This is a genomic window from Allobosea sp. TND4EK4 (genome assembly GCF_900156025.1).
Classification (GTDB): Bacteria; Pseudomonadota; Alphaproteobacteria; order Rhizobiales; family Beijerinckiaceae; genus Allobosea.
Genome location: NZ_FTMO01000001.1, coordinates 113,323 through 169,189, shown reverse-complemented (window position 1 = coordinate 169,189; position 55,867 = coordinate 113,323). Strand labels below are relative to the sequence as shown.

Annotated in this window: 53 protein-coding genes and 1 riboswitch (2 of these 54 running past the window's edge); of the genes, 32 read left to right on the top strand and 21 right to left on the bottom strand. The window is 67.2% G+C overall.

The window, feature by feature from the left end; translation table 11 throughout:
* Together BW981_RS00790 and BW981_RS00785 are read right to left on the bottom strand one after the other, a co-directional pair.
* Positions 1-572, bottom strand: the 5' portion of a protein-coding gene (locus tag BW981_RS00790) for a tripartite tricarboxylate transporter substrate-binding protein (protein ID WP_175624015.1). 436 nt of this gene lie to the left of the window's left edge; 572 of the gene's 1,008 nt are visible here — the first part of the coding sequence; its start codon is at positions 570-572; its stop codon lies off the left edge, out of view.
* Between the two features lie 67 nt (positions 573-639).
* The gene (locus tag BW981_RS00785; protein WP_076435353.1) at positions 640-1,392 is read right to left on the bottom strand and encodes a GntR family transcriptional regulator; all 753 of its coding nucleotides are present in this window, start codon (positions 1,390-1,392) and stop codon (positions 640-642) included.
* An 89-nt stretch (positions 1,393-1,481) separates the two neighbouring features.
* Here BW981_RS00785 and BW981_RS00780 point away from each other — a divergent pair, with 89 nt between their 5' ends.
* The 5 genes from BW981_RS00780 (at position 1,482) to BW981_RS00760 (ending at position 5,766) form a co-directional block, all read left to right on the top strand.
* A complete protein-coding gene (locus tag BW981_RS00780; protein ID WP_076435351.1) occupies positions 1,482-1,769 on the top strand; it encodes a UxaA family hydrolase in 288 nt (95 codons plus the stop codon).
* A 221-nt stretch (positions 1,770-1,990) separates the two neighbouring features.
* A complete protein-coding gene (locus tag BW981_RS00775; protein WP_076436674.1) occupies positions 1,991-3,181 on the top strand; it encodes a UxaA family hydrolase in 1,191 nt (396 codons plus the stop codon).
* 70 nt (positions 3,182-3,251) lie between these two features.
* Positions 3,252-3,872 carry a GNAT family N-acetyltransferase gene (locus BW981_RS00770; protein WP_244560177.1) on the top strand — a complete coding sequence of 207 codons (621 nt, stop codon included), beginning with the start codon at positions 3,252-3,254 and terminating at the stop codon, positions 3,870-3,872.
* On the top strand, positions 3,869-4,801 hold the full coding sequence (locus tag BW981_RS00765; protein WP_076435349.1) for a hydroxyacid dehydrogenase: 933 nt from the start codon (positions 3,869-3,871) through the stop codon (positions 4,799-4,801). Before BW981_RS00770 ends, BW981_RS00765 begins: the two co-directional genes overlap by 4 nt.
* The gene (locus BW981_RS00760; protein ID WP_076435348.1) at positions 4,798-5,766 is read left to right on the top strand and encodes an Ldh family oxidoreductase; all 969 of its coding nucleotides are present in this window, start codon (positions 4,798-4,800) and stop codon (positions 5,764-5,766) included. Before BW981_RS00765 ends, BW981_RS00760 begins: the two co-directional genes overlap by 4 nt.
* A 182-nt stretch (positions 5,767-5,948) precedes the next feature.
* Here BW981_RS00760 and ade read toward each other — a convergent pair whose 3' ends face one another.
* The 5 genes from ade to gatB all read right to left on the bottom strand — a co-directional run bounded on the left by ade (position 5,949) and on the right by gatB (position 10,863).
* Positions 5,949-7,676, bottom strand: a complete 1,728-nt coding sequence (gene ade / locus BW981_RS00755; RefSeq protein WP_076435346.1) for an adenine deaminase — start codon at positions 7,674-7,676, stop codon at positions 5,949-5,951.
* Between the two features lie 75 nt (positions 7,677-7,751).
* Entirely contained in the window at positions 7,752-8,246 is a 495-nt protein-coding gene (locus tag BW981_RS00750) for a GNAT family N-acetyltransferase (protein ID WP_076435344.1), read from the bottom strand.
* 34 nt (positions 8,247-8,280) lie between these two features.
* Positions 8,281-8,784 (bottom strand): GNAT family N-acetyltransferase, encoded by a 504-nt coding sequence (locus BW981_RS00745; RefSeq protein WP_175624014.1) that lies wholly within the window; start codon positions 8,782-8,784, stop codon positions 8,281-8,283.
* Positions 8,785-8,806: 22 nt separating this feature from the next.
* Positions 8,807-9,382, bottom strand: a complete 576-nt coding sequence (locus BW981_RS00740; protein ID WP_076435343.1) for a helix-turn-helix domain-containing protein — start codon at positions 9,380-9,382, stop codon at positions 8,807-8,809.
* Positions 9,382-10,863, bottom strand: a complete 1,482-nt coding sequence (gene gatB, locus BW981_RS00735) for an Asp-tRNA(Asn)/Glu-tRNA(Gln) amidotransferase subunit GatB (protein WP_076435342.1) — start codon at positions 10,861-10,863, stop codon at positions 9,382-9,384. The genes BW981_RS00740 and gatB overlap by 1 nt, the downstream gene beginning before the upstream one ends.
* 466 nt (positions 10,864-11,329) lie before the next feature.
* Between gatB and BW981_RS00730 the strand changes: the two genes are divergently transcribed.
* Positions 11,330-12,478, top strand: coding sequence for an efflux RND transporter periplasmic adaptor subunit (locus BW981_RS00730; protein WP_076435340.1), 1,149 nt, complete (start codon positions 11,330-11,332; stop codon positions 12,476-12,478).
* An 88-nt stretch (positions 12,479-12,566) separates the two neighbouring features.
* Positions 12,567-15,770 carry an efflux RND transporter permease subunit gene (locus BW981_RS00725; RefSeq protein WP_076435339.1) on the top strand — a complete coding sequence of 1,068 codons (3,204 nt, stop codon included), beginning with the start codon at positions 12,567-12,569 and terminating at the stop codon, positions 15,768-15,770.
* A 221-nt stretch (positions 15,771-15,991) separates the two neighbouring features.
* Here the strand turns inward: BW981_RS00725 and BW981_RS00720 are convergent, their stop codons facing one another.
* The 5 genes from BW981_RS00720 to BW981_RS00700 form a co-directional block, all read right to left on the bottom strand.
* Positions 15,992-17,212, bottom strand: coding sequence for an HlyD family secretion protein (locus tag BW981_RS00720; RefSeq protein WP_076435337.1), 1,221 nt, complete (start codon positions 17,210-17,212; stop codon positions 15,992-15,994).
* The gene (locus tag BW981_RS00715) at positions 17,205-17,693 is read right to left on the bottom strand and encodes a hypothetical protein (RefSeq protein ID WP_076435335.1); all 489 of its coding nucleotides are present in this window, start codon (positions 17,691-17,693) and stop codon (positions 17,205-17,207) included. Before BW981_RS00715 ends, BW981_RS00720 begins: the two co-directional genes overlap by 8 nt.
* Before the next feature lie 276 nt (positions 17,694-17,969).
* Positions 17,970-19,484, bottom strand: a complete 1,515-nt coding sequence (gatA, locus tag BW981_RS00710) for an Asp-tRNA(Asn)/Glu-tRNA(Gln) amidotransferase subunit GatA (protein WP_076435334.1) — start codon at positions 19,482-19,484, stop codon at positions 17,970-17,972.
* Positions 19,485-19,646: 162 nt separating this feature from the next.
* Positions 19,647-19,934 (bottom strand): Asp-tRNA(Asn)/Glu-tRNA(Gln) amidotransferase subunit GatC, encoded by a 288-nt coding sequence (gatC, locus tag BW981_RS00705; protein ID WP_076435332.1) that lies wholly within the window; start codon positions 19,932-19,934, stop codon positions 19,647-19,649.
* A 169-nt stretch (positions 19,935-20,103) separates the two neighbouring features.
* Positions 20,104-20,802, bottom strand: coding sequence for a metal-dependent hydrolase (locus tag BW981_RS00700; protein ID WP_076435330.1), 699 nt, complete (start codon positions 20,800-20,802; stop codon positions 20,104-20,106).
* Between the two features lie 205 nt (positions 20,803-21,007).
* Here BW981_RS00700 and BW981_RS00695 point away from each other — a divergent pair, with 205 nt between their 5' ends.
* Positions 21,008-21,715, top strand: coding sequence for a glutathione S-transferase N-terminal domain-containing protein (locus BW981_RS00695; protein ID WP_076435328.1), 708 nt, complete (start codon positions 21,008-21,010; stop codon positions 21,713-21,715).
* A 544-nt stretch (positions 21,716-22,259) separates the two neighbouring features.
* Here the strand turns inward: BW981_RS00695 and BW981_RS00690 are convergent.
* Entirely contained in the window at positions 22,260-22,646 is a 387-nt protein-coding gene (locus BW981_RS00690) for a DUF2147 domain-containing protein (RefSeq protein WP_076435326.1), read from the bottom strand.
* 353 nt (positions 22,647-22,999) lie between these two features.
* On the opposite strand from BW981_RS00690, the gene BW981_RS00685 reads away from it, so the two are divergent.
* Together BW981_RS00685 and ndk are read left to right on the top strand one after the other, a co-directional pair.
* A complete protein-coding gene (locus BW981_RS00685; RefSeq protein WP_076435324.1) occupies positions 23,000-23,269 on the top strand; it encodes an SEL1-like repeat protein in 270 nt (89 codons plus the stop codon).
* A 271-nt stretch (positions 23,270-23,540) separates the two neighbouring features.
* On the top strand, positions 23,541-23,963 hold the full coding sequence (gene ndk, locus BW981_RS00680; RefSeq protein WP_076435322.1) for a nucleoside-diphosphate kinase: 423 nt from the start codon (positions 23,541-23,543) through the stop codon (positions 23,961-23,963).
* A gap of 86 nt (positions 23,964-24,049) precedes the next feature.
* On the opposite strand, the gene BW981_RS00675 is transcribed toward ndk, so the two are convergent.
* Complete coding sequence (locus BW981_RS00675) at positions 24,050-24,892, bottom strand: MipA/OmpV family protein (RefSeq protein ID WP_076435320.1); 843 nt, start codon at positions 24,890-24,892, stop codon at positions 24,050-24,052.
* Between the two features lie 284 nt (positions 24,893-25,176).
* On the opposite strand from BW981_RS00675, the gene BW981_RS00670 reads away from it, so the two are divergent.
* The 4 genes from BW981_RS00670 to BW981_RS00655 all read left to right on the top strand — a co-directional run bounded on the left by BW981_RS00670 (position 25,177) and on the right by BW981_RS00655 (position 30,081).
* Positions 25,177-26,388, top strand: coding sequence for a hypothetical protein (locus BW981_RS00670; RefSeq protein WP_139333565.1), 1,212 nt, complete (start codon positions 25,177-25,179; stop codon positions 26,386-26,388).
* Positions 26,389-26,433: 45 nt separating this feature from the next.
* On the top strand, positions 26,434-28,521 hold the full coding sequence (locus tag BW981_RS00665) for a molybdopterin-containing oxidoreductase family protein (RefSeq protein ID WP_076435316.1): 2,088 nt from the start codon (positions 26,434-26,436) through the stop codon (positions 28,519-28,521).
* Positions 28,522-28,623: 102 nt separating this feature from the next.
* Positions 28,624-28,986 (top strand): hypothetical protein, encoded by a 363-nt coding sequence (locus BW981_RS00660; protein ID WP_083712076.1) that lies wholly within the window; start codon positions 28,624-28,626, stop codon positions 28,984-28,986.
* 339 nt (positions 28,987-29,325) lie between these two features.
* Positions 29,326-30,081 (top strand): helix-turn-helix transcriptional regulator, encoded by a 756-nt coding sequence (locus BW981_RS00655; protein ID WP_076435314.1) that lies wholly within the window; start codon positions 29,326-29,328, stop codon positions 30,079-30,081.
* Here the strand turns inward: BW981_RS00655 and purN are convergent.
* Positions 30,078-30,701 carry a phosphoribosylglycinamide formyltransferase gene (purN, locus tag BW981_RS00650; protein WP_076435312.1) on the bottom strand — a complete coding sequence of 208 codons (624 nt, stop codon included), beginning with the start codon at positions 30,699-30,701 and terminating at the stop codon, positions 30,078-30,080. The genes BW981_RS00655 and purN overlap by 4 nt on opposite strands.
* Entirely contained in the window at positions 30,698-31,771 is a 1,074-nt protein-coding gene (gene purM, locus BW981_RS00645; protein ID WP_076435310.1) for a phosphoribosylformylglycinamidine cyclo-ligase, read from the bottom strand. The genes purN and purM overlap by 4 nt, the downstream gene beginning before the upstream one ends.
* 143 nt (positions 31,772-31,914) lie before the next feature.
* Between purM and BW981_RS00640 the strand changes: the two genes are divergently transcribed.
* The 5 genes from BW981_RS00640 (at position 31,915) to ppx (ending at position 38,175) form a co-directional block, all read left to right on the top strand.
* Positions 31,915-32,445, top strand: coding sequence for a CDP-alcohol phosphatidyltransferase family protein (locus tag BW981_RS00640; RefSeq protein ID WP_076435308.1), 531 nt, complete (start codon positions 31,915-31,917; stop codon positions 32,443-32,445).
* Between the two features lie 82 nt (positions 32,446-32,527).
* Complete coding sequence (locus BW981_RS00635; protein WP_076435305.1) at positions 32,528-33,637, top strand: AI-2E family transporter; 1,110 nt, start codon at positions 32,528-32,530, stop codon at positions 33,635-33,637.
* A 4-nt stretch (positions 33,638-33,641) separates the two neighbouring features.
* A complete protein-coding gene (locus BW981_RS00630; protein ID WP_076435303.1) occupies positions 33,642-34,340 on the top strand; it encodes a P-loop NTPase family protein in 699 nt (232 codons plus the stop codon).
* An 84-nt stretch (positions 34,341-34,424) separates the two neighbouring features.
* Positions 34,425-36,665 carry an RNA degradosome polyphosphate kinase gene (locus tag BW981_RS00625; protein WP_139333564.1) on the top strand — a complete coding sequence of 747 codons (2,241 nt, stop codon included), beginning with the start codon at positions 34,425-34,427 and terminating at the stop codon, positions 36,663-36,665.
* Complete coding sequence (gene ppx / locus BW981_RS00620; RefSeq protein WP_076435301.1) at positions 36,601-38,175, top strand: exopolyphosphatase; 1,575 nt, start codon at positions 36,601-36,603, stop codon at positions 38,173-38,175. Before BW981_RS00625 ends, ppx begins: the two co-directional genes overlap by 65 nt.
* Positions 38,176-38,347: 172 nt before the next feature.
* On the opposite strand, the gene metC is transcribed toward ppx, so the two are convergent.
* Positions 38,348-39,538 (bottom strand): cystathionine beta-lyase, encoded by a 1,191-nt coding sequence (metC, locus tag BW981_RS00615; RefSeq protein WP_076435299.1) that lies wholly within the window; start codon positions 39,536-39,538, stop codon positions 38,348-38,350.
* Between the two features lie 264 nt (positions 39,539-39,802).
* Here metC and BW981_RS00610 point away from each other — a divergent pair, with 264 nt between their 5' ends.
* The 6 genes from BW981_RS00610 to crcB all read left to right on the top strand — a co-directional run bounded on the left by BW981_RS00610 (position 39,803) and on the right by crcB (position 45,883).
* A complete protein-coding gene (locus BW981_RS00610; protein ID WP_076435297.1) occupies positions 39,803-40,825 on the top strand; it encodes an amino acid ABC transporter substrate-binding protein in 1,023 nt (340 codons plus the stop codon).
* 534 nt (positions 40,826-41,359) lie between these two features.
* Positions 41,360-42,553 (top strand): amino acid ABC transporter permease, encoded by a 1,194-nt coding sequence (locus BW981_RS00605; RefSeq protein WP_244560176.1) that lies wholly within the window; start codon positions 41,360-41,362, stop codon positions 42,551-42,553.
* Positions 42,554-42,563: 10 nt separating this feature from the next.
* Complete coding sequence (locus BW981_RS00600) at positions 42,564-43,940, top strand: amino acid ABC transporter permease (RefSeq protein ID WP_076435295.1); 1,377 nt, start codon at positions 42,564-42,566, stop codon at positions 43,938-43,940.
* A 95-nt stretch (positions 43,941-44,035) separates the two neighbouring features.
* Positions 44,036-44,752, top strand: a complete 717-nt coding sequence (locus tag BW981_RS00595; protein WP_076436664.1) for an amino acid ABC transporter ATP-binding protein — start codon at positions 44,036-44,038, stop codon at positions 44,750-44,752.
* Between the two features lie 197 nt (positions 44,753-44,949).
* The gene (locus BW981_RS22890) at positions 44,950-45,204 is read left to right on the top strand and encodes a hypothetical protein (RefSeq protein ID WP_076435293.1); all 255 of its coding nucleotides are present in this window, start codon (positions 44,950-44,952) and stop codon (positions 45,202-45,204) included.
* A 111-nt stretch (positions 45,205-45,315) separates the two neighbouring features.
* Positions 45,316-45,379: riboswitch (Fluoride riboswitch) on the top strand.
* A gap of 72 nt (positions 45,380-45,451) precedes the next feature.
* Entirely contained in the window at positions 45,452-45,883 is a 432-nt protein-coding gene (gene crcB / locus BW981_RS00585) for a fluoride efflux transporter CrcB (protein WP_076435291.1), read from the top strand.
* Positions 45,884-45,896: 13 nt separating this feature from the next.
* On the opposite strand, the gene BW981_RS00580 is transcribed toward crcB, so the two are convergent.
* Both BW981_RS00580 and BW981_RS22885 read right to left on the bottom strand, forming a co-directional pair.
* A complete protein-coding gene (locus BW981_RS00580) occupies positions 45,897-47,057 on the bottom strand; it encodes a glycerophosphodiester phosphodiesterase (RefSeq protein ID WP_076435289.1) in 1,161 nt (386 codons plus the stop codon).
* A 115-nt stretch (positions 47,058-47,172) separates the two neighbouring features.
* Positions 47,173-47,322 (bottom strand): hypothetical protein, encoded by a 150-nt coding sequence (locus BW981_RS22885; protein WP_175624013.1) that lies wholly within the window; start codon positions 47,320-47,322, stop codon positions 47,173-47,175.
* 172 nt (positions 47,323-47,494) lie between these two features.
* On the opposite strand from BW981_RS22885, the gene BW981_RS00575 reads away from it, so the two are divergent.
* The 4 genes from BW981_RS00575 to BW981_RS00565 are packed head-to-tail and all read left to right on the top strand — an operon-like array spanning position 47,495 to position 51,193.
* Entirely contained in the window at positions 47,495-48,793 is a 1,299-nt protein-coding gene (locus BW981_RS00575) for an RsmB/NOP family class I SAM-dependent RNA methyltransferase (RefSeq protein WP_076435287.1), read from the top strand.
* A gap of 49 nt (positions 48,794-48,842) precedes the next feature.
* The gene (gene guaA / locus BW981_RS00570) at positions 48,843-50,411 is read left to right on the top strand and encodes a glutamine-hydrolyzing GMP synthase (RefSeq protein WP_076435285.1); all 1,569 of its coding nucleotides are present in this window, start codon (positions 48,843-48,845) and stop codon (positions 50,409-50,411) included.
* A 46-nt stretch (positions 50,412-50,457) separates the two neighbouring features.
* Positions 50,458-50,613 carry a DUF5993 family protein gene (locus tag BW981_RS22880; protein ID WP_175624012.1) on the top strand — a complete coding sequence of 52 codons (156 nt, stop codon included), beginning with the start codon at positions 50,458-50,460 and terminating at the stop codon, positions 50,611-50,613.
* Positions 50,614-50,626: 13 nt separating this feature from the next.
* Complete coding sequence (locus tag BW981_RS00565; RefSeq protein WP_076435283.1) at positions 50,627-51,193, top strand: disulfide bond formation protein B; 567 nt, start codon at positions 50,627-50,629, stop codon at positions 51,191-51,193.
* 66 nt (positions 51,194-51,259) lie between these two features.
* On the opposite strand, the gene BW981_RS00560 is transcribed toward BW981_RS00565, so the two are convergent.
* Complete coding sequence (locus BW981_RS00560; RefSeq protein WP_244560175.1) at positions 51,260-52,660, bottom strand: alpha/beta hydrolase family protein; 1,401 nt, start codon at positions 52,658-52,660, stop codon at positions 51,260-51,262.
* Positions 52,661-52,929: 269 nt separating this feature from the next.
* Between BW981_RS00560 and BW981_RS00555 the strand changes: the two genes are divergently transcribed.
* Positions 52,930-53,637 carry a glutathione S-transferase N-terminal domain-containing protein gene (locus tag BW981_RS00555; RefSeq protein WP_076435281.1) on the top strand — a complete coding sequence of 236 codons (708 nt, stop codon included), beginning with the start codon at positions 52,930-52,932 and terminating at the stop codon, positions 53,635-53,637.
* Positions 53,638-53,669: 32 nt separating this feature from the next.
* On the opposite strand, the gene BW981_RS00550 is transcribed toward BW981_RS00555, so the two are convergent.
* Entirely contained in the window at positions 53,670-54,239 is a 570-nt protein-coding gene (locus tag BW981_RS00550) for a phosphoribosyltransferase family protein (protein WP_083712075.1), read from the bottom strand.
* 122 nt (positions 54,240-54,361) lie between these two features.
* On the opposite strand from BW981_RS00550, the gene BW981_RS00545 reads away from it, so the two are divergent.
* Entirely contained in the window at positions 54,362-54,718 is a 357-nt protein-coding gene (locus BW981_RS00545) for an ArsC family reductase (protein WP_076435279.1), read from the top strand.
* A gap of 101 nt (positions 54,719-54,819) precedes the next feature.
* Positions 54,820-55,867: the 5' portion of a tRNA guanosine(34) transglycosylase Tgt gene (gene tgt / locus BW981_RS00540; protein WP_076435277.1), read on the top strand. 119 nt of this gene lie beyond the right edge of the window; only the first 1,048 of its 1,167 coding nucleotides appear in the window; the start codon lies at positions 54,820-54,822; its stop codon lies off the right edge, out of view.

Below are 55,867 nucleotides of genomic sequence, written 5' to 3'. Positions count from 1 at the left end.
TGCGTGAACTTGGCGCCCAACGCCTGCGAGAGCAGCACGGCGCACAGATGCGAATTCGAGCCCACGCCCGCATGGGCGATCGAGGCCTTGTCGCCCTGCTCCTTCAGATAGGGGAAGAAGGCCTTCGCATCGGTGGCCGGGAGCGCCATCTTGCCTGCGACCACCATCGGGCCGGTGTTGACCAGTCCCACCGGCGCGAAGGCGGTCAGCGTGTCGTAGCCGAGATTGCCATAGAGCGACGGAGCCGCTGCCAGGGCCAGATGGTGGATCAGCAGCGTGTAGCCGTCCGGCGCTGCGGAGGCGAGCCGCTTGGCGCCGGCGGTGCCGCCGGCGCCGGCGATGTTCTCGACGACGAAGGTCTGGCCGAGCGTGCGGCCCATATGCTCGCCGAGCAGCCGCGCGATGACATCGCTCGGCCCGCCGGCCGCGAAGGGCACGATCAGCGTGATCGGCTTGGTCGGGTAGTTCTGTGCCGAGGCTACCGTGGGCATGACCCCTGCGGACAGGCAGGCCAGCATCCCGGCGGCAGCGGCCCGCCGGGTCAAGGTCTTGAGAAGTCGCGTCGCAAGCATGTGTTTCCTCCGGTTGTGATGGGCCGCTCTTCGGCGGCTTTCTTGAAAACCTGGTCGTGCTTGATGCTCAGCGCAGTTCGGACAGGTAGTGGACCTCCTCCGTCAGACACAGGCTGATGCGCAGCTCGACGGGCGAGCCGTCGAGCGAAAGGGCGATGCGGTCGATGCGCAGCGCGGGCTGCCCCGCCGCGGCGCCGAGCCGTTCCGCATCGGCGGGCGACAGGGCGACGGCCTTCAGCCGCTCGCGGGCATGGGCGATGGTGACGCCATAGCGGCGAGCATAGAGGCTGTAGAGGTTGTTCGGGACCGGCGCCGTCTCGATGCCGGCAAACAGCGTGTGCGGCAGGCTCAGCGTCTCGACGATCAGCGGCCGTGGCCCGAGCGCGCGCAGGCGCAGGATGCGGACGACCTGTGCTCCGTCGGCCAGCTCGAGCGCGGCCCGCTCTTCCGCGTCGGCGTGCTGGACCGTCACCTCGAGCACCGTGCTCTCGGGAAACCGGGGCTCGCCATCGTCCGGCACCAGCTTGAAGAACTGGAACAGGATGCGCCGCTCGTCATGCTCGGCCACGAAGGTCCCACGGCCCTGCCGGCGCACCACGAGGTTCTCGGCGGCCAGCTCGTCGAGCGCCTTGCGCACCGTGCCCTGGCTGACACCGATCTCGGCGGCGAGCTGGCCTTCGCTGGGCAGGGGGCCCCCCGGCGCCCAGACGCCATCCGACAGCCGGCGCAGCAGGATCGCCTTCACCTGCCGATAGAGCGGGCGGAATCCCAGCGGCTCTCCCGCCTCCGCGACCCCTCCGTCAATTTCGGGCTTGAACATGGTCATCGGTCTTATATAAGACATAAAATATAACGCCGTCGAGCGCTTGTTTCGAAGGCGGTCGACGATTGGAGGAGAGGGAGGTTTTCATGAGCAATCCGCATCTGCTGGTTCACGAAAAGAAGGATACGGTCGGGGTCGTCGTGGTCGAAGGCCTGAAGGCCGGCACCGACATGCTCGGCGTCGTCACGCACGACAATTCCGATTTCCGCCTGACGGCGAAGATGGACATTCCGATCGGCCACAAGGTCGCGCTGCAGGACATCAAGGCCGGGGACACCATCTGGAAATACGGCCAGGACATCGGCAAGGCGGTCGCCGACGTGAAGCAGGGCGAGCACCTCCATGTTCACAACGCCAAGACCAAGCGCTGGTGACCGCCAAGCGCTGCTGATCCGCAAGCATTGGTGATTCGGCGTCTCAAGAAGCGCCGCCAACTGCCGAGACAGACTCCCGAAAAGCAGCGGCTCCCTCCGGGTCGAGCCTGCTCCAGACCAAAGGAAACGCCATGTCCATCGTCGCCAATTTCGATCTGGTGAAAGGCGATCTCGACGCCATCAAGGGCCGCGAGATTGCAGCTCCTGAATTCAAGGTCCCGATGATCAAGCGCCCGAGCGGCTCCGCGCTCGACGCCTTCATGGGCTGGCGCCGCGAGAACGGCCGCGTCGGCGTGCGCAACCACGTCGTGCTGCTGCCGCTCGACGACCTCTCGAACGCGGCCTGCGAGGCCGTCGCCAACAACGTCAAGGGCACGCTGGCGATCCCGCACGCCTATGGCCGCCTTCAGTTCGGCGAGGATCTTGAGGTCCATTTCCGCACCCTGATCGGGACGGGCTCCAACCCGAACGTCGCCGCTGTCGTCGTCATCGGCATCGAGGAAGGCTGGACCAAGCGCGTCGTCGACGGCATCGCCAAGACCGGCAAGCCTGTCGTTGGCTTCGGCATCGAGGGCCATGGCGACATCGCCACCATCGCCAAGGCCTCCTATGTCGCCAAGGAGTTCCTGCAGTGGGCGACCGAGCTGCCGCGCGAGCAATGCGGCATCGAGGATCTCTGGATTTCGACCAAATGCGGCGAGTCCGACACCACCACCGGCCTCTCCTCCTGCCCGACCGTCGGCAACATGTACGACAAGTGGATCCCGCGCGGCGTCTACGGCGTCTTCGGCGAGACCTCCGAGATCACCGGCGCAGAGCACCTCTGCAAGGCCCGCGCGGCGACGCCGGAGGTCGGCGAGCGCTGGTACAAGATGTGGAAGGCCTACCAGGACGACGTCATCGAGGCCCACAAGACCGACGACCTCTCGGATTCGCAGCCGACCAAGGGCAACATCGCCGGCGGCCTGACGACGATCGAGGAAAAGGCGCTCGGCAACCTCGAGAAGATCGGCCGCGAGTGCAAGTTCATCGACATCCTCGAGCCGGCTGAGGCGCCCAAGAGCGGGCCGGGCCTCTACTACATGGACACCTCCTCGGCCGCGGCCGAATGCGTGACGCTGATGGCGGCGGGCGGCTATGTGATCCACACCTTCCCGACCGGGCAGGGCAACGTCATCGGCAACCCGATCGTCCCGGTCATCAAGATCACCGGCAACCCCAAGACGATGCGCACCATGCCCGAGCATATCGACGTCGACGTCTCCGGCATCCTGCGCCGCGACATGACGATCCCGGAAGCCGGCGATGCGCTGATCCAGAACATCGTGCGCACGGCGAATGGCCGCCTTACGGCTGCGGAGGCGCTCGGCCATCGCGAGTTCTCGATGACCAAGCTATACCGCAGTGCGTAAGCGGCACGGTGCCGCAGGTCGCCGCGCCTCCGCAAGGACGCACGGCGATCCGTTGCTCTAGGGGGCTTCGGTGTCGGCGCGGATTGCGTTGAGGGTTCCGGACAGGGCGCTGCTGGGCGCCTATGAGGCGGCGTTGCGGGAGGGCTGGTCGCCCAATACCGTCCGCAATGTTGCGCCGGAGCAGCTTGCCGCCATCGCGGCCGATCCGGACGCCTTCCTGGGCAAGCTTGTCGGCCGAGGCGGCAGGATCCGCCTGGACGATGGCACCGAGGTCGACAAGATCCCGGACCGGGTGCGCTGGGTCTTCGCGCTCGACCGGCCGGGCGAGCCTTTCGTCGGCGCGATCAACCTGCGCTGGCTGGAGGACGAGGCGGGCAGGGCGGTGGAAGCGCTGCCGCCGCATGTGCTCGGCCATGTCGGCTACAGCATCCGTCCGGCTTTCGCCGGGAATGGCTATGCTACGGCGGCGCTGGAGGCGATGCGGGAGCAGGCGCGCGAGATCGGCCTGCCGCGCCTCGTCATCACCTGCGACGCCACGAACCTCGCCTCGCGCCACGTCATCGAGAAGAATGGCGGCCGGCTGGTCGAGACCTTCGTCGCGCCGATCTACGGGCCCGATCCGCGCCTGAAATTCATCGTCGACATCGCGCCTCAGCCTCCGGCGGCCGGCGCAGGGCAGGGAACAGCATGACCGATATCGTCATCACCGAATTCATGGACGAGGCGGCGGTGGAGGCCCTGCGGGCCCGCTATGACGTCCATCACGATCCCGATCTCTTCGCCAAGCCGGACGAGCTGGAAAGGCTCCTGGCCGACGTTCCGGCGCTGATCGTCCGCAACCAGACGCAGGTGCGCGGCGCCGTGCTGGACGCGGCGAAGAACCTCAAGGTCGTGGGGCGCCTCGGGGTCGGGCTCGACAACATCGACATGGCCGCCTGCGCTGCCCGCGACATCCGCGTCTTCCCGGCGACGGGCGCCAACAGCCTCTCCGTGGTCGAATACGTCATCGGCACGGCGATGACGCTGCTGCGCGGCGCCTATTTCGCCAATGCCGCGATGCTGGCCGGCACCTTCCCCAAGACGAAGCTGATCGGCCGCGAGATCGCCGGCAAGCGCATGGGGCTGGTCGGCTTCGGCGCCATCGCCCGCGACGTCGCCCACCATGCCCGCGCTCTCGGCATGACCATTGCCGCCTACGACCCCTATGTTCCCGCGGATGATCCGGCCTGGAACCAGGTCGAGCGCCTCGAACTCGACGGCGTCCTGTCCAGCAGCGACGTGATCAGCCTGCATCTGCCGCTCACCGACGAGACCAGGGGCGTGATCGGCAAGGCCGCTTTCGCACAAATGAAGCCCGATGCGATCCTGGTCAACGCGGCGCGCGGCGGCGTCATGGACGAGGCCGAACTGGTCGCGGCGCTGAAGGCCGGCCGCCTCGGCGGCGCCGCGCTCGACGTCTTCGCGCAGGAGCCGCTCGGCAAGGACGCCGCACAGCTCTTCGCCGGCACGCCGAATCTCATCCTCACCCCGCACATCGCCGGCAATACCGTCGAATCGAACGGCCGCGTCTCCGGCCTGGTCGCCGAGCGGGTGATGGCAGCGCTGGAGGACAGGCTGTGAAGCTCTCGCTCGCCGATGCCGAAGCGCGCCTGACCGGAATCTTCGCGGCCGCGGGGGCCTCCTCCGCCAATGCCGCCTCGGTCGCCTGGGCTCTCGTCATGGCGGAGGCGGACGGGCTGAAGGGCCACGGCCTTTCGCGGGTGCCGACCTATCTCGCCATGCTGAAGGCCGGCAAGATCGACGGGCAGGCGGTGCCGGTCGCGGGCCGCCCGAAGCCCGCCGTGCTGGCGATCGACGCCCGCCACGGCTTCGCCTATCCGGCGATCGACCTCGCAGTGGCCGAGCTGCCGGAGATCGCGCGCGAGCAGGGCGTCGCCATCGCGCCGATCCGCCATTCCAGTCATTGCGGCGCCGCCGGCCTGCATGTCGAGCGGCTGGCGAAGCAGGGCATGGTCGCGCTGCTCTTCGCCAACACCCCGGCGGCGATGGCGCCCTGGGGCGGCGCCAAGCCCGTCTTCGGCACGAACCCCATCGCGTTTGCCGCGCCGCTGGCCGGCCGCGATCCGCTGGTGATCGACATGGCGCTGTCCAAGGTCGCCCGCGGGCCGATCGTCGCCGCCAGGCAGAAAAGCGAGCCGATCCCCGAGGGCTGGGCCCTCGACAAGGCCGGCAATCCCACCACCGACGCAGCCGCGGCTCTCGCCGGCACCATGGTCCCGCTCGGAGACGCCAAGGGCGCGACGCTGGCGATGATGGTCGAGATTCTGGCGGCCGCGCTGGTCGGCGCCCGCTTCGCCTCCGAGGCCTCCTCCTTCATCGACGCCGAGGGCGGGCCATCCGATACGGGACAGCTCGTCCTCGCCATCGATCCCGCCGGCATGGGCGGGCACTGGTTCGACGAACGCATGCGCCAGCTCGCCCATGCGGTGGAGGACCAGCCCGGCACCCGCCTGCCCGGGATGCGCCGGTTGAGCCTGCGCGCGAAGGCCCAGGCGGAAGGGATTCCATTTCCTGAGGAATTCTGAGGCTGTGCCGCTCGTCCCCTTGACGACCGGCTCGAACGATCAACCGGGCCGTCGCCCCGGACAAGCGGCGAAGCCGCGCCGACCCGGGAGCGGTGCCTGAACCTTTGCCGGAAACGCTCCGGAATGGATCCCGGGTCTACGCTTCGCTTCGCCCGGGATGCCTCGTGTTCGAGCGACGCCGATCACACAAGCTCGAACGCATCCACATCGACCAGCCCCTTGTCGGTGATCTTGAGGTGCGGGATCACGGGCAGCGTCAGGAACGCCACCTGCAGGAAGGGCTCCGCCAGCACGACGCCGAGGGCTTTCGCCGCCGCGCGCAGGGTTTCCAGATCGTGCCGCACCGTCTCGAAGGGCTGCTCGCTCATCAGCCCTGCGACCGGCAGCGCCAGCTCCGCCACCACGCGCTCGCCATCCGCGACGGCGAAGCCTCCGCCGATCGCGATCAGGCGGTTGACCGCCGCCGCCATCGCGACGTCGTCGACGCCGACCACGCAGAGATTGTGGCTGTCATGCCCGACGGAGGAGGCGATGGCGCCGCGCTTCATCCCGAAGCCATGGACGAAGCCGGTGGCCATGTCGGCGGCCGGCCCGTCGCTCTTGCCATGCCGCTCGATCACCGAAACCTTGATCGCGTCCTGACCGAGATCGGGCAGGGCGTCACCGTCGCGCGAGGGCAGGGCCATCGCCAGCCGCTCGGTGATGATCCGCCCCGGTACGACGCCGATCACCGGGGTCTCGCCGTCGCGCGCCTTTACGCGGAAGGCCTCGGGCGTCACGGGCCGGCACTTCACGCTGCCATGGCCGACCGCCGCCACCGCCGTGCGATCCGTGAACAGCGCCTCCTCGACCAGCCGCCCGCCCGCGATCACCTGCTTCACCGAGCAGGCCGCGAGGTCCTCCACCAGCACGATGTCGGCCCGCTTGCCCGGCCCGATGAAGCCGCGGTCGAACAGGCCGAAATTGCGCGCCGCCGAATGCGAGGCGATGCGGTAGGTCGCCAGCATATCCGCCCCGCGCGCGATGGCGGTGCGGATCATGTAGTCGAGATGGCCTTCCTCGCCGATGTCGAGCGGGTTCCGGTCGTCGGTGCAGAAGGCGAGGAAGGGCGAGGCGTCGCGCGAGATCAGCGGGATCAGCGCCTCCAGATCCTTCGAGACCGAGCCTTCGCGGATCAGGACCGTCATGCCCTTGGCGAGCTTTTCGCGCGCCTCCTCGGCGGTGGTGGTCTCGTGGTCGGTGCGGATGCCGGCAGCGAGATAGGCGTTGAGATCCATCCCGCGCACCAGCGGCGCATGGCCGTCGATATGCCGGTGGGAGAACGCCTCCAGCTTGTCGAGGCAGGCCGGATCGCGATGGATCACGCCAGGGAAGTTCATGAATTCGGCGAGCCCGATCACCTTGGCGTGGTCCATGAAGGGCACAAGGTCGGCTGCCTCCAGCCTTGCGCCGGCCGTCTCCAGATGCGTCGCCGGCACGCAGCTCGACAGGTTGATCCGCAGATCCATCCGCATCGCCTCGGCGCAGGCGAGGAAATAGCGGAAGGCATCACTGCCGAGCACATTGGCGATCTCGTGCGGGTCGCAGATCGCGGTGGTGACGCCATGCGGCAGCACGCAGCGCTCGAATTCCAGCGGCGTCACCAGCGAGGATTCGATGTGCAGATGGGTGTCGATGAAGCCCGGCACCGCGACGAGCCCGCTCGCATCGATGATGCGCTTGCCCTCGTAGCGGCCATGGGTGCCAACGATGGTGTCGCCGCAGAGCGCGATGTCGCTGTCCACCAGCCCGCCGGTGATCAGGTCGAGCAGCTTCGCGCCCTTGATCACGACATCCGCGGGCTCCTCGCCATGCCCCTGGGCGATGCGGCGGGCGAGGGTCTGGCTGGAAACCGTGGCGGCACGGGTCATGGATCGTCGTCCCTCAGGAGGCATGGCCCGACCCTGCACGGCGCATCCCGGCTTGTCGATACCGCCCGATGGCGGTCAGCCGCCGAGCTGCTTCTTGAAGCCCTCATTGCTCTGGTCGAAGCCGAGATTGCGGTAGAAGCGATGGGCGTCCAGGCGAGACTTGTTGGAACTGAGCTCGATCAGGCCGACGCCCTGCTGCTCGGCGAAGGCGAGCGCGTGGCCGATCATGATCTTGCCGATGCCCATGCCGCGGCATTCCGGCGCGACATGCACGCTCTCGATCTTGCCGCGCTTGCGGCCGCGCGCGACGAGGCCGGGGATCAGCGTGACCTGGAAGGTGCCGACCACCTCGCCGTCGCGTTCGGCGACGAAGAGCCCGTTGTCACGGCTGGCGTCAATCTCGGCGAAGGCGGATTCGTAGCCGGGATGGCGCGCCTCCTCGCGGATCGCTTCGGGCGTCATGGTCTGTGTCGCGGCGCCCAGCATGATGAGCTCGGCGATGCGGGCGACGTCGCCCGCCTTGGCGCGGCGGATGGTGATTTCGGGGGCGGAAACGGGCAGGGCGGTCATCGGCGGGTTCCCGGTCGGGCGATGGGGCGGTCGATCATGCGACGAAGAGGCGCTTGGCCATCAGCAGCGTGTTGGGCGCATCGTCGCGGCCGTCGAAACGGGCCTGGCGCTGCAGGAAGAAGCCCATGCGCTCGTAGAAGGCGATCGCCGCCTCGTTGCGGCTTTCCACCTCCAGCTTGGCGACAGGAGCCTCCGGAAAGCAGGCCAGCGCCACTTGCAGCAGCGTGCGGCCGATGCCGGTGCCCTGCCAGGCCGGGAGGACGTAAAGCCGCGTCAGCAGTGCCGTGCGGTCGCGTTCCTTGCGCGCGGACGCCGTGGCGACGATCTCCTCGCCGATCAGCGCGACGAGGAACACGCCTTCCTCGCGCCCGAGCTGGCTGGAGAGGTTCTCCAGCGAGTGCCAGGCATTGGTGATCTCGGCGACGCGCTGCCAGCCATAGAGGCCGTCATAGGTCGCGTGCCAGGTCTCGACCAGCAGCCCCCGCACCGCCGGCAGGTCGCCGGCTTCGGCATCGCGGATGACGAGGCCATTAATCAAGAAACTCCTCCAAAGATGAGTTTTATTCGTTATCGGAGAGATCTCGGTCTACTAAGAGTTGGTTCAGTACGGCATTCGATTTAAGGAATCTAATTAGAATAATTTCAATTTGCTTTCTTAGTTCTTGATCAGGTATTCTGATCAGTGAGCCCTTTTGAACAATGGGCTGCTTAAACCAAAATCGGTCTTGATGTTGTTTTATTCTGCGTCGAATATTCGCTGATCGGCCGACATATATCGGTCTCTCGCTGATATCGTAAAAAACATATACGCCCGACTCATTTGGAATAGACTCAAGATCGTGTGGGTCAAAATCTTCGAGAGACCCTAATTTTCCAACCGATGTACTTTTTTGTTCTTCTTCAATGATCGTTTTCGGAGTAACAATCTTTAGTGCGCTCTCAAGTTTTGTTCGAGTTTCTTCAGTAGGATTCTGGGTTATTCCGCGTATTATGTTATATAATTGAGGTTTCGATACCCCGGAAATGTCCGACAAATCGGCAACGGAGAGCTTTTGCTTCTTCCTGTTTCTTTCTATCCATTTTCCAAAGGGGCTTGGAGGGTTCTCTTCTTCAACAACGATTCGCCTTCTGGTCATCACTCGATCCCGAGCTTCTGCTTCAGGATATCGTTCAGCGCCTGCGGGTTGGCCTTGCCGCCCGAGGCCTTCATCGCTTGTCCGACGAACCAGCCCAGCATGGTCGGCTTGGCCTTGACCTGCTCGACTTTGTCGGGATTGGCGGCGATCAGCTCGTCGACGGCCTTCTCGATGGCGCCGGTGTCGGTGACCTGCTTCATCCCGCGCGCCTCGACGATCTCGCGCGGGTTGCCGCCCTCGGTCCAGAGGATCTCGAAGAGGTCCTTGGCGATGCGGCCGGAGATGACGTTCTCGCCGATCAGGTCGACCAGCCCGCCGAGTTGGCTGGCGGAGACCGGCGAGGAGCCGATCTCCTTGCCTTCCTTGTTGAGGCGGCCGAACAGTTCGTTGATCACCCAGTTGGCGGCGGCCTTGCCGTCGCGGCCCTTGGCCACCTGCTCGAAATAATCGGCCTGCTCGCGCTCGGCGACCAGCACCGAGGCGTCATAGGGCGAGAGGCCGTATTCGGCGATGAAGCGGGCCTTCTTGGCGTCCGGCAGTTCCGGCAGGTGGGACTTCAGCTCGGCCACGAAGGCGTCGTCGAATTCCAGCGGCAGCAGGTCCGGGTCCGGGAAATAGCGGTAGTCATGCGCTTCTTCCTTGGAGCGCATCGAGCGGGTCTCGCCCTTGCCGGGATCGTAGAGGCGGGTTTCCTGGTCGATCGTGCCGCCATCCTCGATGATGCCGATCTGGCGGCGCGCCTCGGTCTCGACCGCCTGGCCGATGAAGCGGATCGAGTTGACGTTCTTGATCTCGCAGCGCGTCCCCAGCCCGTCGCCCGGCTTGCGGACGGAGACGTTCACGTCGGCGCGCAGGTTGCCCTTCTCCATGTCGCCGTCGCAGGTGCCGAGATAGCGCAGGATGGTGCGCAGCTTCGAGACATAGGCCTTGGCCTCGTCCGCAGAGCGCAGGTCCGGCTTGGAGACGATCTCCATCAGCGCCACGCCCGAGCGGTTAAGGTCGACGAAGCTCATGGTGGGGTGCTGGTCGTGGATCGACTTGCCGGCGTCCTGCTCCAGGTGGAGCCGCTCGATGCCGACCGTGATCTGCTCGGTCGGCGAGAGGTCGACCACGATCTCGCCTTCGCCCACGATCGGGCTCTTGTACTGGCTGATCTGGTAGCCCTGCGGCAGGTCGGGATAGAAGTAGTTCTTCCGGTCGAAGACCGAGCGGTTGTTGATCTGCGCGTTGAGGCCAAGCCCGGTGCGGACGGCCTGCTTCACGCATTCGGCGTTGATCACCGGCAGCATGCCGGGCATCGCCGCGTCGACGAGGCTGACATGGGCGTTCGGCTCGGCGCCGAAGCCGGTCGAGGCGCCGGAGAACAGCTTGGCGTTGGACGTGACCTGGGCATGGATCTCCATCCCGATCACCACTTCCCAATCCCCGGTCGCGCCCTTGATCAGCTTCTTCGGGTCGGCGGGGCGGACATGCGCGTTCATGAGGACTCTTCCGGCTTCAACTCGGCCTACGCGTTACGATGTCGGCGCGAAAGCGGCAAGAGCGGGAGGGATTGGGAGATGCATGGCTGCGAGAGAAACGGCTCGGGACTCGCCGACCCCGGCCTCGCAAAAGGCGCGGGTCATCCCGGACAAGCCGCAAAGCGGCGCCGATCCGGGATCCATGCCGGAGCCTTCCCCATCAAGGTTCCGGCATGGATCCCGGGTCTCCGCTGGTCGCCCGGGACGACCCCGCCTGTTCTGGTCTGCTTGGCCGGCCTCCGGCGCCGCGCGATCACAATCCGTTGCGCTCCTGCAACCGGATGGCGGGAATGTTGCTAGATTGCGGCGGTAAAGCGCTTGATGATGGGTGATGGTTCTTGACATTCGTCACACCGCACCCCTTTTAGCGGCGACGACGGTGGGGGAAGCATCCGTGGCGACCCTGCCTGCAATCCGGAGTCTTCCCATGTCACGCAGCCGCTTTCTCGGCCTGGTGCTCACCGCGGCGTCGACGCTTCTGCTCGCGCAGGACGTGTCCGCCCAGGGTGCGCCGCCGGCCCCGCCCGTCCAGGTCGCCAACCCGCTGGCGAAGCGCGTCGCCAATTGGGACGAATATACCGGCCGCTTCGAGGCGAGCGAGCAGGTCGAGGTCCGCGCCCGCGTCTCCGGCTTCATCGACAGCGTCCACTTCCGCGACGGCGCGCTCGTCAAGAAGGGCGACCTGCTCTTTACCATCGATCAGCGCCCCTACAAACTGGCGGTCGATGTCGCCAGGGCCGATGTCGCGCGCGCCAAGGCGCAGGTCGAGCTCTCCCAGAACGAGGTCGAGCGCGCCGAGGGGCTGACGCAGAACCGGACCATCACGGCGCGCGACGTCGATCAGCGCCGCGCCAACCTCAACAGCGCGATCGGGACCCAGCAGGGCGCCGAGGCGAACCTCAAGAACGCCGAGCTCAACCTGGAATGGACCGAGGTCCGTGCGCCGATCTCCGGCCGCATCTCGAACCGCCGCGTCGATCCGGGCAATCTGATCTCCGGCGGCCAGTCCGGCGCGACCCTGCTGACGACGATCGTCGCGGTCGACCCGATCTACTTCTCCTTCGACGTGTCGGAGGCCGACTACCTGCGCTACGCCCGCATGGCCAATCTGCGCGAGGGTGCCAGCAAGGACACGGGCACCCAGGTCGAGGTCAAGCTCGCCGACGAGGCGAAATGGGACCGCCGGGGCAGGGTCAACTTCCTCGACAACGCGCTCAACGCCCGCTCGGCGACGATCCGCGGCCGCGCGGTCTTCGAGAACAAGGACCAGTTCCTGACGCCGGGCGTGTTCGGGCGGCTGCGCTTCTATGCCGGCGAAAGCGACGCTCTGCTGGTTCCGGATACCGCGATCTCGTCCGACCAGGCCAACAAGGTCGTCCTGACGGTCGGGCCCGAGAACAAGGTCGTGCCCAAGACGATCGTGCTCGGCCCGCTCAGCGAGGGCCTGCGCATCGTGCGCTCCGGCCTGACCACCGAGGACAAGGTCATCGTCGGCGGCGGCGCCAACCCGATGGTGCGCCCGGGCGTGGCGGTCACGCCTCACCCCGGCCAGATCAAGGTCGCGACGACCAACTGACGGCCTGCGGGCGCTCTCGCGCCAGGCCGACATCGCAACAGGGGCGCCTTCGGCGCCCCGCCCGCCTTTTCCGGACAGGACAGCTTCCATGTTCCGCTTCGCCCATTTCTTCATCGACCGCCCGATCTTCGCCACCGTGCTCTCGGTGCTGCTGACGATCGCGGGCACGGTCGTGATGCGCACGCTGCCGATCGCGGAATATCCGGAGATCGCGCCACCCACGGTCTCGATCACCGCAAGCTATCCCGGCGCCTCGGCCGAGACGGTCGCCGCAACGGTGGCGACGCCGATCGAGCAGGAGGTCAACGGCGTCGACGACATGCTCTACATCTCGTCGCAGTCGACCGGCGACGGCATCGTCACCATCAACGTCGTCTTCAAGGCCGGCGTCGACGTCGACCAGGCGCAGGTGCTGGTGCAGAACCGCGTCTCCTCCGCCGAGCCGCGCCTGCCGCAGGCGGTGCGCCAGATCGGCGTGCAGGTCCGCAAGGCCTCGCCCGACGTGCTGATGTTCATCCAGCTCATCTCGCCGGACGGGTCCCGCACCCAGCAATACGTCTCCAATTACGCCACGCTCTATGTGAAGGACGCGCTGACCCGCGTCGACGGCGTCGGCAACGTCCAGGTCTTCGGCGCGCGCGACTATTCGATGCGCGTCTGGCTGGACCCCGCCAAGGTCGCCGCGCGCAACCTCACCGCCGGCGACGTCGTCGCCGCTTTGCAGGCCGCCAACGTGCAGGTCGCGGCGGGTGCCATCAACCAGCCGCCGGCGAAGTCGCAGGAGGCCTTCCAGCTCTCGGTCAACACGCTTGGCCGCCTGACCGACGTGGCGGAGTTCGAGAACATCGTCGTTCGCGCCGAGGCCGATGGCGGCACGGTCCGCATCCGCGACATCGCGCGCGTCGAGCTCGGTGCGCAGGACTACACCACCAACAACTATCTCGATAACCGCGAGGCGGTCGCCATCGGCGTGTTCCAGCGCCCGGGGTCGAACGCACTGCGCACCTCGGACGCGCTGGTCGCGGAAATGAAGTCGATGGCCGCGCGCTTCCCCTCGGGCGTCGACTACCGCATCATCTACAACCCGACCGAGTTCATCTCCCAGTCGGTCGACGCCGTCGTGCACACGCTGTTCGAGGCGGTCGCGCTCGTCGTGATCGTGGTGATCCTGTTCCTGCAGACCTGGCGCGCCGCGGTGATCCCGATCGTCGCGATCCCGGTCTCGCTGATCGGCACCTTCCTGATCATGGCGGCCGTCGGCATCTCCTTCAACACGATCTCGCTGCTGGCGCTGGTGCTGGCCATCGGCATCGTGGTCGACGACGCCATCGTCGTGGTCGAGAACGTCGAGCGCTACCTCGCGCAGGGCATGTCCCCGAAGGAGGCCGCGCACAAGACGATGGACGAGGTTGGCGGCGCGCTGGTCGCCATCGCGCTCGTGCTCTGCGCCGTGTTCCTGCCCACCGCCTTCATCAGCGGCCTGCAGGGAACGTTCTACCAGCAGTTCGCCGTCACCATCGCCGCCTCCACCGCGATCTCCTGCTTCGTTTCGCTGACGCTGTCCCCGGCCATGTCGGCGGTGCTGCTGCGGCCGCATGTGCAGCACGACCCCAACGCGAAGCATGGCGTGTTCTACAAGCTCGGCGCACCGGTGCGCTGGTTCTTCCACTACTTCAACGCCGGCTTCGACTGGCTGTCGCGCAACTATGGCCGTCTGACCTCGCGTCTGATCCGGCTCGCGGTGATCCTGCTCGTCGTCTATGGCGGGCTGATCGCGCTGACCGCCCAGCGCCTCGTCCAGACGCCGACCGGCCTCGTGCCGCAGCTCGACCGCGGCTACTTCATCCTGGTCTTCCAGCTGCCGCCGGGTTCATCCCTGTCCCGGACGGATGCCGTCGTCCGCAAGGCGAGCGAGCTGGCGACCTCCCGCCCCGGCGTCGAGCATGCGGTGGCATTCGCGGGCCTCGACGGTGCGACCTTCACCATCGCGCCCAATGCCGGTGTCGTCTTCGTCACGCTGAGCAGTTTCGAGGAGCGGGCCAAGCATGGGCTGACCTATCAGGGCATTCTCAACGATCTGCGCGGGCAGATGTTCGGCAACATCACCGAGGCATTCCCGCTCGTCATCGAGCCGCCGGCGATCTCGGGCATCGGCAATGGCGGCGGCCTCAAGGGCTATGTGCAGGACCGGGGCGGCCGCGGGCTCGCGGCGCTCGAAGGCGCGACCTGGATGGTGGCCGGTGCGGCCGGCCAGATCGACGGCATCCAGCAGCCCTTCACCCTGTTCTCGACCAAGACGCCGCAGATCTTCGCCGATATCGACCGCACCAAGGCGGAAATGCTGGGCGTGCCGGTCACACGCATCTTCGAGACGCTGTCGGTCTATATGGGCTCGGCCTATATCAACGACTTCAACCTGCTCGGCCGCACCTATCGCGTCACCGCGCAGGCGGATAATCCCTTCCGCCTGACGACCCGCGACGTCGCCAATCTCAAGACCCGCAACGCGGATGGCGAGATGGTCCCGATCGGCTCGGTCGCGACCTTCCACGACACGACCGGCGCCTATCGCGTGCCGCGCTACAACCTCTATCCGGCGGCCGAGGTGCAGCTCTCGATGAAGCACGGCTATTCGACCGGCCAGGGCATCGCGGCGGTCGAGGCGCTGACGCAGAAGGTGCTGCCGCCCGGCTTCGGCTTCGAATGGACCGAGATCGCGCTGCAGGAGAAGCTCGCGGGCAATACGGCAATCGTCGCCTTCGGCCTCGCGGTGGTGTTCGTCTTCCTGCTGCTGGCGGCGCTCTACGAGAGTTGGCTCCTGCCGCTCTCGGTCATCCTGATCGTGCCGATGTGCATTCTGGCGGCGATGATCGGGGTGAATTTCGCCGGGCTCGACCGCAACATCCTGGTCGATATCGGCCTCGTCGTGCTCGTCGGCCTTGCCGCGAAGAACGCGATCCTCATTGTTGAGTTCGCCAAGCAGGCCGAGGAGGAGGGGATGAACCGGCGCGACGCCGCCATCGCCGCCGCCAAGACCCGCCTGCGGCCGATCCTGATGACCTCGCTCGCCTTCGTCCTGGGCGTGCTGCCACTGACGATCTCGGTCGGTGCCGGCGCGGAGATGCGTCAGGCGATGGGTATCGCGGTGTTCTCCGGCATGCTGGGCGTGACCTTCTTCGGCCTGATCTTCACGCCGGTGTTCTACGTCATGGTGCGCTGGCTCGCGGATCTGCGCGGCACGAAGCGGAAGGCCGAGGGCACGCCGCCGGTGCAGCCCACCGGGGCGCACTGAGCGGAAGCGGCCGCGCCGCGGCGGACGCGAGACGACGATCGAAAAGGCCGCGACCCTCGCGGCCTTTTTGCTGTCGCGGGCGCCGCAGGCTTGGGGGCAGAGCCGCCAGGACCGCGCTGCGACACGCCGGCCAGCGAGGCGGCGATATCGGCGGCGCGAAGCCGCCATTCCGGGAAGGCGCGGGCGAGCCGGTTGCGCCGCCCCGCGATGGTGCTCGCCATTCAGTGCCCGCTGAGCACGAGCACCTTGATCGGGGCCATGATGGCCTGGATGCGCAGGATCGCGGCATGGACCACGCCCGTGGCGTCGATCGCGTGCAGGGCAAAGCGCCCGAGCGCCGAGTGCTTGCCCGAGGCGATCTCGTCATGATGGTTCGAATAGGCGTTGGCCGAGCAGTTGCTGCCCGGAACCAACCCCTCGAACCCGCCTTCGTAGAGCGGCTCCATGAAGACCAGCACCGAGCCGACGCGGATCGCCTGCGAGAGATCGACCAGTTGGTCGCTGGTGCGGAACTGGCCGGTCGCCACGAAATCCTGCACGTCGGTCACCACCACCGGGATGATGGTCCAGGGTTTCGACAGGCAGGAGACTTCGCCGATCATGCCCACCTTGAGCGAGGGCGCCTCGATCTGGGTGAACGCGGCCTGGATGGCGCGACGTCCGGCATCGGCCGGGATCAGCACGCCCGCCGGGCGCATGAAGGGATTGACCAGATCACCGACGCGGACGGCAAACTGCTCGACATGCCCGGCGATGCCGGCCCGGATCATCGTCTTGTCGAGCTCGACCTGGGCCTGAGCCAGCGCGGCCTCGGCGCTCGCCTTGGCGGCGGGGAGCTGCACCGCAATGCGGGCCTGGGCGGTCTCCTGCTGGGCGATGGCGGCGGCGAGCGCGGCCTGGGCGCCGGCAGCCGTGTTCTCCAGCCGCTCCAGCTCCCGGTTCGAGACGACGTTGTCGTTGCGGCGCTTGAGCTCCTGCTTGGTCTGCAGCTCGTCCTGCGACTGCTGGTTGTTCGCCCGCGCCTCACGGATGCGGGCGTCGCTGGTCTGGAGATCGACGCGCGCGACCGTCATCTCCGCCTCGATCTCGCCGATCTTGGCGCGCGCCGCCGTTAAGGCGCTCTCCTGTTTGGCGCTGTCCAGCCGGACCAGCGGTGCGCCGGCCTCCACCGTCTGGCCCTGCCGGACATAGACCTCCGCGACGCGGCCGCCGACCTCCGGCACGATCGGCACGGTGCGGAAGGAAAGCGTCGCGATCTGGGTCGCCGGGTGGAAATAGAACACCACCGTCAGCAGCGTCACGGTCAGCATCAGGCAGGTGACGATGCCCCAGCGCAGGTCGAACCAGACCGAGTAGAAGGTGATCCGCTTGCCCTGGACGAAGCGGCGGAAGAGGTAGTCAGGCAGAAGCGTGACCAGCGAGCAGAGCATCACCTCAAGCATGGCTCGGCCCTCCCTGAGCGGCGACCTCGGCAGGAAGCGTCTCGGCCGCCGCGGCCGGGGCCGCAGCAGGAGGCGGCGCAGCAGGAGGTGGTGTGGCAGACGTCGCCTGAGCCGGCGACTCCCCGGCATCCTCGGGCGGAATGCCCGCAATCTTCTCCAGAGCGCCCGCCATCCGGCGCAGGGGCGTCCAGACATCCGGGATTTCGATCAGGGCCAGGATCAGCCCGATCACCCAGAAAATGTGCATATGCGTGAACAGCGCCAGCAGGCCGAGCACGGCGACGACCTCGAACTGCAGCTTGTGGGTCCGGTGAGCCATCCGCTCCGGCAACGTATGCAGATGCAGGAACAGCAGGCCGACGGCGAGGACGGCGCCGATGATCAGGATACAGCAGATCAGGAAGAGCGTGTCGGACTGCCCCGGTTCCGTTACGAAACTCGGCAGATGCTGGGTCGCCAGCGGATGAAGTGGTGTCGTCACGGATGCCCCCCGGCCCGTTGCGAAACAGGTGGCCGGAGCGGCTGTGGCCGCCGGCGCCGGCTCACGCCGCTCCCAACGGTCGCGATCATCCCGGTTTGACGAATGCTGTCAAATAGGCCGCGCAACGCCTGCGCGAACCAACCGCGCTTGGTGCAATCGGAGTTCGTGGTTCCCTGATCCTGCTCGCACCGCCAGGTACGGCTCGGCTTCACCAGCTCGACGGGCACACCCCGCGATCTCGGCTTCGCCCACCCCGGCGGTGCAGCGAGGCGGCGCTCATCCCCACCAGCGCTCGCCGACCGGGAAGCGGCCGGCGGCCTGCTCGATCACCTCGCCGAGCGAGAACAGGGTCTCCTCGTCGAAGGGCCGGCCGATGAGCTGGAGGCCGAGCGGCAGGCCCTGCGCGTCGAGGCCCGCCGGAACGGCGATACCGGGCAGGCCGGCCATGTTCACCGTCACCGTGAAGACGTCATTGAGATACATCTCGACCGGATCGGCCGAGCCCTTCTCGCCGATGCCGAAGGCGGCGGACGGCGTGGCCGGCGTCAGGACGGCGTCGATGCCTTCGGCATAGACCGTCTCGAAATCGCGCTTGATCAACGTGCGGATCTTCTGGGCGCGGACGTAATAGGCATCGTAATAGCCGGCCGAGAGCACATAGGTGCCGATCATGATGCGGCGCTTGACCTCGGCGCCGAAGCCGGCGGCGCGGGTCTTCTCGTACATCTCGACGATGTCCTTGCCCTGCTCGCGCAGGCCGTAGCGGACGCCGTCATAGCGAGCGAGATTCGACGAAGCCTCGGCCGGGGCGACGATGTAGTAGGCCGGCAGCGCGTATTTGGTATGAGGCAGCGAGATCTCGACGATCTCGGCGCCGGCCGCCTTGAGCCAGTCGATGCCCTTCTGCCAGAGGGCGTCGATCTCCGGGTTCAGCCCGTCGAGCCGGTATTCCCTGGGAATGCCGATCTTCTTGCCCTTGATCGAGCGGCCGGCGGCCGCCTCGTAATCCGGCACCGCCATGTCGACGGAGGTCGTGTCCTTGGGATCGTGCCCGGCCATGGAGCGCAGCATCGCGGCGCAGTCGCGCACGCTCTTGCCGATCGGCCCGGCCTGGTCGAGCGAGGAGGCGAAGGCGACGATGCCCCAGCGCGAGCAGCGGCCATAGGTCGGCTTGATGCCGACGGTGCCGGTGAAGGCGGCCGGCTGGCGGATCGAGCCGCCGGTGTCGGTCGCGGTCGCGGCAAGGCAAAGATCGGCGGCGACGGCCGCGGCCGAACCGCCGGACGAGCCGCCCGGCACGAGGTGGTTGCCCTCGACGGCGCCGCCCGGCCCCGATCCGACGTTGGAGCCCTTGCGGCGCCACGGGTTCACGACATTGCCGAAGGCCGAGGTCTCGTTCGACGAGCCCATGGCGAATTCGTCATTGTTGAGCTTGCCGAGCATGACGGCGCCGTCGCGCCAGAGCTGGCTGGAGACGGTCGATTCATAGGGTGGCACGAAATTGCCGAGGATCTTGGAGCAGGCGGTGGTGCGCACGCCTTCGGTCGCAAACAGGTCCTTGATGCCGAGCGGCAGGCCTTCGAGCGGGCCGGCTTCGCCCTTGGCGAGGCGGGCATCGCTGGCCGCGGCCTGCTTCAGCGCGTGCTCGGGAGTCTCCAGCACATAGGCGTTCAGCGCGCGGGCCTTCTCGACGGCGGCGATATGGGCCTGCGTCAGCTCGGTGGCGGTGAACTGCTTGGCCTTCAGGCCGTCGCGGGCTTCGGTCAGCGTCAGGCGGGTGAGATCGGTCACGGGCGATATTCCAGCATTCAAATGGGCGGGCAGATCGAGGCCGTCATTGCGAGGAGCGGAGCGACGAAGCAATCCGGGGGCCGCGAGGCGGAACGGTGGGACCCAGTCCTTCCGGATTGCTTCGCTGCGCTCGCGATGACGGGGCGCGGGCGAAGCGGGGCGCTACTCGATGACTTTGGGCACCATGAAATAGTTGTCCTCGGAAGCCGGCGCATTGGCGACGATCCTGTCCGCGATCTCGCCGTCGTTGACGACGTCCTCGCGCTGCTTCATCGCCATCGGCGTCACCGAGGTCATCGGCTCGACGCCCTCGACATCCACTTCATTGAGCTGCTCGACGAAGCCGAGGATGGCGTTGAGCTCGCCTTGCAGCTTCGGCAGATCGGCCTCCGGAACGGCGATGCGCGCAAGATGCGCGACGCGCTTGACGGTGGCGAGATCGACCGACATGGCGGACTCCTGGATGAGGCGCGCGGCGCGCCGGAGAGGTTTCGCCGCGCTATAGCAGATGGCGGCGCGTAAGTAAGTGCCGACTTAACTCGCGGGTCATCCCGGACAAGCGGCGAAGCCGCTCCGCCGGGATGACGGCGAGGGGATCGAGAGCGGGGAAAGCGCTCCCTCAGATCGCGAACGCCTCGCCCTTCCTCGGCACGAGGGCCTGGACGTCGCTGCCCTTCAGCCCCGCCACGAAGGCGTCCGCATTGGCGTCGATGATCGGGAAGCTGCCGTAATGGCAGGGGATCGCGACCTTCGGCTTGACAAAGCGGGTCATGGCCAGCGCCGCGACCTTGCCGCCCATGGTGAAGCGGTCGCCGATCGGGCAGATGCAGGCCTCGACGCCGTGGATTTCGGCAAGCAGCGCCATGTCGGAGAAGATGTCTGTGTCGCCCATGTGCCAGAGGGTCTTTTCGCCCTTGGCCTTGACGATCGCGCCATTGGGGCTGCCGACCGGCACGGTCACCCCGGCCTCGCCCATGCCGGCCGAGTGATCGGCGCGGGTCAGCGTGACGCTGAACGGGCCGAGATCGACGGTGCCGCCGGTATTCATCGGCTGGAACGCCTTCAGGCCCTTCGACGCCAGATGCATGGCGAGGTCGTAATTGGTGACCACGGTCGCGCCGGTCCTGGCGGCGATGTCGAGCGTGTCGCCGACATGGTCGCCATGGCCATGGGTGACGACGACATGCGTCACGCCCTCGGAGGCCGCTCCGACATCGCCCTCGAAGGCCGGGTTCCCGGTGAAGAACGGGTCGATCAGGATGACGGCGCCGTCGATCTCGGCGCGGAAGGCGGAATGGCCGTACCAGGTCAGTTTCATCGGAAAGGCTCCTGCTATGCGCTCGGGCGAAAGGCGTGATCGGATATAGAGCATGTCCGCGGGATCGGTTCAGCACCGGATCGCAATCCGGCCCTGCCTCCCCTGCGAGACATGGCGGCCCTCCCGCTGAGGGAGGCCCGCCCCCCTTCCTGCGGGGCTACCGGCTGCTTAGCTTGCGTCCGAAGCTCCAGCGAGAGGACGCACCATGTCGCAAGCCCAGACCCAGCCGATCGACCTTTATTACTGGCCGACCCCGAACGGCCACAAGATCAGCATCATGCTCGAGGAGTGCGGGCTGCCCTACACCGTCATCCCGGTGAATATCGGCAAGGGCGACCAGTTCAAGCCGGATTTCCTCGCGATCTCGCCCAATAACCGCATGCCCGCGATCGTCGATCCGCAGGGACCGGACGGCAAGCCGATCTCGGTCTTCGAATCCGGCGCGATCCTGCAATATCTCGGCCGCAAGACCGGCCGGTTCTATCCGCAGGACGAGCGCGGGCGGGTCGCGGTCGACGAATGGCTGTTCTGGCAGATGGGCGGCTTCGGGCCGATGCTCGGCCAGACCCACCATTTCCGCATATACGCGCCCGAGAAGGTGCCCTATGCGATCGACCGCTACACCAACGAGGCGAACCGGCTCTACGGGGTGCTGAACAAGCGTCTCGAAGGCCGCGACTACATCTGCGGCGAATACTCCATCGCCGACATGGCCTGCATCGGCTGGGCCCGCGGCTGGGAAAAGCAGGGGCAGGACATCGGGCAGTTCCCCCATGTAGCGCGCTGGATCGAGACGATGCTGGCGCGGCCTGCCGTGCAGCGCGGCCTCAAGGTCGGGGAAGAGCTGCGCAATCCCGCCGGCATCAGCACGCCTGAGGAAAAGGCGGTGCTGTTCGGGCAGAAGGCGCGCTGAACTCTCTTTGACGCTTCTACGGGGCATCCCGGACAAGCGGCGTCAGCCGCGCCGATCCGGGATCCATGCCCGAGCCTCGATCGAAAGCGGTCCGAATGGGTCCCGGGTCTGCGCTTCGCTTCTCCCGGTATGACTCGTGCTCTGGGAGAAGCAGAGAGAGCGTGCACCGAAGGCCCCGTCCGGCTGTCGCCGCGGGGTTTCGGATGGGGCGCAGCCAAGGGGATGCGCGGGGTTAAGGGCGGCGCGCGGTTTTGGCCGCGTGCCGATGTCGATGTCGAGTGTCGAAGTCGATGCGGCGCCTGCCGGCCCCGCCCGAAACCCCGCGCGCGGTTGTCTTGTGAGGTTGTTCGCCAAGGCGAAACCGGGCCTGCCTGTTCGGCCCGGCGGCGAGAACCCCTCCGGATCAAGGCCACCCGCATGATGGCGCGAAACCCGAAACACCGCATCCAGCCCGGCCGCACGATGCCTCGCGAAGCCCCCTTGGTCGGGCGGGACGGCGCGAGGATAAGGGCGGAGCGGCTGGCGGGGATAAGTCGGCGGGGCGTCAGTCCGCCCGCTTCCAGACCACCGAGCGGCAGATCAGCCCGCCGAGCACGCAGCCAGCCGTGGTCAGCGTGTCGCCCGCGAGCGTCATCGTGCCGGAATAGGTCTTGCCGTCCTCCGGATTGAAGGCGCTGCCGCTCCACTTGCCGGCCCCGCTCGGCTTCATGTCGTAGAAGATGCGCTGGCCGACCTTGGCCGGGCCGCTGGCATCCTTCAGCCAGGAGAGGGTGCCGCACAGGGCCTCGCCGCATTTGGCGAAGCGCACGCGCGAGGCGCCGGTATCCCGCTGCCAGACGCCAAGCGCGTCCTGCGCCGCGGCACTGCCCATGCTTCCCATCACCGCCAGAGCCGCAAAGCTGCCCAGCGCGAAACCGATCGTCCTTGTCATTCCATCCTCCCATGCCGGCAGGGCCCGGCTTATCGTTTAGATGTGAACCATATCGCGATTTCGGTCGCTCTCCAAGCGGCCCCGCGAATGCTGCGGGCCCGCCGAACCTGACGCAAGGTGAATCCATCCTCAACGGCGGCTGAGCAGGTCTGTCGGCAGAGCCTTGAAATATCTGCTGTTTTCGCAACTCTAGCGTGAACGCTCCGTTGATTTAACGGCTCGATCACCTCTCGTTGAGACTCGATTCATCGCAAAATTTAGCGCCCGCTTTAACGATCGCCGCCACTCTCACGACATCGGCCGGGGACCTTTGGACGGGTGATCGGCGAGCAACGGCAACAAGGTGGTTCGTCATGGCACGCATGGAGATGAGCGCGGTTCCCGCTTCGCTGGTAATCCCGGCGGAGGTTTCGGCAGAGGCCTATTACGAGCTGGGGCTGATGCATGCCTCCGGCCGTTCCGGTCCGATTGACCGGGTCAAGGCGCAGACCTGGTTCAACGTCGCCTTCGCCCGCGGCTGTGCCCGGGCCGCTGCGGCCCGGCAGGAACTTGCCGCCGAGATGAACCGCGACGAGATCGCTGCGGCGCTGCGCGAGGCGCGCGCCGTCCTGACGCGCCACTGAGCGCAAGGCATCTGGGCTCAGGCCACGCTCCTGAGCCTTGGTCAATCAGGCGCTGTCGCCCGGGCGACCGGAGGGAGACCCGGGATCCATTCCGGAACCTCGCCGATCAGCGCTCCGGCAGGAATCCCGGATCTCCGCTGCGCTGCGTCCGGGATGACCCGCGCCTTTTTTGAAACGGGCGACACCGGTGAGCCACCAGCCTTGTGGGGCGGGGAGGCGGCGGCTATAAGCGCGCCGCATTCCCGATTTTGAACTCCCCAAGGATTTTCCGATGGCTGTCCAGCGTACCTTCTCCATTCTCAAGCCCGACGCGACGAAGCGCAACCTCACCGGCGCGGTCAACGCTGTCATCGAGAAGGCCGGCCTGCGCATCGTCGCGCAGAAGCGCATCCAGATGACGAAGGCTCAGGCCGAGACCTTCTACGGCGTCCACAAGGAGCGGCCCTTCTTCGGCGAGCTCGTCGAGTTCATGACCTCGGGCCCGGTCGTCGTGCAGGTGCTCGAAGGCGAGGACGCCATCGCCAAGTATCGCGACGTGATGGGCGCGACCAACCCGGCCAATGCCGCCGAGGGTACCATCCGCAAGCTCTTCGCCCAGTCGGTCGGCGAGAACACCGTGCATGGCTCGGATGCGCCGGAGACGGCCGCCGTCGAGATCGCCCAGTTCTTCGCGGGCAACGAGATCGTCGGCTGATTTCAGCCCGATCGCTGAAACGACGAAGGCGGGCCTCGCGGCCCGCCTTTTTTGTTGCCGGCAGCGCGGCGGCGCCGCGCCCGGCCTCACATGCCGAAGGAGTAGCTCGATCCGGTGTCGAAGGAGTAGCTCGCCGCCAGCCCGATCGTGACCGAGTTCTTCGAGCCGAACGGCCGCACGATGGGCGAGCGGGTCGCGTCTCCGGTGAGGCGCTTGTATTCGACATAGGCGGTCGTCTTGAAATTGTCCGTCCAGTTGTAGGTCGCCTGCGCGATCGCGCCGTAGGAATGCAGCCCGGTGTTGAAGCGCTGCAGCAGCCCGCTGGTGCCCGGCATGGCGCCGCCCGTGCCGAAATAGGTCCGGACATAGTCGGCCGAGGTGATCCGCAGGCGTGGGCCGGCGCCGAGCGTCCAGGAGCCGATCCTGGTGAAGGCGTCGAGCTTCAGGTCGGCGACCACGCCGTCATGGGCGACGATGCCGCGGCGGACATCCACGCGCCCGCGCAGCCAGGAGGTGGGGTAGAATTCCACGAAGGCACCGGCTTCGCCGCCGAACTTGGTGGCCGGCACCGCGACCAGCGCCGGGTTGACCTTGGCGCTGCGCTTCCACAGCAGGTCGCCGGAGAAGCCGACGCGCCAGCCCTGCCCGGAGAACACGCCGATGCTGAGCATCGCGTCGTCCTCGGCGCTCCACCAGGTGCTCTTCAGCCCCTTGCCGAGCGAGATGATCGGCCGCGCGCGGAAGATGTAGTCGTCGGAGCCGGCATAGTCAGGCTGATAGCGCAGGCCGGCGCCCACCGTCAGATACCAGTTCTGCGCCGCTTGCGGCGAGGTGAGCTGGGTATAATCCCGCGACTGGGCTTTCGCCTGACCGGGCAACGCCAAGGCGAGGCCGATGACGAGGCCCGCCAGATACGCAACGCAACGCATGATCCAGAACTCCGGCGCCGAGGCACCTCTCGCATGGGTTTCGCAGGCACTGTCGGTCAGGAGAATTGAGGCTCGGTTAACGTTGACGGGTTGTTACGCGAACCACCTTCTTTCGGCCTGCCTGCGGCGATCTGCTCTCGTCATCCAATGTCCGCGCAGATGCGCGGTTCGGCCGAGGCGCCCGAGGCGAGCCCCCGGGCTTGTGCATTCATTTCATGACGACATTCGACTTTCGCTAAGCTGGATTCGCCGAAGCCTTCGCGTATAGCGTGAGGTGGGGGGCGGTGATGATGCGTCTGTGGGTTGTGTTGGTTGCGTCGGTTCTGGCGGGTAGCGCGTCTGCTCAGGATCAGAACAGGCGGGTGTTCGCTCCCACGGTGCGTGCTGCTACCGATTGCGCCACGCGCGCCATCGTCGCTCAGGGCATGACGGCCACGGCAACCGACGAAACGATCAGGGAGGGAGCCCGGCGGGCATTCGGCGGTTCGTGCCGGGCAGAAGGCCTTCTCATGGTCAATGAACATGATCGCCTCTATGGCTCCGGCACCGGGCGCAGCTTCGTCGATGGGCCGTACTTCGCCGATTTTCCGCGAGCCGCGCGGACTCGCATGACCGCGCCCGGGGGACTCTCCATCACGGTGAATAAGCCTGTGCGTTGTCCGGATATGCTGGAGATCTACGAGGTCCAAGACGCCGGGCGTGATTTTGCCGGTATCGAGCAGGATGATCTGCAGCGAAACCCGAAGACGGATATCGATGTCCTTGCGAGTTTCACCCGTCGAATGGACGCAAGGCTCGCCCAGGCCCGCCACGTGATGGCGCGGCCGGTTCTGGAGGAATTCCGGCGTTTGCCGCCAGCGGGAATGGAGGCTTGCTTCCCGGCGCTCCGGCCTGTTCTCGCCAGCGCGCGCCTCGTCGCCGCGCAGATGGAAGCGCAGCGCATCGAGATGGAGAAGCAGCGCGCCGAGGCGGAGAGGCTTCGCCTCGAGGCTGAACAACGCCGTGCCGAAGAGCAGCGCTTGGCAGATCAGCGGAGAGCGGAAGAGCTCCGCCTGGCGGAGCTCCGCCGGGCGGAGATGCAGCGCGCCGAGGAAGAGCGGCGCCGTGCGGCCGAGGAGGAGGCGGCCCGCAAACGGGCTGAGGCCCAGCGCGCCGAGGAAGAGCGGCAGCGAGAATTGCGTCGGCCCGTCAATGTGCTCAAGCGATCGTATGCGCAGTACGCTTTCGTCAAGCAGTGCTTCGAATTCCGAAACGGTTACGTCAGCATCTTCATCTCGGAGAGCGAGTTTGGTCGGGCACGCCTCGCCATCAAGGCGATCGAGACCAAGTTGAAGAGCCTGGACACGGGCATCGACACCGATGTCGCATGGGCCGAAGCTGCGGCCGCGATCAGCGTCGTGCCCGAACGAGATGTCTGCCAGGCGGCGCTCCAACTGCTCATGGCGGCATTCCAGGAGATCGCGCCGGATGCAGCGATGCCGAAGAAGGACTTCTGAACGAGCGCTGTTCACCGCTCGTGATAAAAACTCTAGAACCGCTCCATGAACATCGCGCCGCGCATCGATATCCGCCCTTCGGTCTGCCCGCATGACTGCCCCTCGGCCTGCTCGCTGGAGGTGGAGGTCATCGACGGGCGCAGCATCGGCCGCGTTCGCGGCAGCAAGCGGCAGAGCTACACCGACGGCGTCATCTGCGCGAAGGTCGCCCGCTACGCCGAGCGCATCCACCATCCCGGCCGGCTGCTTCATCCGATGCGCCGCACCGGCCCCAAGGGCTCGGGCCAGTTCGCGCGCATCTCCTGGGACGAGGCGCTGGACGAGATCGCGCGGCGCTTCCTCGCCATCGAGGCGGAGCACGGGGCCGAAGCGGTCTGGCCCTATTACTATGCCGGCACGATGGGCCTGGTGATGCGCGACGGCATCAACCGTCTGCGGCATGCCAAGCGTTATTCCGGCCAGTATTCGACGATCTGCACCACGACCGCATGGACCGGCTTCATCGCCGGCACGGGGCGCCTCGCCGGGCCCGACCCGCGCGAGATGGCGAAGTCGGACTGCGTGGTGATCTGGGGCACGAACGCCGTGCACACCCAGGTCAATGTGATGAACCACGCGGTCAAGGCCCGCAAGGAGCGCGGCGCCAAGATCGTCGCCATCGACATCTACCGCAACGCCACGCTCCAGCAGGCCGATCTTGCCCTGGTGCTGAAGCCTGGCACCGACGCCGCGCTCGCCTGCGCGGTCATGCATGTGCTCTTCCGCGACGGCCACGCCGACCGCGACTATCTCGCCCGCTACGCCGACTGCCCCGACGAGCTGGAGGCGCATCTGGCCACCCGCACGCCGGAATGGGCCGCCGCGATCACCGGCCTCGACGTCGCGCAGATCGAGGAGTTCGCCGCGCTCGTCGGCACGCACAGGAAGAGCTTCTTCCGGCTGGGCTATGGCTTCGCCCGCCAGCGCAACGGCGCCGTCGCCATGCACGCCGCGCTTTGCGTGCCGACCGTGACGGGCGCCTGGCAATATGAGGGCGGCGGCGCCTTCCACAGCAACAGCGGCATCTACAAATGGCGCAAGAGGCTGATCGAGGGGCTCGACGCGATGGACCGCGGCGTGCGCCAGCTCGACCAGTCGCAGATCGGCCGCGTGCTCACGGGGGACGGCGAGGCGCTGCGCGGCGGAGGAGCCGTGAAGGCGCTGTTCATCCAGAACACCAACCCGGTTTCGGTCGCGCCGGAGCAGGAGCTGGTCAAGCAGGGTTTCGCCCGCGAGGACCTGTTCACCGTCGTCCACGAGCAGTTCATGACGGAGACGGCGCAGATGGCCGATATCCTGCTGCCGGCCACCCAGTTCATGGAGCATGACGACCTCTATCAGGGCGGCGGCCACCAGCACATCATGTGGGGCGGCAAGCTGATCGAGCCGCCCGGCGAATGCCGCTCCAACCATGAGGTGATCTGCGATCTCGCGACGCGCCTCGGCGCCGAGCATCGCGGTTTCTCCATGAGCCCGCGCGAACTCGTCGACTGGACGCTGCGCGAGACCGGGCGCGGCACGCTCGACGAGCTGATCGCGAACGAGTTCATCGACATACAGCCGGATTTCGAGACCGCGCATTACCTGAAGGGCTTCGGCTATCCGGACGGCCGGTTCCGGTTCAAGCCGGTCTGGCCGAAGGTACCGAACGGAAATGACGGGCTGCGCGGGCCGCACGCGGCGATGCCGGCACTGCCCGACCAGTGGGACGTGATCGAGCTGGCGGACGAAGAGCATCCCTTCCGCCTCGCCACCAGCCCGGCCCGCAGCTTCCTGAACTCGACCTTCACCGAGACGCCCGGATCGGTGAAGAAGGAGGGCGGCCCGACGCTGATGCTGCATCCCGATGACGCCGCCGGCCTCGGCATCGCCGCCGGCGACGAGGTGGTGATCGGCAACCACGGCGGCACGGTCCACCTTACCGCGGTCTTGTTTCCAGGCGTCGTCCGCGGTGTCGTCATCGCCGAGTCGATCTGGCCCAATGCCGCCCACAGGCATGGCCGTGGCATCAACACGCTCACGGGCGCGGATTCGCCCGCTCCCTTCGGCGGTGCCGCCTTCCACGACAACAAGGTCTGGATCAGGAAAGCGTGACGGTCAGTCCTCTTGACCTTTCGAGCGGCTGTGTCATGCGGAAGCGATGCGGCGCCTGATCGGCCAGCGCGCCGGTTTTTCTCGCGAAGGGCAGGCGAAGTCATGATCATGCGGCGGATGGGTGCGGTCGTTCTGGCCGGTGGAGTCTCGCTTCTTCTGAGCATCGCGGCCCATGCCGCGAGCAGCCAGACGACGCTGCCTGCGCCAGACCCGACGGCCAAGAACCTGACGCCCTACATGATCAAGCTGCGCGCCTTCGACGCCTGCCTCGTCACCCAGTCGGGCCTGATGGGCACGACCCGCGAGGCGGTGCATTCGCCTTGCAGCTGCTACGCCAACGGCACGATCGAATCCATGACCAAGGACGAGATCCAGGCCTTCCGCGAGACCGGCTACTTCAACGATTCGTCCCGCGAGAAGGCGCTCTCCTTCCTCGACAAGTGCAAGCTGAAGCGCCCGTTCTGAGCAGGCTGCCCTCATTGCGGTGAATTGACCTGGAGAGCGGCCGTCATCCCGGACAGGCGGCTTCGGCTGCGCCGGTCCGGAGTCGATGCCTGCCCCTTCATCGGGAGCGTTCCGGCATGGATCCCGGGTCTGCGCTTTGCTGCGCCCGGGATGACGGGTCGCTGTTGAGAGGCCGCTGGGCGACATCCTCCACCTGCCGCCTTGCTGCTGCCATGCTCCTGACAGAAGCTGTCAGTCGGGCCAGGGCATCCTGCCATCGCTGACGAATGCGGGCCGCTTGCGAGCGGCCTGTCTCGACGTTCGCGATGCCGATCAGGACCAGAGGCGGGAGAGAAAGCCGTGCAGCGCGCTGAACGTTTGCTCGACATGATCCAGAGCCTGCGCCGCCGCAGGCGCCCCGTCACGGCGGAGACGCTGGCGGCGGAACTGAATGTCTCGGTCCGCACGGTCTACCGCGATATCGGCGCGCTCGTCCGCCAGGGCGTCCCCGTGCGCGGCGAGGCCGGCATCGGCTATGTGCTGGACGCCGGCTTCGACCTGCCGCCGCTGATGCTGTCGCCCGACGAGATCGAGGCGGTGCTGGTCGGCATGCGCTGGCTGACCGAGCGGGCCGATCCCAGCCTGGCGCGGGCCGCCGAGGACGTGGTCAGCAAGGTCGCGGCCGTGCTGCCCTCCCATCTCAAGCCGATCCTGCTCGACGGCGCGCTCTTCGCCGCCTCCTATCCCGGCGATCTGCCGGTCGACCGGGTCGATATCGCCCCCGTCCGCGCCGCGATCCGCAACGGCCGCAAGCTCTCGATCCATTACAGCGACGAGAGCGGGCAGGCGACGCAGCGCATGATCTGGCCGATCGGCATGACCTTCTACGAGCGGGTGCGCGTCGTGATCGCCTGGTGCGAGCTGCGGCAGGCCTTCCGCCACTTCCGCACCGACCGCATCACCGGGCTGGCGGCGCTCGAGGAGCGCTATCCAGGCCGCCGCGCCGAGCTCTTCCGCCGCTGGCAGAAGGAAGAGGAAACGGCGCGGGAGGAATGGGCGCGCTGCCAGCGCGAAGGGCGGGGGGGCGAGGCCGCCGCCGCTGACAAGGCCGCCTAGCCGCGCTCGACCACGCCGCCGACGAGTCGCGCCCGCCCTGAAGCGACCTCCGCCAGCGCCGCCGGATAGAGCTTGTGCTCCTCGACGAGGACGCGCTGCGACAGCGTCTCCTCGTCGTCACCGGCAAGCACCGGCACCTTCGCCTGCAGGATCACAGGCCCGGCATCGAGCTCCGGCACGACGAAATGCACCGAGCAGCCATGCTCGGAAACGCCGGCGGCGAGAGCCTGGGCGTGCGTGTGCGTGCCCTTGAACAGCGGCAGCAGGGAGGGGTGGATGTTGATCATCCGGCCTTCCCAGCGCTGCACGAACCAGGGCGTCAGGATGCGCATGAAGCCGGCGAGCACCACCAGATCGATCTGGTTGACGCGCAGCACCTCGTCGACCGCGCGCTCGAACGCCTCGCGGTCCTTGCCGAAAGTCCGGTGGTCCACCGTCGCCGTCGCGATGCCGAAGCCGCGCGCCCGCTCCAGACCGGCGACATCCGGAATGTTGGAGACGACGAGCGCGATATCGGCGGGATAACCGGGCGTCTGCGCCGCTTCGGCCAGCGAAACCATGTTGGAGCCGCGCCCGGAGATCAGCACGCCGACGCGCTTGCGGGCGTGACGATCGCTCACAGTGCGAGCTTGCCGCGGTAGGAGACCTGTTCTTCGCCCGCCGCGACCGTGACGACCGCGCCGAGCATCACCGGCGTCTCGCCGGCAGCTTCGAGCGCGGCCCGGACCTCATCGGCCTTGGCCGCATCGGCCGCCACCACCATGCCGAGCCCGCAATTGAAGGTGCGCAGCATCTCCCGCTCGGCGACGCCGCCGGTCTTCGCCAGCCAGCCGAACACGGGCGGCACCGGGATCGCGGCGAGGTCGAGCGAGACGCCCAGCCCATCCGGCAGCACGCGCGGGATGTTGTCCGGGAAGCCGCCGCCGGTGATATGGGCCAGCGCCTTGATGCCGTCGGTGGCCTTGAGGGCCTGGAGGAGCGGCTTCACATAGATCCGCGTCGGCTCCAGCAGCGCCTCGGCCAGGGATTTGCCAGGCGCGAAGGGGGCGGGCGCGTTCCAGGCCAGCCCGCTCATCTGCACGATGCGGCGCACCAGCGAATAGCCGTTGGAATGCACGCCGGAGGAGGGCAGGCCGAAGACAACGTCGCCGGGCTTCAGATCCTCGCGCGGCAGGAGCGTGCCGCGCTCGGCCGCGCCGACCGCAAAGCCCGCGAGATCATAGTCCTTTTCAGCGTACATGCCGGGCATCTCGGCCGTCTCGCCGCCGATCAGCGCGCAGCCGGACTGGCGGCAGCCATCGGCGATGCCGCGCACGATCTCGACGCCGACCCTGGGGTCGAGCTTGCCGGTGGCGTAATAGTCGAGGAACAGCAGCGGCTCGGCGCCCTGGACGATCAGGTCGTTGACGCACATCGCCACGAGGTCGATGCCGATCGTGGAATGCAGCCCGCTCTCGATCGCGATCTTCACCTTGGTGCCGACGCCGTCATTGGCCGCGACCAGGATCGGGTCGTTGAAACCGGCCGCCTTGAGGTCGAACAGCCCGCCGAAGCCGCCGATCTCGGCATCCGCGCCGGGGCGGCGGGTGGCGCGCACCAGCGGCTTGATCTGGTCGACCATGGCGTTGCCGGCGTCGATATCGACACCCGCCTGCGCATAGGTCAGTCCATTCGCGCCGGGCTTGCTCATGGCTCTCTCGCCTTCCGTTCCTGCTCGCGCGAGCGATAGGCAAGCGGGCGGCGGCTGGCAAGGCAGGGTCGGCAGCTTTGTCGAATTCTCACCAGACGGTTGCGCCACTGGCGAACCGGGCGGCCTTCCGCCAAGCTGCGGCCATGACCATCCCCAACCTGATCACCATCGCGCGCCTGTTCCTCGTGCCGCTGATCATCGTGGCGATCGTGAACGCGCAGTGGGAGCTCGCCTTCGCCGGGTTCGTGGTGGCCGGTGTCTCGGACGCCGTCGACGGCTATCTCGCCCGCCATTGCGGAATGGCGAGCGAGCTTGGCGCCTGGCTCGATCCGCTGGCGGACAAGGCGCTGATCGTCTCGATCTACGTCACGCTGGCCATCATCGGCGCGATCCCTGTCTGGCTGGTGGTCATCGTCGCCGCCCGCGACATCATGATCGTTGCCGCCGTGGTCCTGTCATGGCTGCTGCACAGGCCGCTCGCGATCAGGCCCTTCGTCGTCAGCAAGGTCAACACCGCCGCGCAGATCGCCTTCGCGGCGCTGGCGCTGGGCTCGCGCGCCTTCGGACTCGAGCTGGGGAGCGCGGCCACGCTGGGCCATGCCGCGGTCGCGCTGTTGACGCTCGCCTCGATGGCGGCCTATCTCGCCTTCTGGCTGCGGCACATGACGCGTTGAGTGGCCGGACGGCTTGCCGCTAGGGAACTTTGCGGCGGCCCGGCTCTTGATCGGAGCTGCCGCCAAGCGAAGAGGCTGATGAATGACGTTGCAACGCCAGATCGGCTTTTGGCTGGGGTCGCTCCTCGTCTTCGTGATCTTCCTGATCATCTTCCGCGACATCCTGCTGCCCTTCATCGCCGCGCTGGCGCTGGCCTATCTGCTCGATCCGCTCGCCGACCGGCTGGAGCGGCTGGGGATGAGCCGGCTCGCCGCCACCATCGTCATCCTCGTCGTCTTCCTGCTGTTCTTCGTGCTGGCCCTGGTGCTGCTGGCGCCGCTGCTGGGCCAGCAGCTGGCCGGCCTGGTGGCCCGGCTGCCTCAGGATGCGTCCCGGCTCCAGGAACTGGTGATGGAGAAGGGAGCGCCCTGGCTCGAGCGTTTCGGCGGCGGCGAACTCGCCAAGGAGGCGCAGAGCTCGCTCGGCGATCTCGTCGGCGCCGCGACGAAATGGGTCGGCGGCCTGCTGCAATCGCTCTGGAGCGGGGGCACGGCGATCGTCGGCGTCTTCTCGCTGCTGGTGCTGACGCCCGTGATCGCCTTCTACCTCCTCGCCGACTGGGACCGGATGGTCGCGACCGTCGACGGCTGGCTGCCGCGGGCCCATCGCGAAACCATCCGCGGGCTGCTGAAGGAGATGGACACCGCCATCGCCGGCTTCCTGAGGGGGCAGGCGCTCGTCTGCCTGCTGCTCGGTGCGTTCTACGCGATCGGGCTCAGCATCATCGGCGTCAATTTCGGCGCGCTGATCGGGATCATCTCGGGCTTCCTCTCCTTCATCCCCTATGTCGGTTCGCTGACAGGCCTGGTGCTCTCGGTCGGAGTGGCGACGGTGCAGTTCTGGCCCGACTGGACCTGGCCTCTGGCGACGCTCGGCGTGTTCCTCGTCGGCCAGTTCCTGGAGGGCAACATCTTCCAGCCGAAATTCGTCGGCGATTCGATCGGCGTGCATCCGGTCTGGCTGATGTTCGCCCTGCTCGCCTTCGGCTCGCTGTTCGGCTTCGTCGGCCTGTTGATGGCGGTGCCGCTGGCGGCCGTTGCCGGTGTGCTCTGCCGTTTCGCCCTGCGCCAATACCTCGCCAGCAACCTCTATCGGGGCGGGCCCGTGCGCCAGCCGCCTGAGGTCGTGGTCAAGGTCGACCTTGAACGCTGACGCGATGCCGGACAGTCCCGCGCGCCCGCGCCAGCTCGCTTTCGACCTCCCGGTCGACAGCCGCCACGGCATCGAGGATTTTCTCGTCGGCCCCTCCAACGAGGCTGCCTACGGCCTCGTCGAGAGCTGGCCGCGCTGGCCCGACGCCTGGCTGCGGCTGACCGGCCCCGAGGGCGCCGGCAAGACCCATCTCGCCGCGATCTGGGCTCGGATGGCGCATGCCTGGACGGTCGCCGCCCGCGAGCTCACGGATGAGAAGGTCGCGCATCTGATCTCGAACGGCGCTCTCCTCGTCGAGGACTGCGACGCCGGCCCCTTCGACGAGGCGGCGCTGTTTCACCTGATGAATGCGGTGAAGGCGCGGGGCGGCCATCTGCTTCTGACGGCGCGGACGGGCCCGGAATCCTGGGGGCTGCGCGTGCCGGACCTGCTCTCGCGCCTGCGCCTGGCGCCGAGCGCGACGATCGGGCCGCCGGATGACGGGCTGCTGCGCGCGGTTCTGGTCAAGCTCTTCATCGACCGCCAGCTCGTGGTCGACACCGCCGTGATCGACACCCTCGCCTTGCGGATGGAGCGGTCCTTCGCGGCCGCCCGCTCGATGGTCGATCGCCTCGACAGGCTGGCGCTCGAACGCGGCCGGAGGGTGACCCGGCCGCTGGTCCAGGAAGCGCTGTCGGAACTCTACCCCGACGAACAGCCCTGAACCGGACCGTGGCTCCCGCGCTCGCCCCATGAAATCATGTCACCTGTCATCGAACCGTCACGCTAGAATGGCTTTCAACGCGACATGACCACCAAGACCGGCAAGACGACCAGGACACGGGTGAGACGCATGAAGAGCGAGATCGTGACGGACGCGCCCGACAAGGCCCTCGCCGATGCCGACACGCTGCCGCTGCGCGAGCGGCCGGCCCGGTTCATGAACCGCGAGCTGTCCTGGCTCCAGTTCAACCGCCGGGTCATGGAGGAGGCGTCTAACCGCAGCCATCCCCTGCTGGAGCAGCTGCGCTTCCTGTCGATTTCCGCGAACAACCTCGACGAGTTCTTCATGGTCCGCGTCTCGGGCCTGCGCGAGCAGCTCAAGGCCGGCGTCGTGACGCGCAGCCAGGACGGGCTGACGCCTGCCGAGCAACTTGTCGAGATCGGCAAGGCCGTCGCGGCTTTGACCGACGACCAGCAGGCCCGCTGGGTCGAGCTCAAGCGCGACCTGCACGAGAACCGTATCCACCTGCTCGGCCCCGGCGACATCGGCGCGCAGGATCGGATGTGGCTGGAGGACTATTTCCTCAACTACATCTTCCCGGTGCTGACGCCTCTGGCGATCGACCCGGCGCATCCGTTCCCCTTCATCCCCAATCTCGGCTTCACCATCGCGCTGGCGCTGGAGCGCAAGAGCGACGGGCGCCAGCTCGATGCCCTGATCCGGGTGCCCACGAAGATCGACCGCTTCATCGAGCTGCCCGATCTTGCGCGCGAGGGGCTTCACCGCTTCATCACGCTCGACGACGCGGTCTCGCTGTTCATCGTCAAGCTCTTCCCGGGTTACGAGGTGAAGGGCGCCGGCTCCTTCCGCATCATCCGCGACTCCGACCTCGATATCGAGGAGGAGGCCGAGGACCTCGTCCGCGTCTTCGAGACCATGCTGAAGCAGCGCCGTCTCGGCGTCGTCATCCGCCTCGAAGTGTCGATCGGCATGCCCGAGCATCTGCGCCGGATGATCGTGCGCGAGCTCAAGATCGATAGCGACGAGGTTGTCGAGGTCAACGGTATGATCGGCCTGAACGAACTCTCGCAGCTCGTCAGCGTCGACCGCCCGGACCTCAAGTTCAAGCCCTACAACGCCCGCTTCCCGGAGCGCATCCGCGAGCATGGCGGCGACTGCTTTGCCGCGATCCGCCAGAAGGACCTGCTCGTCCACCACCCCTATGAGAGCTTCGACGTCGTCGTGCAGTTCCTGCAGCAGGCGGCGCGCGACCCCAACGTCGTCGCGATCAAGCAGACGCTCTACCGCACCTCCTCGAACTCGCCGATCGTCAAGGCGCTGACGGAGGCGGCCGAGGCCGGCAAGTCGGTGACCGCGCTGGTCGAGCTCAAGGCCCGCTTCGACGAAGCCGCCAATATCCGCTGGGCCAAGGAGATGGAGCGCGCCGGCGTCCAGGTCGTCTACGGCTTCATCGAACTGAAGACGCATGCGAAGCTCTCGCTGGTCGTCCGCCGCGAGGCCGGCCAGCTCGTGAGCTACTGCCATGTCGCGACCGGCAACTACCATCCGATCACGGCGCGGATCTATACCGACGTCTCCTTCTTCACCGCCGACCCGGCGATCTCGCAGGACGTCGCGCGCATCTTCAACTTCATCACCGGCTATGCCGAACCCGCCGGGCTGGAGAACATGTCGGTCTCGCCAACGGGGCTGAAGCAGCGCCTGCTCTCCGACATCGCCGAGGAGGTCGCCCACGCCCAGGCGGGGCGCAAGGGCGCGATCTGGGGCAAGTGCAATTCGCTGGTCGATCCCGAAATCATCGACGCGCTCTACGACGCCAGCCAGGCCGGCGTGGAGATCGACTTCGTGGTGCGCGGCATCTGCTGCCTGCGTCCGGGCGTGCCGGGCCTCTCCGAGAACATCCGCGTCAAGTCGATCATCGGCCGCTTCCTGGAGCATACGCGGATCTACGCCTTCGGCGGCGGCCACGGCCTGCCCTCACCGAAGGCGAAACTCTACATTTCCTCCGCCGATCTGATGCCGCGCAATCTCGACCGCCGCGTCGAGGCGCTGACGCCGATCCTGAATCCGACTGTGCATCAGCAGCTTCTGGATCAGATCATGCTCGCCAATCTGCTCGACAACGAGCAGAGCTGGACGATATTGCCCGATGGCGGCTCGCGCCGCATCGCCCCCGGGCCGAACGACGAACCGTTCAACGCCCATAAATACTTCATGACCAACCCGAGTCTGTCCGGACGTGGAAAATCGCTCTCCAGTTCCAGCCCCCGCGCCCTTTCCCGCCGCGGCGGCCGCAAGGCCTGAGGCGCGGCATGCGCCCGGCCGGCTCGCGCTGGCCGACACAACCGCCATCGTCGATATCGGCTCCAACTCCGTGCGTCTCGTGGTCTACGAGATGCGCGGCCGCGCCCCCGCGCAGGTCTTCAACGAGAAGGAGATGGCCGGGCTCGGCCGCCAGGTCGCCACGACCGGCCGGCTCGCCGCCGATGCGATCGAGAAGGCAATCCAGGCGCTGGTGCGCTTCCGCATCCTCTGCCAGGCGATGCATGTCGGGGAAATCCGGGTGATCGCCACGGCTGCCGCGCGCTATGCCGAGAACGGCCCGGCCTTCATTGCCCGTGCGGAGGAGGCCATCGGCCAGCCGATCGAGCTGATCTCCGGTGGGCGTGAGGCCGTGCTCTCCGGCCTCGGCGTCATCTCGGGGTTCCACGAGCCGGACGGCGTGGTCGGCGACCTCGGCGGCGGCAGCCTCGAATTGATCTCGGTCGCTGGAAACGCGGTCGGGCAGGGCGCCAGCGTTCCTCTCGGCGGCCTCGCTTTGCTCGACAGGTCGAAGGGCTCGATCAAGGCGGCCGAGAAGATCGTCAGGGACGAGCTCGACAAGCTGCCGCAGCTCGCCGCGATGAAGGGGCGGGACTTCTACGCGGTCGGCGGCACCTGGCGCGCTCTGGCGACCCTGCACCAGCGCCGCGCCGCCTATCCGCTCAATGTCATGCACGGCTATACCATCCCGCCCAGGGATGCGGCCGATTTCGTCAAGTTGGTCGAACGGGCCGATGCCTCGATGCTGGAGGCGATCGATGCGGTCTCTTCCGCGCGCCGGCCCCTTCTGGCCTATGGCGCTCTGGTGCTCGACGAGCTGATCAAGCGTGGCAGGCCGCGCGGCATCGTCATCTCGGCGCAGGGCGTGCGCGAGGGCCTGCTGCACGAGCAGCTTTCGCCGGCCGAGCAGAGCGTCGATCCGCTCCTGCAATCGGCGCGCGACTACAACCTGCTGCGGGCCCGCGACCCCCGCCATGCGGCGGAGCTCGTCGCCTGGACGCAGGGCATCCTGCGCACGGCCGATCTGCCGCAGGAGCCGGGCCTGGACCGGATGATCGAGACCGTCTGCCTGCTCTCGGATATCGGCTGGCGCGCCCATCCCGACTATCGGGGCGAGCAGAGCATGAACGTCATCGCCCATGCCTATTTCACAGGCATCGACCATGTCGGCCGCGCCTTCCTCGCGCTCACCATCTTCCATCGCTATGCCGGGCTGAAGGCCGGGGCCCCGAGCGTGGAGGGACTGCGGACCCTGCTGTCGCCGGTGCTGCTGGAGCGCGTGCAGGTCATCGCGGCGATCTTCCGCGTCGCCTATCTGCTCTCGGCCGGCATGGCCGGCATCCTGCCGCGGATTTCGGCCGCCTGCGTCGATGCCCGCCTCGTGCTTCGCTTTCCGGAGGATCTGGCGGCGCTCTCCAGCGACCGGGTCGAGGGCCGCCTCAAGCAGCTCGCCAAGCAGCTCGGGCGCGATTTCGAGATCGGCCGGATGTAGGCGCTGTTCCGGGGCTCCGCGATTCGCCGTTGTCATTCCGGGGCGCGCCAAAGGCGCGAGCCCGGAACCTACGACCGGGTGAGCGATCAGGGGTCGGTTGCGAGCCGTACCAGATCGTGGGTTCCGGGTTCTTCGCTGTGCGAAGCCCCGGAATGGCAACCGGCATCCCTGCTCAGCCGGCCGCGCGCAGTCTCGCGAACCCGGCGTCGAGATCGGCCTTCAGATCCTCGAGATCCTCCAGCCCGATATGGATCCGGATCGTCGGCCCCTTGAAGCCCGGCGTCGTCGCGGTCCGGTAGTCTGTGCAGTCGAAGGGCAGCACCAGGCTTTCATAGCCGCCCCAGGACGCGCCCATCCCGAACAGCGAAAGCCCGTCCAGCATCGCTGCGACGGCCTTCATCGACACCGGCGCAAGCTCGATCGCGAAGAGCGAGGAGGCGCCGGTGAAGTCACGCTTCCACAACGCATGGCCCGGATCGTCCGGCAGTGCCGGATGCATCACCCGCGCGACTTCCGGGCGGGCCTTCAGCCAGTTCGCCATCGCGATGCCGGCCGGCATCTGCTCCTTGAGGCGGATCGCCATCGTGCGCATGCCGCGGAGTGTGAGAAAGGCGTCCTCAGGCGCGACGATCAGCCCGAGCTGGGTCCAGGTCGCGCGCAGCGCCTTGTAGAGTTCCGGCGTCCGCGCCGAGACGGTGCCGATCAGCACGTCGGAATGTGCGGCGTAGTATTTGGTACCGGCCTGGACCGAGAGATCGACTCCGAAGCCGTGAGCGTCGAAGAACAGCGGCGTCGCCCAGGTGTTGTCCAGCGCCACCAGAATGCCGCGCTCCCGCGCCGCGCCGACGATCGCGGGGATATCCTGCATCTCGAAGGTCTGGGAGCCGGGCGCCTCCGTCCACACCGCCTTGGTGTTCGGCCTGAACAGCGTGGCGATGTCGGCCCCCACCATCGGGTCGTAATAGGTCGTCTCGACACCCATCCGCTTCAGGAAGGTGTCGCAGAAATTCCGCGTTGGCCGGTACACGCTGTCCGTCACCAGAACGTGATCCCCCGCCGACAGCAGCGTCAGGAAGGCGAGCGTGCAGGCCATCAGCCCCGAGGGCACGGCGACGACGCCGGCGCCGCCCTCGATCGTGTTGGCGGCCGCTTCCAGCGCATCCAGCGTGGGGTTGCCGGCCGTGCCATAGGTGTAGCGCGCCTTCCGCGCCAGGAAGTCCTCGGTGTTCGAATAGATGACCGTGGAGCCTCGTACGATGGGCGGATTGACAAAGCCGTAGCTGTCCTCGGGGTCGCGTCCGGCAAGCACGAGGCGCGTGCGCTCGCCGAGGCGCGCGAATTCGGAAGGAGGCAGCTTTTTCATGGGACCGGCGCGTCTTTGGCGGGCTGAGGAGGTGGCACACTTGACCACCCTGCGAAACTCGCATGTGATGATTGTGGCGAACAAGGGGCGGGAGCAGCGGAGGACCGTTGCTTGACGCTCATGGGTCGCTCTGGCAAGCGACTGAGGCAAGGGGACGCCGCTTCATTGCTGCAAGAACCGAGCGGTCAGGGAGCCGCCGGCGGCGAACTCGGTATTCTTCGCGTTCCGGACAGCCGGAATGCTTCGTTTGATGGGAGAGTGTTGATGAAGAAACTTCTGGCGGCTGCCCTCTTTGCCGGCGCGAGCCTGGCGATCTCGGCGACCGGCGCTTCCGCGCAGGCGACGCTCGCGCAGGTCAAGCAGCGCGGCATCCTGAACTGCGGCTCCAACCCGGGCCTCGCCGGCTTCGGCGTTCCGGACGCGCAGGGCAACTGGACCGGCCTCGACGTCGATTACTGCCGCGCCGTCGCGGCCGCGATCTTCAACGACGCGAGCAAGGTCAAGTTCATCCCGCTCTCGGCCAAGGACCGCTTCACGGCGCTCCAGTCGGGCGAGGTCGACCTGCTCGTCCGCAACTCGACCTGGACCATGACGCGCGACGCCTCGCTCGGCATCGTCTTCACCGGCGTGAACTACTATGACGGCCAGGGCTTCATGGTCCGCAAGAAGCTCGGCGTGAACTCGGCGCTGCAGCTCAACGGCGCCTCGGTCTGCACCCAGCAGGGCACCACCACCGAGCTCAACCTCGCCGACTACTTCCGCGCCAACAACATGAAGTACGAGGTCGTGGCCTTCGCGACCGCCGACGAGACCATCAAGGCCTATGATGCCGGCCGCTGCGACGCCTTCACCACGGACGCCTCGGGCCTCTATGCCGAGCGCCTGAAGCTGACGGCGCCGGACGAACACGTCGTCCTGCCGGAGATCATCTCGAAGGAGCCGCTCGGCCCCTCCGTGCGCAACAACGATCCGCAGTGGTTCGCCCTGGTGAAGTGGGTCGGCTATGCCATGGTCAATGCCGAGGAACTCGGCGTCACCAAGGCGAATGTCGACCAGCAGGCGAAGTCCGACAATCCGGAGATCAAGCGCCTGCTCGGCACCGAGGGCAAGTTCGGCGAGCAGATCGGCCTGACGGCTGATTGGGCTGTCCGTATCGTCAAGCTCGTCGGCAATTACGGCGAGTCCTTCGAGAAGAACGTCGGCGCCGGTTCGCTGCTCAAGATCGCTCGCGGCCAGAATGCGCTCTGGACCAAGGGCGGCCTGCAATACGCCCCGCCGGTGCGCTGATAAACGTCGGAGGCGCCGGCCTGGCCGGTGCCTCCCTTCGCCCGCGGCCTGCCAGCAGCCGCGCCCGCCGCGAGCCGCTCGTCGAAGCGTTTCGCGGCGTTTCTGTATCGGGCACTGGCTGCCGCCGGACCGGTTTCGACCACGTTCTCCAGGCGATGGCCGGGAGCGGGCGTCGCGCGACGCCCGGCGGGGCAGGGCGATCTCGCCTGTCGGCGGTTGGTCCGGGATTTGCTGCGTGAGGGTTCAGGGCGGGATTTCGCGTCGCCAGGGCTTGCCGACTTCGCGTTTGCTGCTCAAGATTTGGTCAAATCGGGAAGCGGGACAAACCTGCTCCGAACAGGGGAACGGCATGAAGAGGATCAGCAGCGCGACGTCGCTCGGCGCCGCCATCGCACGGACTGCGTGACGACGGCCGGGCCGCAGCGTCCGGCGAGAGCAAAGAATAAAGCGGCACGGACAAAGACACGACCTCGGCGCAACCGCACCGCCGCAGGATCGCCGGCCGCGACAAGCGAAGCAAAAAGGGCGTGACAAGTGTCGAGCATCCCCGAAAAGACCGTATCGCCAGGCAAGGCGTCGTTATTCTACGATCCCAAGATCCGCGGCTATTTCTACCAGATCCTGCTCGTCGCGGTGGTCGGCTTCCTGATCTGGTCCGCCGCCTCAAACGTCATCGAGAACCTGCGCGCGCAGAAGATCGCCTCTGGCTTCGGCTTCTGGCACAACGCGGCCGGCTTCGACGTCAACCAGAAGCTCATCCCCTTCACCGCCTCGGGTTCGACCTATGGCCAGGCCTTCTTCGTCGGCCTGCTCAACACGCTGCTGGTGGCGGCCCTCGGCATCGTGTTTGCGACGGTCATCGGCTTTGCGGTTGGCGTGGCGCGCCTCTCGAACAACTGGATCATCGCCAAGCTGGCGATGATCTATGTCGAGATCATCCGCAACATCCCGCTGCTGCTGCAGCTCTTCTTCTGGTACAACGCGGTGCTCAAGCCGCTGCCCGATGCGCGCAATTCGATCTCGCTGCCCGGCGGTATCTATCTCAACAACCGCGGCATCATCATGCCGACCCCGCAGTTCGGGGCCGCCTTCGAGTTCGTCCTCGTGGCGCTGCTCATCGCCATCGCCGCCGCCATCGCCTTCTTCGTCTGGAGCCGGCACCAGCAGGCCAGCACCGGCAGGCAATATCCCAACGGCTGGATCGCGCTCGGCCTCGTCGTCGGCTTGCCGCTTCTCGTCTTCTTCATCGCCGGCCGGCCGCTTGCCTTCGAGTATCCGCAGCAAGGCCGCTTCAACCTGACCGGCGGCGTGCAGGTCTTCCCGGAATTCGTGGCGCTGCTGGTCGGCCTGTCGACCTATACGGCCGGCTTCATCGCCGAGGTTGTCCGCGCCGGCATCCTCGCCGTCTCGCGCGGCCAGACCGAGGCGGCACATGCGCTCGGCCTGCGCTCGGGCCCGACGCTGAAGCTCGTCGTCGTGCCGCAGGCGATGCGCGTCATCATCCCGCCGCTGACATCGCAATATCTCAACCTCGTCAAGAACTCCTCGCTCGCGGTGGCGATCGGCTATCCCGATCTCACCCAGGTGTTCATGGGCACGGTGCTCAACCAGACCGGCCAGGCGGTCGAGATGGTCTCGATCACCATGGGCGTCTACCTCACGATCTCGCTGGTGACCTCCTTCGCGATGAACATCTACAACAAGCGCATGGCGCTGGTGGAACGGTGAGGGCGAAGCGATGACCGACGCAACTCTCGAAAACGCACCCGACGCCTTCATCCGCCGCGAGACGCTCGAACAGCAGCCCGCGCCGCTCTCCGTGGCGGGGCCGTTGGCCTGGGTCAGGACCAAGCTGTTCTCCGGCCCGCTGGCGAGCCTGCTGACCCTCGTCAGCCTGTACATCGTCATCGTCGCGGTGCAGGATCTGGTGAAGTTCTACATCCTCGACGCGGTCTGGACCGGCACCAGCCGCGAGGCCTGCCTCGCCGACAAGGTCGGCCGCCCGGTCGGCGCCTGCTGGCCTTATGTGGCCGACCGCATCCAGTATTTCATCTACGGCTCCTATCCGATCGCGGAGCGCTGGCGGGTCAACACCGTCTTCGCCATGTTCGCGCTGGGCGTCGTCTGGCTGCTCTGGAGCCTGGCACCGCTCAAGAAGGTCGGCGCCTTTTTCTTCTTCGTCATCCTGCCGCTCAGCGGGTTCATCCTGCTGCTGGGAGGGGCGCGGGCGGAATGGGTGCTCAACACCCTTCTGTGGATCACGCTGGCCCTGGCCGTGGTCTACGCCGTCGTCTCCTTCGTGCCCTCGCTGGCGCTCTGGGCGAGCACCCCGATCCGCCTTGCCGAGGCCGAGAACCCGCCGCTCGCGCGCTTTGTCCAAGGCAAGATGCTGGTCCTGCTCGCGCTGCTGGTTTTTGGCGCCATCGAGGTCTTCAGCGAGCGTATCGGCCTGCCGCGGGTCGACACCGGGCTGTGGGGCGGCATGACCGTGACCTTCCTGATCTCGGCCGTCGGCATCGTCTTCTCGCTGCCGCTCGGGGTCGTGCTGGCGCTGGGGCGGCGCTCGAAGCTGCCGATCATCCAGCTGATGTCGGTGATCTTCATCGAGTTCGTCCGCGGCGTGCCCCTGATCACGGTGCTGTTCATGGCCAACACCATGCTGCCGCTCTTCGTGCCGCAGGAATATTCGCCGGACCGCCTGCTGCGCCCGCTGATCGGCGTCGCGCTCTTCGCCTCGGCCTATATGGCCGAGGTCATCCGCGGCGGCCTGCAGGCGATCCCGAAGGGGCAGTTCGAGGGCGCGATGTCGCTCGGCCTCGGCTACTGGCAGATGATGCGCCTCATCATCCTGCCGCAGGCGATCCGCATCGTCATTCCCGGCATCGTCAACACCTTCATCGGGCTGTTCAAGGATACGACGCTGGTCTCCATCGTCGGCATCTTCGACTTCCTCAATACCGTCCAGGCAACGCTCGTCGACCCGACCTGGGCCACCCCGACCACGCGGACGACGGGCTATGCCTTCGCCGCGATCTTCTATTTCGTGTGCTGCTGGGGCATGTCGCGTTACTCGATCTCGGTCGAGAAGCGCATGGCTGCCGGCCAACGTCGTTGAGAGGGACCATCACCATGGCACTGGCCGAAACCAAGACAGATACCCGCCCCGCCGCGCTGAAGCCGACCTCGCTGAAGACCGCCACCGCCGTCGAGATGATCGGCGTCAACAAGTGGTATGGCGAGTTCCATGTGCTGCGCGACATCAACCTGAAGGTCTCCCGCGGCGAGAAGCTGGTCATCTGCGGGCCGTCGGGCTCGGGCAAGTCGACGATGATCCGCTGCATCAACCGGTTGGAAGAGCACCAGAAGGGCCAGATCATCGTCGATGGGACGGAGCTGACCAACGATCTCAAGAAGATCGACGAGATCCGCCGCGACGTCGGCATGGTCTTCCAGCACTTCAACCTGTTCCCGCATCTGACGATCCTCGAGAACCTGACGCTCGCGCCGATCTGGGTCCGCAAGATGCCCAAGAAGGACGCCGAGGAGATCGCGATGCACTATCTGCGTCGCGTCAAGATCCCCGAGCAGGCCCTGAAATATCCGGGCCAGCTCTCGGGCGGCCAGCAGCAGCGCGTGGCGATCGCCCGCTCGCTGTGCATGAGCCCGAAGATCATGCTGTTCGACGAGCCGACCTCGGCACTCGACCCCGAGATGGTCAAGGAGGTGCTCGACACCATGGTCTCGCTCGCCGAGGAGGGCATGACCATGCTCTGCGTCACCCACGAGATGGGCTTCGCCCGCCAGGTCGCCGACCGCGTCATCTTCATGGACGCCGGCCAGATCGTCGAGATGAACACCCCCAACGAGTTCTTCAAGAACCCGCAGCACGAGCGCACCAAGCTCTTCCTCTCCCAGATCCTGCACTGAGGACGCGCGCCGCCCAGGCGGCGAACCTATCTGCCGATGATGAGGCGCGTCAGCCTGCTGGCGCGCCTTCTTCTTTCGGTGAGCAGCGACGACTGCAAGAAAGTCGATCAGTAACGCGACGCATCCGGGAACGAATCCTTGCGGCATCGGTTGTCGTCCCGAACGGAGGACGAGCCATGAAACGATTCATACCTGCGATGATCGCTGCTGTTCTTATCAGTGGCAGTGCCTATGCCCAGTCGATCAACGTCGGCCCCGGTGGGGTCTCTGTCGATACGCGCAGCCCGCAGGAGCGTGTGATGGACCGTGAGATGCGCCGTGACCGTTATGAGCGCCAGCGCGAGCGCGAATGGCGCCGCGCGAACTCGCGCGACAAACGTTGCCGCACGATCACCACGCAGCGCGAGACGCCGCGTGGCGTGATCAGCCGCACCGAACGCGTCTGCGACTGACGATTGGCTGGTTGGAGTCAGCAAAGGGCCGGCGAAAGCCGGCCCTTTGCTTGTCTTCGTGACATGGCGTGCGGTTCGCTGTTGCCCGGTTCAGAGCCGCGCGATATCGCTTGAGCCGATGGGGATGGGGTTCCCCCGAAACCGCCCTTGAAGGGCTGATGACTCCTGCCGAGCCCGTGGCGGCGCTTTGCCGTTGCCGCGCACCGAGATCCGGCGGCCGAGCCCGCCTGCGACGGGAGCATGAGCCATGTCCTTCACCAACTGCCTCGTCATCATGGCGGGCGGCGCCATCGGCACCCTGGCGCGCTATCTCTTGTCCCTCGCCGCGGCGCCGATCAGCGGCCAGCTGCCCTGGGGCACCATCATCATCAACATCGCCGGCTCGTTCATCATCGGCTTCTTCGGCACGCTGACCCTGTCGCATGGCCGCTTCCCGGTCTCGGAAACGACCCGTCTCTTCGTGATGATCGGGCTCTGCGGCGGCTTCACCACCTTCTCCTCCTTCAGCCTGCAGACGCTAGACCTCCTGCGCAGCGGCGCGATGCTGCGCGCGACGATCAACATCGTCGCCTCTGTCGCGCTCTGCGTGGCAGCCGTCGCCATCGGCCACGCGCTCGCCTACAGGCTCAACGGCGGCGATCCGCGCATCGCGCAGATCGCCATCGAAGAGGAGGGCTGAAGGCAAGTCGGGCTCAGCGCGCGTCCCGGGCCTTCACCGCCTGCTCGGGGAAGTCGGAGAACAGCCCGTCGATGCCGAGCGCGAAGAACGCTTTGTACTCGGCCGCCGGGTCGCCCTTGTAGGTCGAGGCGAGGCGCTTGGGCTCGCTGCGGAATGTCCAGGTGTGGACGGCGAGACCGGCCGCATGCGCGTCCTTGACGACGTTGGTGGGCGCGATGGCGGCGCGGTCGCGTTCGTCGATGACGCCGTCGCCATTGAGATCGCGCGGCTTGCCGTCGGCGCCGAGCTCGGGCTTGGTGCCGATCAGATAGGGCTTCCACGGGCCGACGCCGTCGGCATAGGTGGCGATCTCCTTCAGGCCCGCCGGCGAGAGCATGTCCTGGAAGGTGCGGGCGTCGCCGAGCACGGCGAAGTCGTAGGGCCGGTCATAGGGGGCGGCCAGCGAGACCTTGCCGTCATTGTCGACGCCGTCGCCATCCACCAGCTGGATCAGGCGGATCTGCGTCTTCGGGCGCAGATATTTGAGGTTGGCGGTCTCGAAGCTCTGGATGAAGACGGGCGCCGCCTTGTCGGTCCAGCCGGCGGCCTTGAGCATATCGAGGAGCTTGTCCTCGAAGGCGAGGCCCAGAGCTGCGTGGTAGGTCGGGTGCTTGGTCTCGGGGTAGATGCCGATCGTCCGGCCCAGCCGCGCGCTTTCCGCCTTGGCGAGATCGATCACCTGCTGGAAGGTCGGGATCTCGTACTTGCCGTTATGCGACTGGTCGCGATCGGAGAAGGCCTGCTTGGCCTTCAGGGTCTTGATCTCGGCCAGCGTGAAGTCGTTCGCGAACCAGTCCTCGGTCTCGATGCCGTCCACCTTGCGCTTGGTCTTCCGCGCGGCGAATTCGGGCCGCTCCGCGACATTCGTCGTGCCCGAGAGCATGGGTTCGTGGCGCACGATCAGGACGCCGTCTTTGGTCGAGACCAGATCCGGCTCGATGAAATCGGCCCCCTGGGCGATGGCGAGCTTGTAGCCCTCGAGCGTGTGCTCGGGCAGCGTGCCGCTGGCGCCGCGATGCGCCACCACGAGCGGCTTCTGGCCGGAGAGCGTCGGCGCGGGCTGCGCCTGTGCGGCCGGCGAGGCGAGCACCAGCAGGGCAAGAAGCGATGTCGAGAACAGCAGTGTCTTCGTCATGGGGTCACCTCGGCATGCGGAAAGCGCGCACAACTAGGCCACCGGATGTGACATCCCCATGAAGATACAGCCGGCCGGGCGCCGCCTCGCAAGGCGCCGCCCGGCCGGCCTGCGCTCAACGGCGCTGGTTCGGCTTTTCCAGCGTCGTCTTGGCGTCGAGGCGCTTGGACGGCGGCGGCGTGAAATCCTGCTGCGGCTGCGAGGCGCAGGCGGTGAGGCCGAGCGCGAAGAGGCCGAGGACGGCGAGACGGGCGGCGCTTTTCATGGTTTGATCACCCCAGAAACCGCGACATGCGGTTGCATCGTCTTTCCGCTTATGGAACGAGCGCGTCAAGAACGTGACCGGGCGGCCTCCATGCCGCAGGGTCATGCTCGAACCGTTCGAAAGACGACCACCGCAACGCGGCGCGGCTCGCGCTCGCCTGGACGCAAACGCCATGACGCCCGCCGCCCGGATCAGCGCCGCCATCGAGGTTCTCGACGACATCATCGGGCGCCGGCGGCCCGCGGCCGATGCGCTGAAGGACTGGGGCCTGTCGCGCCGCTTCGCCGGCTCGAAGGACCGCGCCGCCATCGCCTCGCTCGTCTATGACGCGCTGCGCCGCAAGGCCTCTTCCGGCTATGCCATGGCCTCCGAGGAGCCGCGCGCGCTGGTGCTCGGCATGCTCGCCGGCCTGCGCGGTCTGGCGGTGGCCGAGATCGCCGAACTGTGCTCCGGCGAGAACCATGCCCCCGGCAGGCTCAGCGATGACGAGACCGCTCTGCTGACGGCCTTCTCGGCCGGCGATGCCCCCGGCTGGATCCAGGCCGACGTCCCCGAATGGCTCTGGCCCTCCTTCGAGGCCGCCTTCGGTCAGGCGGCGATCGAGGAGGGGCAGGCGCTGGCCGCCCGCGCGCCGATCGACCTGCGCGTCAACCGCCTGAAGGCGAGACGCCGCGAGGTCGCGGCCGCGCTCGCCCATGCGCAGCCGGAGGAGGGCGCCTGGTCGCCCGATGCGCTGCGCTTCCAGCCCGGCCATGACGGCCGTGGTCCCTCGCTCCAGACCGAGCCAGGCTTCTTCGCCGGGGCCTTCGAGATCCAGGACGAAGGCTCGCAGCTCGTCACCCTGCTCGCCGGCGCCCGTCCCGGGGACACTGTGGTTGATCTCTGCGCCGGGGCCGGCGGCAAGACGCTGGCGCTGGCGGCGCTGATGGCCAATCGCGGCAATCTCTACGCCACCGACCTCGACGGGCGCCGGCTGGCGCCGCTGCACGACAGGCTGGCGCGATCGGGTGCGGCCATCGTCGATATCCGCATCCCCCGCTCCCGCGGGCATGAGCCGCTCGAGGATGTCGCCGGCAAGGCCGATCTGGTGCTGGTCGACGCGCCCTGCACCGGCTCGGGCACCTGGCGGCGCAATCCGGATGCGAAGTGGCGCGTGCGCCCCGGCGCGCTGGCCGAGCGGATCAAGGACCAGGCCGAGGTGCTGGCCCGCGCCGCCCGGCTCGTGCGCCCGGGCGGCCGCATCGCCTACGTCACCTGCTCGATGCTGCCGGAGGAGAACGACGAGGCGATCCGCGCCTTCCTCGGCAAAACCCCCGGTTTCGCGCCGATCGCGCCCATCGACGCCCTGACCGGCGCGGAAAGCGACTTCTCCCTGCTTGCCCGCTTCGCCACCGAGTTCGGCCTGCAGCTCTCGCCGCGCCGCACGGGCACGGACGGGTTCTATCTGGCCTGCCTCAGGCGCGGGGATTGAGGCCCCCGCGGGCGTTGCGCACGCCCGCATCATCCAGTAACGGAACGCGATGACGAGCGCGCTCCCCCATCACGACTCCATCCTCATCATCGATTTCGGCTCGCAGGTGACGCAGCTCATCGCGCGGCGCATCCGCGAGATCGGCGTCTACTGCGAGATCGCGCCGTTCCAATCGGCCTCCGGGGCGTTCCAGCGGCTGAAGCCGAAGGGTGTGATCTTCTCGGGCGGCCCGGCTTCGGTGCCGGACGAGGGCTCCCCGCGGGCGCCGCAGGAGGTGTTCTCGACCGGCATCCCGGTGATGGGCATCTGCTACGGCCAGCAGACGATGGCCCACCAGCTCGGCGGCAAGGTCGAGAGCGGCCACGCCGCCGAATTCGGCCGCGCCGATGTCGAGATCGTCACGCCGTCGGCCCTGTTCGAGGGCGTCTGGGAGGAGGGCGGCCGCTATCCGGTCTGGATGAGCCATGGCGACCGCGTCACGCAGCTGCCCGCCGGCTTCACCGTCAAGGCCACCTCCGAGAACGCGCCCTATGCTGTGGCGAGCGACGAGGCCCGGCGCTTCTACTCGACCATGTTCCACCCCGAGGTCGTGCACACGCCCGATGGCGGCAAGCTGCTGCGCAACTTCGTCGTCAACATCTGCGGCTGCGTGCCGGACTGGAGCATGTCAGCCTATCGCGCCGAGATGCAGAAGAAGATCCGCGAGCAGGTCGGCACCGGCCGCGTCATCTGCGGGCTCTCGGGCGGCGTCGACTCGGCCGTCGCGGCGGTGCTGATCCACGAGGCGATCGGCGACCAGCTCACCTGCGTCTTCGTCGACCACGGCCTGATGCGGATGAACGAGGCCGAAGAGGTCGTGCGCCTGTTCAGGGATCACTACAACATCCCGCTCGTGCATGTTGAAGCCGAGGAGCTTTTCCTTTCCGAGCTGGCGAAATGCGGCGCCGACCCGGAAGCCAAGCGCAAGACCATCGGCCGGCTCTTCATCGATGTTTTCGATGCGGAAGCGGCCAAGCTGGGCGGCGCCGATTTCCTCGCCCAGGGCACGCTCTATCCCGACGTGATCGAGAGCGTCTCCTTCTCGGGCGGCCCCTCGGTGACGATCAAGAGCCACCACAATGTCGGCGGTCTGCCCGAGCGCATGAAGATGAAGCTCGTCGAGCCGCTGCGCGAATTGTTCAAGGACGAGGTCCGCGTGCTCGGCCGCGAGCTCGGCCTGCCCGAGGCTTTCGTCGGCCGTCATCCTTTCCCGGGGCCGGGGCTGGCCATCCGCTGCCCGGGCGAGATCACCAGGGAGAAGCTCGACATCCTGCGCAAGGCCGATGCGATCTATCTCGACGAGATCCGCAAGGCCGGCCTCTACGACGTGATCTGGCAGGCCTTCGCCGTGCTGCTGCCGGTGCGCACCGTCGGCGTGATGGGCGACTACCGTACCTACGACCATGTCTGCGCGCTGCGCGCCGTGACCTCGGTCGACGGCATGACGGCCGATTTCTACCCCTTCGACATGAACTTCCTCGGCCGCGCCGCGACCCGCATCATCAACGAGGTCAAGGGCATCAACCGCGTCGTCTACGACGTGACGAGCAAGCCCCCCGGCACCATCGAGTGGGAATGAACCCGCGCCATCACCGGGCGGACACCGGCCGACAGGGAATACCAGCATGATGAGCCTTCCCTTCTTCGGCCTTCTGGCCGGATTCGGTTGCGTGGCGACGGGGCGGCGGCGTGCCGCGCTCCTGCTCTGGGCGCTCTCCATGCTCGTGATGCTGGGGCTGTTCAGGCTGCACGTGACCGATGCGCTGACGATCGTGCTCTGAGGGAACCGCCGCCATGTCTCCCTCCGCCTCACGCTCGCTCAATGCCGTCGGCCTGCTCGCGGTCAGCCTCGTCCTGATCGCCGCCTTCCTGGATCAGTTCGTGCTCGGCGAGCTGCCATGCCCGCTCTGCCTGCTGCAGCGGGTCGGCTTCGTCGGTGCGGCCTTCGGGCTGGCGCTGAACGTCGCGTTCGGCCCGCGCCCCAGCCACTACGCCGTCACCATCCTCTCGGCCTGCTTCGGCGGCGCGGTCTCCGTCCGCCAGGTCCTCGGCCACATCGTGCCGGGTACCGGCACCTATGGCAGCGCGATTCTGGGGCTGCATTTCTACACCTGGGCGCTGATCATCTTCGGCGTCATCGTGCTGGGATGCGCCGCCCTGCTGTTCTTCGAGCGCCAGTTCACGGGGCCGGAAGCCGGGCCGTCGCGCGCGACGGCGTTCGGCAGCGCGATGCTCGCGCTCGCCGCCTTTCTTGCCCTGGCCAACGGCGTCTCGACCGTGCTCGAATGCGGCGGCGGGCTGTGCCCCGACAATCCGGTGTCCTACCAGCTCCTCTCCGACCCGCGCCTGCCGGGGCGCTGACCGGCCGCCGGACGTCGCGATGGCGCGCCGCGCCCCTGCCCGCCCTCCGGGCTTGCCTTCCAGCCCTTATCGAACGCTGTCGAACCAGCCCAGCACGTTCTGCGAACCGCCGAGCGTGCTGGAGTCGCCATAAAGCCCGGCGAGGAAGGTGGCGCGGTGGCTGGCGCCGGCGACCGGGATGCCGGTTGCGAACCTGCCTCCGGCTGACAGGGCCCGGGAGACCATGGCGGGATGGATCGCTTCGTCGGCCAGGCCGTAGTGAAAGCGGATCGGCGCGTCATAGTGCCAGTAGGAGGCGCGGTTGGCCGCCAGCAGCCTGAGGAAGGCGCTGTTGCGGTCGTCGGTCGCCCGCTCGAGGAAGCCGGGAACCAGCAGGGTCGACCCGGTCGGAAACGGCTTGCCCGGATCGAACTCGGCCCAGTAGTCCTTCCAATAGGCCAGTGCCATCTCCTGGAACTCGGGGCGGATCGCGCTCCGTAGCAGGCCGTCCAGCTTGTATTGCAGTTCGTAGCTGCCGAGCGCGACGATCATGCAGAGCGAGATCCAGTCCGGCAGGGCGGGGTAGGAGGTCGTCCCGGTGGGGAGGGCGAAGGTCTGGAACCCGGTCCAGAAGGCCCAGGCCTCGTTCAGGTCGTTGAACGGGCTCGCCACGGCAGTCGCCGCGACAGGGCGGGAGCGCGCCCGCAGGGCCTGGTGCAGCCATTGCGTGTTGAGCGCGCCCTGCGACCAGCCATGCAGGAACAGCTTCGAGGGCCGCAGGCCCAGCGAGCGCAGTGCATCCTGCCCGGCGGCGAGCATGTCGATGCAGGTCCGGACGCTGACGCCCTTGACGGCGTAGGCCTCGCCGCGTCCGTTGCGGAACGGCCCCTTGCCGACATAGTCGGCCGCGATCACGGCATAGCCCCGGCCCGCGAAGCGCTGGACGTTGAAGAGCGTCTCGAGCGAGTCGGCTGCGTCGGTCAACTCATAGGCGGGGTCGGCCAGACGCGTCAGATTGGACGGCACCTGGTCGAAGGACAGGATGGTGCCGTGCTGCCACGAGACCAGCGGCACCTCGCCCTTGATCCCGACCGGCACCGCCAGCAGGCCGCTGACCTTCAGCCGCTCGCCGGTCTCGGGGACCTCCGTGGAGGTGACGATTCGGTGAAGCTCGACGTCGAAGCGGGCGCCGTCCTTCTGCGCGTCGAAAGAGGGCAGGATCGCCGGCTTGTTGAACAGCGGAAAGGCCTTGGCCACCTGCGCGTTCAGCCGCTCGGCGCTCACGCGGCAGGAGAGGTCGATCCCGGCGCCCACACTGCCGCGGCGGCGGCCCGGGGCCTGGGCCTGCGCCGCGCCGGCACTGGCCAGACCGGCGAGCGTGGCGCCCGCTCCGAGGACGAACGCCCGGCGGCGCGGATCGACATCCGCCTCCGGCGTCGCCGCGCCTGCGTTCTGGCCCTGCAGGGCGGCGTTTGCTGGGAGTGCCATGGGTCAATCCTTCGACAGCGTCTCGTGCCCGGAGCCTCAGCAGCCCATGAGGCAGTCAGGCCCGGAACAGAGCGCCGAAGCTGGTCCGGGCAGCGACCGCGCGCGTTGATCTGAATCAACCGCGATCGTGGAGTCGGCTCTGGAAGGCGGTTCACGGTCCGGCCATGCGCGCAGTTCCGGCCTGGCCTCAAAGCCTGCCGCGCCTGTTGCGTGGGCGCAGGGCGCGCGTAAGCTCCGCCGCGACTTTGCCGATTCAGCCGGAGCCCCCGATGGCCGATCTTTCCGCCTTTCCGATCACCGAGCGCTGGCCCGCCAGCCATCCCGACCGCATCCAGCTCTATTCGCTGCCGACGCCCAACGGCGTGAAGGTCTCGATCGCGCTGGAGGAGCTGGGGTTGCCCTATGAGCCCCATACGATCGACATCGGCAAGAACGAGACCTGGTGTCCCGAATTCCTCTCGCTGAACCCCAATGGCAAGATCCCCGCGATCATCGACCCGGACGGACCGGGCGGAAGGCCGCTGGGCCTGTGGGAGTCAGGCGCGATCCTGCTCTACCTCGCCGAGAAGACCGGCAAACTGCTGCCCAGCGACCCTGCCGCCCGCTACGAGACGATCCAGTGGGTCTTCTTCCAGATGGCGGCCATCGGCCCGATGTTCGGCCAGCTCGGCTTCTTCCACAAATTCGCCGGCAAGGAGTACGACGACAAGCGCCCGCGCGACCGCTACGCCAATGAGAGCAAGCGCCTGCTCGGCGTGCTGGAGGAGAGGCTCGGCACGCGCACCTGGATCATGGGCGACGAGTACAGCATCGCGGACATCTCGACCCTCGGCTGGGTGCGCAATCTGGTGGGCTTCTACGGCGCCGGCGAACTCGTCGATTATGCCAGCCTGACCCATGTGCCGATCTGGCTGGAGCGCTGCCTTTCCCGCCCGGCCGTCCAGCGCGGCCTCGACATCCCCAAGCGTCCGGGCTGAGCGCGGGTCGCTTGCCGGTCGGTCCCTAGGAGCTATTCGGGCTGGACCGGGGGCAGTCTTTCCAGGCTGTGCACGGCGACGCCGCTTTCGCCCAGCCGCTCGCGGCCCCCGAGGCCTTCCAGCTCGAACACGAAGAGCGCCTGCGTGCAGCGGGCGCCGAGCTGGTCGAGCAATTGCGCCGTCGCCAGGGCGGTGCCTCCGGTCATCAGGCAGTCGTCGATGATGGCGACATGGCGCCCGACGAGCGCGTGGCCTTTCGACAGTGCGATGCCATTACCGAGCTCGTAATTGGCCGTGAGGCTACGGACGACATCGGCGCGGATCGAGCCGACCTTGCGAATATCGATAAAGCCGAGAGCGTTGCGCAGCGCCAGTGCGCCCGCAAGTCCGAGGCCGCCGATGTCGATGCCCGCGAGAAGATCGATCTTGCTGTCGAGATGGGCGGCAAGCCCATCGCAGGCCAGGCGCATCCAGCGGGCGTCGCTGGTGGAGCTGGTGATATCGGGGAAATCGACCCCGGCGCAGGGATGGTTCTTCCAGCGGCGATGGGGAAAAGCGACAGGATGCGACGTGTTTGGCTCGGGGGCCGAAGCGCTATCCATGCTAGTCCCTGCTGATATGCGGCGACGCCGCCCGACCTGTCATGCCTGTTTGCCGCCCGACTGACAAAGCATGATGACAGGCTGGTTGCGGATGCGGCGTGGTTTCACGAGGTTGGGACAGCATGACGATCACCATCTACGGCATCAAGAACTGCGACACGATGAAGAAGGCGCGCGCCTGGCTCGACGCCCATGGCGTGACGCACGCCTTCCACGACTACAAGGCGAGCGGGATCGACGAGGGCTCGCTGCAGCGCTGGGTGAAGGAGCATGGCTGGGAGACGGTGCTGAACCGCGCCGGCACCACCTTCCGGGCCTTGCCGGATGCCGACAAGCAGGGGCTCGACGCGACCAAGGCGATCGCGCTGATGCTGGCCCAGCCCTCGATGATCAAGCGCCCGATGCTGGACCTCGGCAACGGCAGGACCATCGTCGGCTTCAAGCCGGAGGTCTACGGAGCAGCGGTGGCGAAGCTTTAAGGCCATTTTTCTGTCCGAGATGCTCGGGTCAAGCCAGAGCATGACGGTTGAGCTGTGGCCTCTCTTCCCTAAACCCTGCGACTGCTCTACCTCGCGGGGCCATGACCGCATTGACCGCTCCCGCGCAGCCTGAAGCCACGGCCGCGCCCCCTGAATTCAGCTTCCACCTCGCCGCACGCGACGGCGCTGCCCGCACCGGCGAGATCCGGATGCCGCGCGGGACCATCCGCACGCCGGCCTTCATGCCGGTCGGCACCGCTGCCACCGTCAAGGGGATGTATCCCGAGCAGGTCAGGGCGCTGGGCGCCGATGTCGTGCTCGGCAACACCTATCACCTGATGCTGAGGCCGGGCGCGGAGCGCGTCGCCAGGCTCGGTGGCCTGCACCGTTTCATGAACTGGCCGCATCCGATCCTGACCGATTCCGGCGGCTTCCAGGTGATGTCGCTGGCCAATCTGCGCAAGCTGACCGAGGAGGGCGTCACCTTCCAGTCGCATATCGACGGCTCGAAGCACATGCTGAGCCCCGAGCGCTCGGTCGAGATCCAGAACCTGCTCGGCTCCGACATCGTCATGCAGCTCGACGAATGCGTCTCGCTGCCCTGCGAGGACAAGGTCGCGGAAAAGGCGATGCGCCTGTCGCTGCGCTGGGCGCAGCGCTGCAAGGACGCCTTCGGCCATCATCCCGGCCGCGCATTGTTCGGCATCGTGCAGGGCGGGGCGGTGCCGCATCTGCGCGTCGAGAGCGCGCGCGAGCTCGCTGCCATGGACCTCAAGGGCTACGCCGTCGGCGGGCTCGCGGTCGGCGAGCCGCAGGAGGTCATGCTGGCGATGATCGAGACGGTCGAGCCGCATCTGCCGCAGGAGAAGCCGCGCTACCTGATGGGCGTCGGCACGCCGGACGACATCGTCGAGGCGGTCTGCCGCGGCATCGACATGTTCGACTGCGTGATGCCGACGCGGGCCGGCCGCCACGGCCAGATCTTCACCCGATTCGGGCGGATGAACCTGAAGAACGCCAAGCATGCCGAGGACCCGCGCCCGATCGACGAGGCCTCCTCCTGCCCGGCGGCGCGGGACTGGTCACGCGCCTATCTGCACCATCTGGTCAAGGCCGAGGAGATGCTCGGCAAGATGCTGCTGACCTGGG

What these genes read in the sequence shown, in the direction of transcription:
- BW981_RS00630 (WP_076435303.1), top strand. Translation starts at nt 33,642, where the DNA reads ATGCCGGACAGTCCCGCGCGCCCGCGCCAGCTCGCTTTCGACCTCCCG.
- crcB (WP_076435291.1), top strand. Translation starts at nt 45,452, where the DNA reads ATGTCCTTCACCAACTGCCTCGTCATCATGGCGGGCGGCGCCATCGGC.
- BW981_RS00635 (WP_076435305.1), top strand. Translation starts at nt 32,528, where the DNA reads ATGACGTTGCAACGCCAGATCGGCTTTTGGCTGGGGTCGCTCCTCGTC.
- BW981_RS22885 (WP_175624013.1), bottom strand. Translation starts at nt 47,322, where the DNA reads ATGAAAAGCGCCGCCCGTCTCGCCGTCCTCGGCCTCTTCGCGCTCGGC.
- BW981_RS00560 (WP_244560175.1), bottom strand. Translation starts at nt 52,660, where the DNA reads ATGGCACTCCCAGCAAACGCCGCCCTGCAGGGCCAGAACGCAGGCGCG.
- purM (WP_076435310.1), bottom strand. Translation starts at nt 31,771, where the DNA reads ATGAGCAAGCCCGGCGCGAATGGACTGACCTATGCGCAGGCGGGTGTC.
- BW981_RS00750 (WP_076435344.1), bottom strand. Translation starts at nt 8,246, where the DNA reads ATGACCGCCCTGCCCGTTTCCGCCCCCGAAATCACCATCCGCCGCGCC.
- BW981_RS00600 (WP_076435295.1), top strand. Translation starts at nt 42,564, where the DNA reads ATGACCGACGCAACTCTCGAAAACGCACCCGACGCCTTCATCCGCCGC.
- BW981_RS22890 (WP_076435293.1), top strand. Translation starts at nt 44,950, where the DNA reads ATGATCGCTGCTGTTCTTATCAGTGGCAGTGCCTATGCCCAGTCGATC.
- BW981_RS00785 (WP_076435353.1), bottom strand. Translation starts at nt 1,392, where the DNA reads ATGTTCAAGCCCGAAATTGACGGAGGGGTCGCGGAGGCGGGAGAGCCG.
- ndk (WP_076435322.1), top strand. Translation starts at nt 23,541, where the DNA reads ATGGCTGTCCAGCGTACCTTCTCCATTCTCAAGCCCGACGCGACGAAG.
- BW981_RS00730 (WP_076435340.1), top strand. Translation starts at nt 11,330, where the DNA reads ATGTCACGCAGCCGCTTTCTCGGCCTGGTGCTCACCGCGGCGTCGACG.
- BW981_RS00725 (WP_076435339.1), top strand. Translation starts at nt 12,567, where the DNA reads ATGTTCCGCTTCGCCCATTTCTTCATCGACCGCCCGATCTTCGCCACC.
- BW981_RS00595 (WP_076436664.1), top strand. Translation starts at nt 44,036, where the DNA reads ATGATCGGCGTCAACAAGTGGTATGGCGAGTTCCATGTGCTGCGCGAC.
- gatC (WP_076435332.1), bottom strand. Translation starts at nt 19,934, where the DNA reads ATGTCGGTCGATCTCGCCACCGTCAAGCGCGTCGCGCATCTTGCGCGC.
- BW981_RS00780 (WP_076435351.1), top strand. Translation starts at nt 1,482, where the DNA reads ATGAGCAATCCGCATCTGCTGGTTCACGAAAAGAAGGATACGGTCGGG.
- BW981_RS00675 (WP_076435320.1), bottom strand. Translation starts at nt 24,892, where the DNA reads ATGCGTTGCGTTGCGTATCTGGCGGGCCTCGTCATCGGCCTCGCCTTG.
- metC (WP_076435299.1), bottom strand. Translation starts at nt 39,538, where the DNA reads ATGAAAAAGCTGCCTCCTTCCGAATTCGCGCGCCTCGGCGAGCGCACG.
- BW981_RS00665 (WP_076435316.1), top strand. Translation starts at nt 26,434, where the DNA reads ATGAACATCGCGCCGCGCATCGATATCCGCCCTTCGGTCTGCCCGCAT.
- BW981_RS00555 (WP_076435281.1), top strand. Translation starts at nt 52,930, where the DNA reads ATGGCCGATCTTTCCGCCTTTCCGATCACCGAGCGCTGGCCCGCCAGC.
- BW981_RS00775 (WP_076436674.1), top strand. Translation starts at nt 1,991, where the DNA reads ATGATCAAGCGCCCGAGCGGCTCCGCGCTCGACGCCTTCATGGGCTGG.
- BW981_RS00580 (WP_076435289.1), bottom strand. Translation starts at nt 47,057, where the DNA reads ATGACGAAGACACTGCTGTTCTCGACATCGCTTCTTGCCCTGCTGGTG.
- BW981_RS00765 (WP_076435349.1), top strand. Translation starts at nt 3,869, where the DNA reads ATGACCGATATCGTCATCACCGAATTCATGGACGAGGCGGCGGTGGAG.
- BW981_RS00625 (WP_139333564.1), top strand. Translation starts at nt 34,425, where the DNA reads ATGACCACCAAGACCGGCAAGACGACCAGGACACGGGTGAGACGCATG.
- BW981_RS00575 (WP_076435287.1), top strand. Translation starts at nt 47,495, where the DNA reads ATGACGCCCGCCGCCCGGATCAGCGCCGCCATCGAGGTTCTCGACGAC.
- BW981_RS00640 (WP_076435308.1), top strand. Translation starts at nt 31,915, where the DNA reads ATGACCATCCCCAACCTGATCACCATCGCGCGCCTGTTCCTCGTGCCG.
- BW981_RS00610 (WP_076435297.1), top strand. Translation starts at nt 39,803, where the DNA reads ATGAAGAAACTTCTGGCGGCTGCCCTCTTTGCCGGCGCGAGCCTGGCG.
- BW981_RS00660 (WP_083712076.1), top strand. Translation starts at nt 28,624, where the DNA reads ATGATCATGCGGCGGATGGGTGCGGTCGTTCTGGCCGGTGGAGTCTCG.
- BW981_RS00695 (WP_076435328.1), top strand. Translation starts at nt 21,008, where the DNA reads ATGTCGCAAGCCCAGACCCAGCCGATCGACCTTTATTACTGGCCGACC.
- BW981_RS00720 (WP_076435337.1), bottom strand. Translation starts at nt 17,212, where the DNA reads ATGCTTGAGGTGATGCTCTGCTCGCTGGTCACGCTTCTGCCTGACTAC.
- BW981_RS00550 (WP_083712075.1), bottom strand. Translation starts at nt 54,239, where the DNA reads ATGGATAGCGCTTCGGCCCCCGAGCCAAACACGTCGCATCCTGTCGCT.
- BW981_RS00700 (WP_076435330.1), bottom strand. Translation starts at nt 20,802, where the DNA reads ATGAAACTGACCTGGTACGGCCATTCCGCCTTCCGCGCCGAGATCGAC.
- BW981_RS00740 (WP_076435343.1), bottom strand. Translation starts at nt 9,382, where the DNA reads ATGACCAGAAGGCGAATCGTTGTTGAAGAAGAGAACCCTCCAAGCCCC.
- BW981_RS00685 (WP_076435324.1), top strand. Translation starts at nt 23,000, where the DNA reads ATGGCACGCATGGAGATGAGCGCGGTTCCCGCTTCGCTGGTAATCCCG.
- BW981_RS22880 (WP_175624012.1), top strand. Translation starts at nt 50,458, where the DNA reads ATGATGAGCCTTCCCTTCTTCGGCCTTCTGGCCGGATTCGGTTGCGTG.
- guaA (WP_076435285.1), top strand. Translation starts at nt 48,843, where the DNA reads ATGACGAGCGCGCTCCCCCATCACGACTCCATCCTCATCATCGATTTC.
- BW981_RS00690 (WP_076435326.1), bottom strand. Translation starts at nt 22,646, where the DNA reads ATGACAAGGACGATCGGTTTCGCGCTGGGCAGCTTTGCGGCTCTGGCG.
- BW981_RS00545 (WP_076435279.1), top strand. Translation starts at nt 54,362, where the DNA reads ATGACGATCACCATCTACGGCATCAAGAACTGCGACACGATGAAGAAG.
- BW981_RS00565 (WP_076435283.1), top strand. Translation starts at nt 50,627, where the DNA reads ATGTCTCCCTCCGCCTCACGCTCGCTCAATGCCGTCGGCCTGCTCGCG.
- gatB (WP_076435342.1), bottom strand. Translation starts at nt 10,863, where the DNA reads ATGAACGCGCATGTCCGCCCCGCCGACCCGAAGAAGCTGATCAAGGGC.
- ade (WP_076435346.1), bottom strand. Translation starts at nt 7,676, where the DNA reads ATGACCCGTGCCGCCACGGTTTCCAGCCAGACCCTCGCCCGCCGCATC.